The organism is Fulvimonas soli, assembly GCF_003148905.1.
Lineage (GTDB): Bacteria > Pseudomonadota > Gammaproteobacteria > Xanthomonadales > Rhodanobacteraceae > Fulvimonas > Fulvimonas soli.
In genome coordinates this window covers 55678-112404 of sequence record NZ_QGHC01000005.1, presented here as the reverse complement: position 1 = coordinate 112404, position 56727 = coordinate 55678, and the positions used below count along the sequence as shown (strand labels likewise).

The 56727-nt window shown below is 73.6% G+C and carries 45 protein-coding genes, 1 other RNA gene and 1 pseudogene (1 of these 47 only partly in view); 21 read left to right on the top strand and 26 right to left on the bottom strand.

From position 1 onward, the window contains the following. The 14 genes and pseudogenes from C7456_RS07785 to rsmI form a co-directional block, all read right to left on the bottom strand. A protein-coding gene (locus C7456_RS07785; protein ID WP_109723185.1) for a cell division protein FtsQ/DivIB crosses the window boundary here: on the bottom strand, window positions 1–155 show its start. It extends 586 nt beyond the left edge of the window; 155 of the gene's 741 nt are visible here — the first part of the coding sequence; it begins with the start codon at window positions 153–155; its stop codon lies beyond the left edge, outside the window. A gap of 161 nt (window positions 156–316) precedes the next feature. Then, window positions 317–1258: pseudogene (locus C7456_RS07780) on the bottom strand (D-alanine--D-alanine ligase); the annotation flags it as partial. Then, on the bottom strand, window positions 1255–2697 hold the full coding sequence (murC, locus tag C7456_RS07775; protein WP_109723184.1) for a UDP-N-acetylmuramate--L-alanine ligase: 1443 nt from the start codon (window positions 2695–2697) through the stop codon (window positions 1255–1257). The gene murC and the pseudogene C7456_RS07780, both read right to left, overlap by 4 nt. Continuing rightward, entirely contained in the window at window positions 2694–3767 is a 1074-nt protein-coding gene (gene murG / locus C7456_RS07770; protein ID WP_109723183.1) for an undecaprenyldiphospho-muramoylpentapeptide beta-N-acetylglucosaminyltransferase, read from the bottom strand. The genes murC and murG overlap by 4 nt, the downstream gene beginning before the upstream one ends. After that, window positions 3764–4987 (bottom strand): putative lipid II flippase FtsW, encoded by a 1224-nt coding sequence (ftsW, locus tag C7456_RS07765; RefSeq protein WP_109723182.1) that lies wholly within the window; start codon window positions 4985–4987, stop codon window positions 3764–3766. Before ftsW ends, murG begins: the two co-directional genes overlap by 4 nt. A gap of 2 nt (window positions 4988–4989) precedes the next feature. Next, complete coding sequence (mraY, locus tag C7456_RS07760) at window positions 4990–6090, bottom strand: phospho-N-acetylmuramoyl-pentapeptide-transferase (protein ID WP_109723181.1); 1101 nt, start codon at window positions 6088–6090, stop codon at window positions 4990–4992. Beyond that, the gene (locus C7456_RS07755) at window positions 6080–7447 is read right to left on the bottom strand and encodes a UDP-N-acetylmuramoyl-tripeptide--D-alanyl-D-alanine ligase (RefSeq protein ID WP_109723180.1); all 1368 of its coding nucleotides are present in this window, start codon (window positions 7445–7447) and stop codon (window positions 6080–6082) included. Before C7456_RS07755 ends, mraY begins: the two co-directional genes overlap by 11 nt. Beyond that, window positions 7444–8913: a UDP-N-acetylmuramoyl-L-alanyl-D-glutamate--2,6-diaminopimelate ligase gene (locus C7456_RS07750; RefSeq protein WP_109723179.1), complete on the bottom strand. Its 1470-nt coding sequence runs from the start codon at window positions 8911–8913 to the stop codon at window positions 7444–7446. Before C7456_RS07750 ends, C7456_RS07755 begins: the two co-directional genes overlap by 4 nt. Beyond that, window positions 8910–10727 (bottom strand): peptidoglycan D,D-transpeptidase FtsI family protein, encoded by a 1818-nt coding sequence (locus C7456_RS07745; RefSeq protein WP_245889801.1) that lies wholly within the window; start codon window positions 10725–10727, stop codon window positions 8910–8912. The genes C7456_RS07750 and C7456_RS07745 overlap by 4 nt, the downstream gene beginning before the upstream one ends. Beyond that, on the bottom strand, window positions 10724–10996 hold the full coding sequence (gene ftsL, locus C7456_RS07740; protein ID WP_109723177.1) for a cell division protein FtsL: 273 nt from the start codon (window positions 10994–10996) through the stop codon (window positions 10724–10726). Before ftsL ends, C7456_RS07745 begins: the two co-directional genes overlap by 4 nt. Then, entirely contained in the window at window positions 10993–11919 is a 927-nt protein-coding gene (gene rsmH / locus C7456_RS07735) for a 16S rRNA (cytosine(1402)-N(4))-methyltransferase RsmH (protein WP_109723176.1), read from the bottom strand. The genes ftsL and rsmH overlap by 4 nt, the downstream gene beginning before the upstream one ends. Window positions 11920–11960: 41 nt before the next feature. Then, window positions 11961–12407, bottom strand: a complete 447-nt coding sequence (mraZ, locus tag C7456_RS07730) for a division/cell wall cluster transcriptional repressor MraZ (RefSeq protein WP_170120194.1) — start codon at window positions 12405–12407, stop codon at window positions 11961–11963. Between the two features lie 303 nt (window positions 12408–12710). Then, window positions 12711–13072, bottom strand: an RNA gene (gene rnpB / locus C7456_RS07725) — RNase P RNA component class A. Window positions 13073–13178: 106 nt separating this feature from the next. Beyond that, window positions 13179–14006 (bottom strand): 16S rRNA (cytidine(1402)-2'-O)-methyltransferase, encoded by an 828-nt coding sequence (gene rsmI, locus C7456_RS07720; protein WP_109723174.1) that lies wholly within the window; start codon window positions 14004–14006, stop codon window positions 13179–13181. A gap of 83 nt (window positions 14007–14089) precedes the next feature. Here rsmI and C7456_RS07715 point away from each other — a divergent pair, with 83 nt between their 5' ends. The 5 genes from C7456_RS07715 to C7456_RS07695 all read left to right on the top strand — a co-directional run bounded on the left by C7456_RS07715 (window position 14090) and on the right by C7456_RS07695 (window position 20307). Then, a complete protein-coding gene (locus C7456_RS07715; RefSeq protein WP_109723173.1) occupies window positions 14090–16003 on the top strand; it encodes a penicillin-binding protein activator in 1914 nt (637 codons plus the stop codon). Beyond that, window positions 16003–16359, top strand: coding sequence for a YraN family protein (locus C7456_RS07710; protein ID WP_109723172.1), 357 nt, complete (start codon window positions 16003–16005; stop codon window positions 16357–16359). Before C7456_RS07715 ends, C7456_RS07710 begins: the two co-directional genes overlap by 1 nt. A 571-nt stretch (window positions 16360–16930) precedes the next feature. Further along, window positions 16931–18022 carry a 3-deoxy-7-phosphoheptulonate synthase gene (locus tag C7456_RS07705; protein WP_109723171.1) on the top strand — a complete coding sequence of 364 codons (1092 nt, stop codon included), beginning with the start codon at window positions 16931–16933 and terminating at the stop codon, window positions 18020–18022. Between the two features lie 191 nt (window positions 18023–18213). Beyond that, the gene (locus C7456_RS07700; protein WP_109723170.1) at window positions 18214–19587 is read left to right on the top strand and encodes an FAD-binding oxidoreductase; all 1374 of its coding nucleotides are present in this window, start codon (window positions 18214–18216) and stop codon (window positions 19585–19587) included. 126 nt (window positions 19588–19713) lie between these two features. Continuing rightward, window positions 19714–20307 carry a uracil-DNA glycosylase family protein gene (locus tag C7456_RS07695; RefSeq protein WP_211306286.1) on the top strand — a complete coding sequence of 198 codons (594 nt, stop codon included), beginning with the start codon at window positions 19714–19716 and terminating at the stop codon, window positions 20305–20307. Window positions 20308–20433: 126 nt separating this feature from the next. On the opposite strand, the gene C7456_RS07690 is transcribed toward C7456_RS07695, so the two are convergent. Continuing rightward, window positions 20434–21057 (bottom strand): LysE family transporter, encoded by a 624-nt coding sequence (locus tag C7456_RS07690; RefSeq protein WP_109723169.1) that lies wholly within the window; start codon window positions 21055–21057, stop codon window positions 20434–20436. A 293-nt stretch (window positions 21058–21350) separates the two neighbouring features. Between C7456_RS07690 and C7456_RS07685 the strand changes: the two genes are divergently transcribed. From C7456_RS07685 to dusB, 3 genes are all read left to right on the top strand, one after another. Next, a complete protein-coding gene (locus C7456_RS07685; RefSeq protein ID WP_425454628.1) occupies window positions 21351–21986 on the top strand; it encodes an SGNH/GDSL hydrolase family protein in 636 nt (211 codons plus the stop codon). Window positions 21987–22109: 123 nt separating this feature from the next. Further along, on the top strand, window positions 22110–23363 hold the full coding sequence (locus C7456_RS07680) for a nucleoside permease (RefSeq protein WP_109723167.1): 1254 nt from the start codon (window positions 22110–22112) through the stop codon (window positions 23361–23363). A gap of 91 nt (window positions 23364–23454) precedes the next feature. Next, window positions 23455–24441, top strand: a complete 987-nt coding sequence (gene dusB, locus C7456_RS07675) for a tRNA dihydrouridine synthase DusB (protein ID WP_109723166.1) — start codon at window positions 23455–23457, stop codon at window positions 24439–24441. Between the two features lie 219 nt (window positions 24442–24660). Here dusB and C7456_RS07670 read toward each other — a convergent pair whose 3' ends face one another. Beyond that, a complete protein-coding gene (locus C7456_RS07670; RefSeq protein WP_109723165.1) occupies window positions 24661–25365 on the bottom strand; it encodes an SGNH/GDSL hydrolase family protein in 705 nt (234 codons plus the stop codon). A gap of 780 nt (window positions 25366–26145) precedes the next feature. On the opposite strand from C7456_RS07670, the gene metK reads away from it, so the two are divergent. Beyond that, window positions 26146–27345 (top strand): methionine adenosyltransferase, encoded by a 1200-nt coding sequence (gene metK, locus C7456_RS07665; protein WP_109723164.1) that lies wholly within the window; start codon window positions 26146–26148, stop codon window positions 27343–27345. A gap of 108 nt (window positions 27346–27453) precedes the next feature. On the opposite strand, the gene C7456_RS07660 is transcribed toward metK, so the two are convergent. From C7456_RS07660 to C7456_RS07650, 3 genes are all read right to left on the bottom strand, one after another. Continuing rightward, window positions 27454–29592, bottom strand: coding sequence for an amylo-alpha-1,6-glucosidase (locus C7456_RS07660; RefSeq protein ID WP_109723163.1), 2139 nt, complete (start codon window positions 29590–29592; stop codon window positions 27454–27456). Between the two features lie 8 nt (window positions 29593–29600). After that, entirely contained in the window at window positions 29601–30674 is a 1074-nt protein-coding gene (locus C7456_RS07655; RefSeq protein WP_109723162.1) for a glycosyltransferase family 4 protein, read from the bottom strand. 170 nt (window positions 30675–30844) lie between these two features. Beyond that, on the bottom strand, window positions 30845–31354 hold the full coding sequence (locus tag C7456_RS07650) for an Hsp20/alpha crystallin family protein (protein ID WP_109723161.1): 510 nt from the start codon (window positions 31352–31354) through the stop codon (window positions 30845–30847). Window positions 31355–31667: 313 nt separating this feature from the next. Here C7456_RS07650 and C7456_RS07645 point away from each other — a divergent pair, with 313 nt between their 5' ends. Then, the gene (locus C7456_RS07645; RefSeq protein WP_109723160.1) at window positions 31668–33566 is read left to right on the top strand and encodes an ATP-binding cassette domain-containing protein; all 1899 of its coding nucleotides are present in this window, start codon (window positions 31668–31670) and stop codon (window positions 33564–33566) included. 153 nt (window positions 33567–33719) lie between these two features. Here C7456_RS07645 and C7456_RS07640 read toward each other — a convergent pair whose 3' ends face one another. Then, the gene (locus tag C7456_RS07640; RefSeq protein ID WP_109723159.1) at window positions 33720–36398 is read right to left on the bottom strand and encodes a M1 family metallopeptidase; all 2679 of its coding nucleotides are present in this window, start codon (window positions 36396–36398) and stop codon (window positions 33720–33722) included. Window positions 36399–36634: 236 nt separating this feature from the next. Here C7456_RS07640 and oxyR point away from each other — a divergent pair, with 236 nt between their 5' ends. Together oxyR and C7456_RS07630 are read left to right on the top strand one after the other, a co-directional pair. Further along, window positions 36635–37579 (top strand): DNA-binding transcriptional regulator OxyR, encoded by a 945-nt coding sequence (oxyR, locus tag C7456_RS07635; RefSeq protein ID WP_109723158.1) that lies wholly within the window; start codon window positions 36635–36637, stop codon window positions 37577–37579. Between the two features lie 22 nt (window positions 37580–37601). Next, window positions 37602–38198 carry a hypothetical protein gene (locus tag C7456_RS07630; RefSeq protein ID WP_109723157.1) on the top strand — a complete coding sequence of 199 codons (597 nt, stop codon included), beginning with the start codon at window positions 37602–37604 and terminating at the stop codon, window positions 38196–38198. A 207-nt stretch (window positions 38199–38405) separates the two neighbouring features. Here C7456_RS07630 and C7456_RS07625 read toward each other — a convergent pair whose 3' ends face one another. Next, on the bottom strand, window positions 38406–38924 hold the full coding sequence (locus tag C7456_RS07625) for an adenine phosphoribosyltransferase (RefSeq protein WP_109723156.1): 519 nt from the start codon (window positions 38922–38924) through the stop codon (window positions 38406–38408). A gap of 47 nt (window positions 38925–38971) precedes the next feature. Next, complete coding sequence (locus tag C7456_RS07620; RefSeq protein ID WP_109723155.1) at window positions 38972–39244, bottom strand: putative signal transducing protein; 273 nt, start codon at window positions 39242–39244, stop codon at window positions 38972–38974. A 120-nt stretch (window positions 39245–39364) separates the two neighbouring features. On the opposite strand from C7456_RS07620, the gene C7456_RS07615 reads away from it, so the two are divergent. The 7 genes from C7456_RS07615 to phnD all read left to right on the top strand — a co-directional run bounded on the left by C7456_RS07615 (window position 39365) and on the right by phnD (window position 47726). Then, complete coding sequence (locus C7456_RS07615; protein ID WP_109723154.1) at window positions 39365–40429, top strand: diguanylate cyclase; 1065 nt, start codon at window positions 39365–39367, stop codon at window positions 40427–40429. Between the two features lie 67 nt (window positions 40430–40496). Further along, window positions 40497–42281, top strand: a complete 1785-nt coding sequence (locus tag C7456_RS07610; RefSeq protein ID WP_109723153.1) for a glutamine--tRNA ligase/YqeY domain fusion protein — start codon at window positions 40497–40499, stop codon at window positions 42279–42281. A 17-nt stretch (window positions 42282–42298) separates the two neighbouring features. Next, complete coding sequence (locus tag C7456_RS07605; protein ID WP_109723152.1) at window positions 42299–42856, top strand: nucleoside deaminase; 558 nt, start codon at window positions 42299–42301, stop codon at window positions 42854–42856. Beyond that, window positions 42853–43554 (top strand): TVP38/TMEM64 family protein, encoded by a 702-nt coding sequence (locus C7456_RS07600; RefSeq protein WP_109723151.1) that lies wholly within the window; start codon window positions 42853–42855, stop codon window positions 43552–43554. The genes C7456_RS07605 and C7456_RS07600 overlap by 4 nt, the downstream gene beginning before the upstream one ends. A 290-nt stretch (window positions 43555–43844) precedes the next feature. Further along, entirely contained in the window at window positions 43845–45737 is a 1893-nt protein-coding gene (locus tag C7456_RS07595; RefSeq protein WP_109723150.1) for an ATP-binding response regulator, read from the top strand. A 140-nt stretch (window positions 45738–45877) separates the two neighbouring features. After that, window positions 45878–46540: a LuxR C-terminal-related transcriptional regulator gene (locus C7456_RS07590; protein WP_109723149.1), complete on the top strand. Its 663-nt coding sequence runs from the start codon at window positions 45878–45880 to the stop codon at window positions 46538–46540. A 100-nt stretch (window positions 46541–46640) separates the two neighbouring features. Continuing rightward, complete coding sequence (phnD, locus tag C7456_RS07585; RefSeq protein WP_109723148.1) at window positions 46641–47726, top strand: phosphate/phosphite/phosphonate ABC transporter substrate-binding protein; 1086 nt, start codon at window positions 46641–46643, stop codon at window positions 47724–47726. 10 nt (window positions 47727–47736) lie between these two features. On the opposite strand, the gene C7456_RS07580 is transcribed toward phnD, so the two are convergent. The 3 genes from C7456_RS07580 to lptF are packed head-to-tail and all read right to left on the bottom strand — an operon-like array spanning window position 47737 to window position 50651. Continuing rightward, window positions 47737–48417, bottom strand: a complete 681-nt coding sequence (locus C7456_RS07580; protein ID WP_109723147.1) for an HAD family hydrolase — start codon at window positions 48415–48417, stop codon at window positions 47737–47739. Between the two features lie 27 nt (window positions 48418–48444). After that, the gene (gene lptG / locus C7456_RS07575; protein WP_109723146.1) at window positions 48445–49545 is read right to left on the bottom strand and encodes an LPS export ABC transporter permease LptG; all 1101 of its coding nucleotides are present in this window, start codon (window positions 49543–49545) and stop codon (window positions 48445–48447) included. Beyond that, complete coding sequence (gene lptF, locus C7456_RS07570; RefSeq protein ID WP_109723145.1) at window positions 49545–50651, bottom strand: LPS export ABC transporter permease LptF; 1107 nt, start codon at window positions 50649–50651, stop codon at window positions 49545–49547. The genes lptG and lptF overlap by 1 nt, the downstream gene beginning before the upstream one ends. 99 nt (window positions 50652–50750) lie before the next feature. On the opposite strand from lptF, the gene C7456_RS07565 reads away from it, so the two are divergent. After that, window positions 50751–52238: a leucyl aminopeptidase gene (locus C7456_RS07565; RefSeq protein WP_109723144.1), complete on the top strand. Its 1488-nt coding sequence runs from the start codon at window positions 50751–50753 to the stop codon at window positions 52236–52238. 157 nt (window positions 52239–52395) lie between these two features. Next, complete coding sequence (locus C7456_RS07560; protein WP_109723143.1) at window positions 52396–52818, top strand: DNA polymerase III subunit chi; 423 nt, start codon at window positions 52396–52398, stop codon at window positions 52816–52818. Between the two features lie 232 nt (window positions 52819–53050). Here the strand turns inward: C7456_RS07560 and C7456_RS07555 are convergent, their stop codons facing one another. Next, window positions 53051–56647, bottom strand: coding sequence for a hybrid sensor histidine kinase/response regulator (locus tag C7456_RS07555; RefSeq protein WP_109723142.1), 3597 nt, complete (start codon window positions 56645–56647; stop codon window positions 53051–53053). Window positions 56648–56727: the final 80 nt, after the last annotated feature.

Below are 56727 nucleotides of genomic sequence, written 5' to 3'. Positions count from 1 at the left end.
TGCTCGGCGCCGACGTGCTTGAACTCGGCCTGCACGGTGAGCCGGGTCACCGGCCAGCGGTTGGCGGCGAACCAGCCGCGCAGCACGCCGACCACCGGCAGCGCGACCAGCGCGATCGCCAGGCACCAGGCGAGGAGGCGGATGGCGCCCCTCATGGACCGTCTCCTGCGGAGCCGGTCCGGGAACCGGGAACGGGGAACGGGGAACGGGCAGTATCCGGCGGATGGGGGGTTCCGGACCCGGACGAGCCGACCGGAGCGCGGCCTGCGACGTCATGGAAACCGCCCGTTCCCCGTTCGCCGTTCCCCGCTCCCTGCTCCTTGAAACTCGTCTCCAGCACCCGCCAGCACAGCGTGGCGTAGTCGATGCCGGCCGCCGCCGCGGCCTTGGGCACCAGCGAGTGCGAGGTCATGCCCGGCGCGGTGTTCACCTCCAGCAGCCAGTTGCGGCCCTGGCGGTCGCGCATCACGTCCACGCGGCCCCAGCCGGAGCAGCCCAGCGCGTCGAACGCGGCCAGCGCGAGGCGGCGGATCTCCTGCTCGGCCTCGCCCTGCAGGCCCGGGCAGAGGTACTGGGTGTCCTCGGCGACGTACTTGGCGTCGTAGTCGTAGAACGCGCCCTTGGGCACGATGTGGATGGACGGCAGCACCTGGCGGCCGAGGATGCCGACGGTGAGCTCGTCGCCCTCGATCAGCGTCTCCATCAGCAGGTCGCCCGGGTACCTCGCCGCCAGCTCGACCGCGCTGTCCAGCCGCGCCTCCTCGAACACGCGGGTGACGCCCACGCTGGAGCCCTCGCAGGCGGGCTTGACGATCAGCGGGTAGCCGACCTCGCGCGCCGCCGCGTGCACCGCGGCGGCGTCCGCGCCGCGCGGCAGCGCCGCGAACCCGGGCGTGGGCAGGCCCATCGACTGCCACACGCGCTTGGCGCGCACCTTGTCCATCGACAGCGCCGAGCCGAGCACGCCCGAGCCGGTGTAGGGCACGTTGAGCGATTCCAGCGCGCCCTGCAGCACGCCGTCCTCGCCGCCGCCGTGCTGGCCGTGCAGGATGTTGAACACGCGCGCGAAGTGGCCGGCGCGCAGCGCGTCGAGCAGCGCCGGGATGCCGTCGATGGCGTGCGCGTCCACGCCGCGCGAGCGCAGCGCCGCCAGCACGTTGCGGCCGGAGTCCAGCGACACCTCGCGCTCGGCGGAGCTGCCGCCCATCACCACCGCGACGCGGCCGAACTGTGCCGGATCGGTAATCGTCTTGCTCATGCCTTGCCCGTCTTCAGTTGGCCGGCCTGCGCCAGCTCCACCGCCGCCGCGCCGATGTCGCCGGCGCCGAGCAGCAGCAGCAGGTCGCCGTCGCGCAGCAGCGCCGGCAGGGTGTCCTTGAACTCGCGCGGGTGCTCGACCAGCACCGGGTCGACCTTGCCGCGCGCGCGCACCGCGCGCGCCAGCGCGCGGCCGTCGGCGCCGGCGATCGGCGCCTCGCCGGCCGGGTAGACGTCGGTGAGCACCAGCACGTCGGCCTCGGCCAGCACGTTGGCGAAGTCGTCCATCAGGTCGCGCGTGCGGCTGTAGCGGTGCGGCTGGAAGGCCACCACCAGCCGGCGCTCCGGCCAGCCGCCGCGCGCGGCGGCGAACACCGCGGCCAGCTCGCGCGGATGGTGGCCGTAGTCGTCCACCAGCAGCACGCTGCCCTGGTCCAGCGCCAGCTCGCCGCGGCGGTGGAAGCGCCGGCCCACGCCCTGGAAGCTGGCCAGCGCGCGGGCGATCGCCACCGGCTCCACGCCGAGCTGCCAGCCGATGCTGGCGGCGGCCAGCGCGTTGAGCACGTTGTGCCGGCCCGGCAGGTTGAGTTCCACCGGCAGCGCGCTGTCGCGGCCCGGCAGGTGCAGGTCGAAGTGCATGCGGAAGCCGTGCTGCTCGATGCGGCTGGCGCGCACGTCGGCGTCGGCCGCGTCGATGCCGTAGGTCGTCACGCGGCGCGTGGTGTCCCTGGCCAGCTCCGCCACCTCGGGGTCGTCCACGCACAGCACGGCCAGGCCGTAGAACGGCAGGCGGTGCAGGAAGTCGGCGAAGGCCTTCTTCACCTCGGCGAAGTCGCCGTGGTAGTTCTCCAGGTGGTCGGCGTCGATGTTGGTGATCGCGGCGATCACCGGCGACAGCAGCAGGAAGGAGCCGTCCGACTCGTCCGCCTCGGCCACCAGGTACTGGCCGGTGCCCAGCCGCGCGTTGGCGCCGGCGGCGTTGAGCTGGCCGCCGATCACGAAGGTGGGGTCGTAGCCGGCCTCGGCCAGCACGCTGGCGACCAGGCTGGTGGTGGTGGTCTTGCCGTGCGTGCCGGCGATGGCGATGCCGCGGCGGAAGCGCATCAGCTCGCCCAGCATCTCCGCGCGCGGGATCACCGGGATGCGCGCGGCGCGGGCGGCGACCAGCTCCGGGTTGTCCTGGCGGATCGCGCTGGAGGTCACCACCACGTCGGCGTCGCCCACGTGCCCGGCCGCGTGGCCCACGTGCACGGCGATGCCGAGCTTGGCCAGCCGCTGCGCGGTGGGCGAGTTGGCCTTGTCCGAGCCGGACACGGTGTAGCCCAGGTTGTGCAGCACCTCGGCGATGCCGCTCATGCCGACGCCGCCGATGCCGATGAAGTGCACGCGGCGGAAGGTGCTCATGAGGTCCTCGTGCGCGAGCAGGCGGCGCGGCGTCATGCGGCCACCTCCAGGCAGGCGCGCGCGATCGCCTGCGCGGCGTCGGGCTTGGCCAGCGCGCGCGCGGCCTCGGCCATCGCGCGCAGGCGCGCGCGGTCGTGCAGCAGCGCGTCGAGGCGCTGCGCGAGTTGCTGTAGGTCCAAATCGCGTTCCTGGATCAGTTCGGCGGCGCCGGCGGCGACCAGCGCCTCGGCGTTGCGGGTCTGGTGGTCGTCCACCGCGTGCGGGAAGGGCACGAGCACCGCGCCGAGCCCGGCGGCGGTGAGCTCGGCGAGGGTCAGCGCGCCGGCGCGGCACACCGCGAGGTCGGCCCAGGCGTAGGTGCCGGCCATGTCCTCGACGAAGGGCACCACCTGCGCCTCGACGCCGGCCTGTGTATAGGCCGCGCGCGCCTCGTCGAGGCCGCGCTGGCCGCACTGGTGCAGCACCTCCGGGCGGCGCTCCGGCGGCAGCAGCGCCAGCGCCTTCGGCAGCGCGAGGTTGAGCGCGCGCGCGCCCAGGCTGCCGCCCAGCACCAGCAGGCGCGGCCGGCCCGCGCGGCCGGCGAGGCGCTGCGCGGGCGCGGGCAGCGCGGCGATCGCCGCGCGCACCGGGTTGCCCACCCACTCGGCGCCGGGCAGCGCGTCGGCGAAGCCGGCCAGCACGCGGCGCGCGTGGTGGGCCAGCTTGCGGTTGGTGAAGCCGGCCACGCGGTTCTGCTCGTGCACCAGCAGCGGCACGCCGGTGAGGCGCGCGGCCACGCCGCCGGGACCGGCCACGTAGCCGCCCATCGACAGCACGCTGCGCGGCCTGAGCCGGCGCAGCACGCCGAGCGAGGCGGCGAGCGAACGCGCCAGCATCAGCGGCGCCAGCAGCCGCGTCTTCAGGCCCTTGCCGCGCAGGCCGCCGACCGCCACGGTGTGCAGCTCGATGCCGTGCGCCGGCACCACGCGCGTCTCCATGCCGCCGGCCGCGCCCAGCCAGGCCACCGGCACGCCCTGCGCGCGCAGCGTCTCGGCCACGGCCAGGCCGGGAAAGATGTGGCCGCCGGTGCCGCCGGCCATGATCAGCACGGGCCGCTGGCCGCTCATGCCGCCGCTCCTTCGCGCAGGGCCGCGCCCGGCACCGCCAGCGCCGGCACGCGGGTGGCCATCTGGCGCGCGTCGAGCGCGCGGTTGATCTCGAAGGTGGCGCGCAGCAGCACGCCGGCCATCGCGCAGGTGAGCAGCACCGAGGAGCCGCCCGAGCTGATCAGCGGCAGGGTCAGGCCCTTGGTCGGCAGCGCGCCGAGGTTCACCCCGATCGACACCATCGCCTGCAGGCCCAGCATCAGCGAGATGCCGAAGGCCACGTAGCCGGCGAAGCGCTGGCCCAGCTCCACGCCCTTCAGGCCCAGGTACAGCCCGCGCCCCACCGCCAGCGCGAACAGGCCGATCACCAGCGCGATGCCGGCCAGGCCCAGCTCCTCGCCGATCACCGCGAGGATGAAGTCGGTGTGCGCCTCGGGCAGGTAGGACAGCTTGAGCACGCTCGAGCCCAGCCCCACCCCGGTCCACTCGCCGCGGCCGATCGCCATCAGCGACTGGGTGAGCTGGAAGCCGTCGTTGAACGGGTCCTTCCACGGGTCCATGAACGAGGTCAGCCGCTTCATGCGGTAGCTCTCGCTGGTCGCCGCGACCACCAGCGCCGGCATCAGCGGCAGGCCCATCAGGAACAGGTAGAGCGGCCGCGCGCCGCCCAGCCAGACCATGCCGATGGTGACCGCGATCACCAGCGTGGCCGAGCCGAAGTCCGGCTGCAGCAGCAGCAGCACGACGATCGCGCCGGCCACGATGATCGGCCGCAGCAGGCCCCAGAACTTGGTCTCCACGCTCTCGCGGTGGCGCACCAGGAAGCTCGCCACGTACATCACCAGGATCAGCTTCATCGCCTCCACCGGCTGGAAGCTCAGCACGATCAGGTTGAGCCAGCGCCGCGCGCCGTTGATGCGCATGCCCACGTGCGGCACGAACACCGCCAGCAGCAGCAGGCCGCCGAGCAGCAGCAGCGGCAGCGAGTACTTCTCCAGCAGCTTCAGCTCGGTGCGCATCGCCGCGCCGGCCAGCACCAGGCCCAGGCCGAGGTAGAACAGGTGCTTCTTGAGGTAGTAGAGCGCGCCGACGTGCTGGCTGTCGGCCACCGCGATCGAGCTGGAGGCCACCATCACCACGCCGAGGCCGGCCAGGCCGACCAGCGCGACCAGCAGCGGCAGGTCGAAGCTGCCGCGCGGGCCGTGCCGCTTGATCGCCTGGCTGGAACCGAAGCCGAACATCGTCAGCGCACCTTCAACGTCGCCAGGCCGACCAGCACCAGCACCACGCTGATGATCCAGAAGCGCACGATCACCCGCGGCTCGGGCCAGCCCTTCAGCTCGAAGTGGTGGTGGATCGGCGCCATGCGGAAGATGCGCCTGCCGGTGAGCTTGAAGCTGGCCACCTGCAGCATCACCGAGACCGTCTCCATCACGAACACGCCGCCCATCACGATCAGCACGATCTCCTGCCGCACGATCACCGCGACGGTCGCCAGCGCCGCGCCGATCGCCAGCGCGCCGACGTCGCCCATGAACACCTGCGCCGGGTAGGTGTTGAACCACAGGAAGCCCAGCCCCGCGCCGGACAGCGCGCCGCACACGATCGCCAGCTCGCCCGCGCCGGGGATGGGCGGGATGCCCAGGTACTCGGAGAACACCCGGTTGCCGGCCAGGTAGGCGAACACGCCCAGCGCGCCGGAGACCAGCACGGTCGGCATGATCGCCAGGCCGTCCAGGCCGTCGGTGAGGTTCACCGCGTTGGAGAAGCCCACGATCATGAAGTAGGCGATCACCACGAAGAACAGCCCCAGCGGCACCGCCACCTGCTTGAACAGCGGCACGAACAGCGCCGTCTCCGGCACCGGCGCCAGGCCGGTGGCGTGCGGCGCGGTGTGGTAGAGGAACAGCGCGGCCGCCAGGCCGAACACCGACTGCCAGAAGTACTTCCAGCGCGAGGCCAGGCCGCGGCTGTCCCTCAGCACCAGCTTCTTGTAGTCGTCGTAGAAGCCGATCGCGCCGAAGCACACCAGCACCGCCAGCACCGTCCACACGTAGCGGTTGTGCAGGTCGGTCCACAGCAGCGTGCTGATCGCCACCGCGAGCAGGATCATCACGCCGCCCATGGTCGGCGTGCCGGCCTTGGACAGGTGGCTCTGCGGGCCGTCCTTGCGCACCACCTGGCCCGCCTTGAGCGCGGCCAGCTCGTTGATCATGCGCGGCCCGAACAGCAGCGACAGCGCCAGCGCGGTGAGCGCGGCCATGATCGTGCGGAAGGTGATGTACTGGAACAGGTGCAGGGCGGTGAAGTGCCGCGCCATCCAGTCCGCCAGTTCAAGCAGCATCGGATGCGCCCTCCCCTTGCCCGCCGTTCTTCAGCGCGGCCACCACCTGCTCCATGCCGGCCGAGCGCGAGCCCTTGACCAGGCAGGTGACGCCCGCGTGCAGCTGCCGCTTCAGCGACGCCGCCAGCGCCGCCTTGTCGGCGTGGTGCTCGCCGCCCGCGCCGAAGGCTTCCGCCGCCGCCGCGGCCAGCGGGCCGGCGGCGAACAGCCGCTCGATCCCCGCCGCCTTCGCGCGCGCGCCGATGCCCGCGTGCAGCGCGCGCGCCCCGGCGCCCAGCTCGGCCATGTCGCCCAGCACCAGCCAGCGCTCGCCGGACGCCAGCGCCAGCGTGTCGATCGCCGCGCCGACCGAGCCGGGGTTGGCGTTGTAGCTGTCGTCGATCAGCGTCCAGCCGCCGGGCATCGCCTCGGCGCGCAGCCGGCCGGCCACGCCGGGCGCCTGCTCCAGCCCTTCCACGATGGCGGCCAGCGGCACCTCCAGCGCCAGCGCGATGGCCGCCGCGGCCAGCGCGTTGGCGACGTTGTGGCGGCCCGGCAGCGGCAGGTCCACCTCGGCGTCGCCCTGCGGCGTGCTCAGCACGAAGTCCGAGCCGTCCACGCGCAGCGCCACGATGTCGGCGCCGACGTCGGCCTTGTGGTCCAGCCCGAAGCGCAGCGTGCGGCGCGCGCCGGCCAGGCCGGCGAAGAAGCCGGCGAAGGCGTCGTCCGCGTTGATGATCGCCACGCCGTCCGCGGGCAGCGCCTGGTACAGCGCGCCCTTGGTCTCGGCCACGCCTTCCACGCTGCCCATGCGCTCAAGGTGCGCCGGCGCGATGGTGTTGACGAGGCCGATGTCGGGCCGCGCGATGGCGGCGAGGTAGGCGATGTCGCCGGGCTTGCCCGCGCCCATCTCCAGCACCGCGTACTCGGCGTCCTCCGGCATCGCCAGCAGGGTCAGCGGCAGGCCCAGCTCGTTGTTGTAGTTGCCGGCGTTGACGTGGGTGCGGCCGTGGCGCGAGAGGATCGAGGCGGCGAGCGTCTTCACCGTGGTCTTGCCGTTGGAGCCGGTGATGCCGACCACGCGCGCGCTGCGCTGCGCGCGCACCGCGCTGGCCAGGTCGCCCAGCGCCAGCGCGCTGTCGCCCACCAGCACCTGCGGCAGCGGGCCGTCCACCCGGCGCTCGACCAGCGCGGCCACCGCGCCGCGCGCGGCGGCGTCGGCGAGGAAGTCGTGGCCGTCCACGCGCTCGCCCTTGATCGCCACGAACAGGTCGCCCGGGCGCAGCCTGCGCGTGTCGATCGCCACCCCGGCGACGTCCGCGTCGGCGCCGAGCAGGCGGCCGTGGGTCCACAAGGCGATGGCGCTCAGCCGCATCATGCGTTCTTCTCCAGCAGAGCGCGCGCCACCGCGAGGTCGTCGAACGGGCGCTTGCCGCCCGGGCCTTCCTGGTAGGTCTCGTGGCCCTTGCCGGCGACCAGCACCACGTCGCCCGGCCGCGCCTGCGCCAGCGCGTGACCGATCGCCGCGGCACGGTCGCGCAGCACCGTGGCGGGCCGGGCCATGCCGGCCAGGATCTGCGCCACGATGGCGTCGCCGTCCTCGCCGCGCGGGTTGTCGTCGGTGACGATCGCCACGTCGGCCAGCCGCTCGGCGATCGCGCCCATCTGCGGGCGCTTGCCGGCGTCGCGCTCGCCGCCGCAGCCGAACACGCAGATCAGCCGTCCCGCGCAGTGCGCGCGCAGCGCGGACAGCGCCTGCTCCAGCGCGTCGGGCGTGTGTGCGTAGTCGACCACCACCAGCGGCCGCTCCGCGCCGCCGCCCAGGCGGTTCATGCGGCCGGGGATCGGCCCGAGCGCCTCCAGCGTGTCCGCGATCCGCGCGAACGGCATCTCCAGCGCGCCGAGCGCGCCCGCCACGGCGAGCAGGTTGGCCACGTTGAAGCGCCCCAGCAGCGGGCTGCGCAGGGGCCGCTCGCCCCATGGCGTGCGCAGCGTGAAGGCCAGCCCCTCGGTGGAGGTGGCGACGTCGCGCGCGGCGAGCTCGGCGCCGGCGTCGCCCGCGGCGCTGTAGCGCAGCGCGCGCACGCCCGGCGCCAATCCTGCGGCCAGCGTGCGGCCGAAGGCGTCGTCGACGTTCACCACCGCGGCCTGCAGGCCCGGCCAGGCGAACAGCTTCGCCTTGGCCGCGCCGTAGGCCTCCATGCTGCCGTGGTAGTCCAGGTGGTCGCGGGTGAGGTTGGTGAACACCGCCACCTGGAACGCCACCGCGCCCACGCGGCCCTGTTCCAGCGCGTGCGAGGACACCTCCATCGCCACGTGGGTGGCGCCCTGCGCGCGGAAGTCCGCCAGCAGGCGCTGCACGCTGATCGCGTCCGGCGTGGTGCGCTCGCCCTCGCGCAGCTGCCCGTGCAGGCCGGCGCCGAGCGTGCCGATGGTGGCGGCGCGGTGGCCGAGCCGGCTCAGCGCCTGCGCCAGCAGCTGCACGGTGGAGGTCTTGCCGTTGGTGCCGGTGACGCCGACCACGTGCATCGCCTCGGACGGGCGACCGTAGAAGCGCGCGGCGATCTCGCCGACCTGCCGGTGCAGGCCGTCGATCCACAGCAGCGGCGCGCCGGCCTCGTCCGCCGGCTGCGGCGGCGCCTCGGCCAGCACCACCCGCGCGCCGCGGCGCACCGCGCCCGGCGCGAAGGCGATGCCGTGCTCGCGGGTGCCGCGCAGGGCCAGGAAGGCGTCGCCCTCGCGCACCTGGCGCGAGTCGAGCGCGAGCCCCGAAACGGCCAGGTCGCCGAGCCCGGCGGGGTCGGCGATGCCGGCGAGCAGCTGGGAGAGCGGGCGCGCCGTCATGGGTTCGGGTCCTCGATCGGCTCGTCGTCGATCGACACGTCGTCCTTCGGCTTGGCGCCGACCAAGCCGCCCTGGCCCTGCAGCGGGCCGCCCGCGTACCAGCGCCCGATGTTGTCCGGCGGCACGTCGAGCAGGCGCAGCGCGCCCTCCATCACCTTGGCGAACACCGGGCCGGAGACCATGCCGCCGTAGTAGCTGCGCTTCTTCGGGTCGTCGATGATCACCACGCCGACCAGGCGCGGGTCGGTGGCCGGCACCATGCCGGCGAAGGCGGCGGTGTAGTTGTTCTTGGCGTAGCCGCCGGCGGAGGCCTTGTGCGCGGTGCCGGTCTTGCCGGCGACGATGTAGTTGGCCACCTGCGCCGCGGTGGCGGTGCCGCCCGGCGCGGTCACCGTCTCCATCATCTTCACCACCTGCGCGGCGATCTCCGGTGTGACGATGGCTCTGGGCTCGTTGATCGCGTCCTTGACGAAGGTGGGCGAGTGCATCACGCCGCCGTCGGCCAGCGTGGCGTAGGCGTTGGCCAGCTGCAGCGGGGTCACGTTGAGGCCGTAGCCGTAGCCCATGATCGCCTTCTCCAGCGGGCGCCAGTCGCGGCCGACCTTGAGGTAGCCGGAGGCCTCGCCGGGAAAGCCGCTGTTGGTGCTGTTGCCGAAGCCGAACGCGCGGTAGGTGTCGTACATCAGCGCGGTGTCCAGCTGCATCGCGATGTGCGCCGCGCCCACGTTGCTGGACTTGGTGATCACCCCGGTGGGCGTCAGCACGCCCCAGTTGTGCGTGTCGTGGATGTCGTGGCCCTGGAAGAACCAGTGCCCGCCGCCGGTGTCGATCAGCGGGCTGGTCGGGGTGAACCTGCCGCTGGCCAGCGCCGCGGTCATCAGGATCGGCTTGACCGTGGAGCCGGGCTCCAGCACGTCGGTCATCGCGCGGTTGCGCCGCTGCGCGGCCGAGCTGCCGCGCACCGCGTTGGGGTTGTAGGTGGGCAGGTTGACCATCGCCAGCACCTCGCCGCTCTTCGCGTCGAGGATCACCATCGAGCCGGACTCGGCCTCGAACTGCTCCAGCGCGCTCTTCAGCTCGTTGTAGGCGAGGAACTGGATGCGCCGGTCGATGCTGAGCGTGAGGCTCTTGCCCGGCTTGGGCTCGCGCACCAGCTCGACGTCCTCCACCACGTGGCCCATGCGGTCGCGGATCACCCGCTTGGCGCCGGGCTTGCCGGCCAGCCAGTCGTCGAAGGCCAGCTCCAGCCCCTCCTGGCCGTGGTCGTCGATGTTGGTGAAGCCGAGCACGTGCGCGGTCACCTCGCCCGAGGGGTAGTAGCGCTTGTACTCGCGCTGGCCGTTGACCCCGGGGATGCCCAGGTCCAGCACCGCCTGCGCCGCCTCCGGCGGCATCTGCCGGCGCAGGTAGACGAACTCGCGGTCGGAGCGCTGCGCCAGCCGTTCCTTCAGCTCGGCCGCGTCCACGCCCAGCGCGCGCGCCAGCTCGGGGATGCGCTCCTCGTTCTCCAGCACCTCCGGCGGGTTGGCCCAGATCGAGACCACCGGGGTGGATACCGCCAGCGGCTCGCCGTTGCGGTCGAAGATGGTGCCGCGCGACACCGCGATCGGCATCTCGCGCAGGAAGCGCGCCTCGCCCTGCTCCTGGTAGAACTGCTTGCGCACCACCTGCAGGTCGAACGCGCGCGCGAGCAGGCCCAGCGCGGCCAGCACCAGCACGGCCACCACCACCGTCATGCGGCGCCGCGCGCTTGGCGCGGCGACACGGCGGCGGCTCGACTGGGTGAGGGCGACGGGACGGGGGCGCAGGGTCATCGGCGCACCAGCTGGACGTCCTGCGGACGCGGCATGACCATGCCGAGCTTGCTGCGCGCCTCCTCGTCGATGCGGCGCGGCTCGGCCCAGGTGGCCTGCTCCAGCTCCAGCCGGCCGTACTCGATGTTGAGCTCGTCGCGCTGGTTCTGCAGCCCGCTCAGCTGCACGAACAGCACGCGGCTCTCGTGGCGCGCCCACACCACGCCGATCGCGCTGGCCAGCACGGCCAGCAGCAGCACCACCAGGGCCACCGCGCCGGCGGCCTTCATGCGAGCTTCTCCGCCACGCGCAGCACCGCCGAGCGGGCGCGCGGGTTGGCCGCCAGCTCGGCCTCCGCGGGGAAGCACGGCTTGCCCACCGCCTTCAGCCGCGCCGGCGCCGCGGCGACCGGCGGGCCGCGCCGGCTGCCCTGCACGCGGCCCTCGTGGTCGCGGATGAAGCGCTTGACCGCGCGGTCCTCCAGCGAATGAAAGCTGATCACCGACAGGCGGCCGCCCGGCCTGAGCAGCGACAGCGCCGCGTCGAGGCCCCGCCCGAGCGATTCCAGCTCGCCGTTCACGCGGATGCGCAGGGCCTGGAAGCTGCGCGTGGCCGGGTGCTTGCCCGGCTCGCGGCGGCCGACGGCGCGCTCGATCAGCGCGGCCAGCTCGCCGGTGCGGGTGATCGGCCGCTCGGCGCGCTGCGCGACGATGGCGCGGGCGATCTTCCGGCTGAAGCGCTCCTCGCCGTAGGTCCACAGCACGTCGGCGATCTCGCGCTCGCCGGCGCGCGCGAGGAAGTCGGCCGCGCTCTCGCCCTGGGTGGGGTCCATGCGCATGTCCAGCGGCGCGTCGGCCATGAAGCTGAAGCCGCGCGCGGCCTCGTCCAGCTGCGGCGAGGACACGCCGAGGTCGAGCAGGATGCCGTCCAGGCCGCCGGCGGTCTCGTCCCACTCGGCCATGGAGGAGAAATTGGCGTGGCGGATCGCCACGCGCGGGTCGGCGCCGAACTCGGCGCGCGCCGTGGCGACCGCCTGCGGGTCGCGGTCCATCAGCAGCAGGCGGCCGGCGGGGCCCAGGCGCGACAGCACGGCGCGGGCGTGGCCGCCGCGTCCGAAGGTGCCATCGAGATAACGCCCGCCTGCCCGCACGGCGAGTCCCTCCACTGCTTCGCCCAGCATCACCGGGATGTGCCGCAACTCACGCTCGGCCATGCCGCACTCCCGCTCCCGTCCCGCACATCCGCGCCGCGCCCTTACAGGCGCAGCTCGGCCATTTCGTCGGTGATCTCGTCTTCGCCGATGGTCTGGCGGATCTTGGCCAGGTGGGCCTGTTCGCTCCAAAGCTCGAACTTGTTGCCCATGCCCAGCAGCACCGCCTTCTTCTCGATGCCCGTGGTCGCGCGCTGGCTGGCCGGCAGCAGGATGCGCGCGGCGCCGTCCGGCTCGACCACCGCCGCGGCGCCGACCAGTTTCATCTGCATGTCCCGATGGGCCGCCTTGACCTTGGGCAGCGCGTTCACCTGGTCGCGCACCTGCTCCCACTCCGCGTACGGGAACAGCCACAGGCAGCCCGTCTCGAAGGGGTTGTAGGTGATCACCAGCCGGTTCGCGCACGCGCCGGCGACCAGCTCCCGATACGCGGTCGGGATGGCCAGCCGGCCCTTGTCGTCGACGGTGATGGCGGTCTCGCCCTGGAACACGACCCAAGTGACTCCACTAATTCCCACGATTTCACACTGAATGCCACGATAGTCTCGCCGCCTGAGACTGTCAAGCGATTTTCTTTTGTGAATCAAGGAGAAAGGCGAAGCTGGGGCAGAAATTCCAGCATTTTCGAGGAAGCCTCCAGAGGTGCTTGAAAGCTGGAGCTTTTTTGCGCAGACGCCTGTACCCGCCGGTCGCCACCCCGGCGCCGCGCGCGGGCACGGCATGAACGGGCCATTCACCTGGCCGGCGCGCGCCCGCCCCGGCCCTGCCGGGGCCGGGGAAGGAACGGCGGGAAAAGGTGGAGTCGGCCTGTAAGCCGGGTTCTGTACGCCTTGCGGCGCGACAGTCATTCCTCTCGGCCAGGCGTCGCCGCCTGGCTCCAGCGACCTACCCGGGAACAACGCGGGCCGCGTTATCGTTCCCCTATTCGGTCTTGCTCCGGGTGGGGTTTACCGTGCCGTGCGGCGTTGGCCCCGCACGCGGTGCGCTCTTACCGCACCGTTTCACCCTTGCCTGTGCCCTTGCGGGCCATCGGCGGTCTGCTCTCTGTTGCACTGGCCGTCGGCTCGCGCCGCCCAGGCGTTACCTGGCACCCTGCCCTGCGGAGCCCGGACTTTCCTCGACGCAGCATGTGCGACGCGACTGTCCGGCCGACTCCACGTGACATTGTAGAGGGATGAGGGGCGAGTGGCGAGGGCGCGACGGCCGTTCTCGGCAGCGAGCCGGGCGACGCATCGCGGGCTGGCGCCCTCGCCACTCGCCCCTCACCCCTGGTACAGCGCCTTGCGCGGCGCCCCGCTGATCGCCGCCGCCAGCTTGGCCGCCTTCGCCGGCGGCAGCTCCTCGCGCAGGATCGCGAACACGCGCTGCCCCTCGGCCAGCCGCGCGTCGGCCTCCTCGCCGCGGCCGGCGACCAGGATCACGCATTCGCCGCGCTGCTGGTCCGGGTCGGCGGCCACGCGGGCGGCGAGCTCGCCCAGCGGCTCGCCGAGCACCGTCTCGAACAGCTTGGTCAGCTCGCGGGCCAGCACCGCCTCGCGCGGCGCGCCGAACGCGTCGCGCATGTCGGCCAGGCTCTCGGCCACGCGGTGCGAGGACTCGTAGAAGATCAGCGTGCGCGCCTCGCCCGCCAGCTCGCGCAGCCGCGCCTGCCGCGCCGCGGCCTTGGGCGGCAGGAAGCCCTCGAACACGAAGCGGTCGCTGGGCAGGCCGGCCACCGACAGCGCCGCGATCGCGGCGCAGGCGCCCGGCACCGGGATGCAGCGGATGCCCGCCGCGCGCGCCGCGCGCACCAGCCGGAAGCCGGGGTCGCTGACCAGCGGCGTGCCGGCGTCGGAGATCAGCGCCACCGACTCGCCGCCGAGCAGGCGCCGCACGATCGCGTCCACCGCCTCGCGCTCGTTGTGCTCGTGCAGCGCGAGCAGCGGCGTGGCGATGTTGTGGTGGAGCAGCAGCGGGCGGCTGTGGCGGGTGTCCTCGGCGGCGATCACCGCCACGCCGCGCAGCGTCTCGACGGCGCGCGCGGAGAGGTCGTCGCGGTTGCCGATCGGCGTGGCGACCACCCACAGGCAGCCCGGCTGGACTTGTGACATCGGCGACGTTTCCCTGGCCGCGGCGCGGCGATCCGATCGGCTATGATCGCGCACTTGCCACGCCAACGCGCCGAGGACCTTTCATGCGCCCGTACCGCGCCGCAGGCACCGGCCTGCTGATCGCCCTCCTGCTGAGCGGCTGCGTGCCTACCGCCGTGGTGCACACGCCCGCCGAGGTCGCCGCCGAACAGGCGGCCGCCGACCTCGCCCGCCAGGGCCAGCTCGACCAGGCGGCGCAGGCCTACCTCAGCCTCGCGCAGCAGTCGCGCGAGCCGGACCGCTACCTGCTGCTGGCCGCCGAGACCTACCGCCAGGAAGGCGCGCTCGACCGCGCCGCGCCGCTGCTGGCGAGGATCCGCGCCGACCGCCTGCAGGGCGACGAGCCGGCGCGCTACGCGCTGCTGCGCGCGGAGACCGCGCTGCAGCAGGGCGACGCCGCCACCGCGCTGCAGCTCACCACGCAGCCGGGCCTGCAGGTTCCCGACGCCCTGCGCCTGCGCCTGCTGGAGCTGCGCGCCCGCGCGATGGAGGCCAGCCACGACGACTGGGGCGCCGCGCGCACGCGGGTGGAGATGGACGAGCAGCTGAGCGGCCTGGACCAGACGCAGAACCGCAAGCAGATCATCGACCTGCTGGCCGGGCTCGGCGTGCCGGCGCTCAAGCAGCGCGCCGGCGCGATGCAGCCGGACGACCGCATGCTGACCTGGGTGAACGAGGCGCTCAGCCGGCTCGGCGTGGCGGTGGCGCGACCGCAGCCGGAACTCAACCAGCCGGTCGGCACGCTGCTGCCCGGCGCCGAGGCCACCGTGCGCGAGGGCTTCCGCATGCCGGCCAAGGTGGCGCTGCTGCTGCCGCTCGACGGCGCGTTCGGCGACGCCAGCAACGCGATCCGCGAGGGCTTCTTCGCCGCCTACGCCGACGACGCGCACAACCACGCGCCGCGCGCCGAGGTGCGCGTGTACGACAGCCGCGGCGACGCGGCCGGCGCGGTGCAGGCCTACCAGCAGGCGGTGAACGACGGCGCCCAGCTGGTGGTCGGCCCGCTGACCCGCGCCGAGGTGTCCGCAGTGTTCGGCCAGGCGCAGCTGCCGGTGCCGCTGCTCGCGCTCAACCATCCCGACGACCGCAGCCTGCCCGCCAGCGGCGCCAGCGAGTTCGGCCTGCTGCCGGAAACCGAGGGCGCGCAGGCGGCCGACCACCTGGTCGAGCGCGGCCTGCACCGCGCCTACGTGATCGTCTCCGGCGCGGACTTCGCGCAGCGCGCGGCCAGCGCGTTCAAGGCCGAGCTGGAGGCGCGCGGCGGCAGCGTCGCCGGCATGGCCACGCTGCCGGCCGGCGGCGTGAACTACGCCGCCACCATCGCCGGCCTGCACATTCCGCCCGCGGCGCCGGCATCGGACCCCGCCCCGGCGCCGGCCGCGTCGACGCCGACCGGCGCGGCCGCGGCCCCGCCCGGCGAGACCGCCGCCGGGACCGGCGACGCCGGCATCTTCATCAGCATGCGCCCGCAGGACGCGCGCCTGCTGCTGCCGCAGCTGCAGCTCGCCCGCGTCGCGCTGCCGGTGTTCGGCACCTCGCACGTGTACGCCGGCGTCGACGACGCGGGCGCCGACAACGACCTCAACGGCGTGGAGTTCTGCGACGCGCCGTGGCTGTTCGACGCGCAGCCCGGCCTGCCCAGCCACGCGCAGATCGCCGCGGCGCTGCCGAGCGCGCGCGGCACCCTGGCGCGGCTGTTCGCCTTCGGCATGGACGCCTGGAGCCTGGTGCCCTACCTGGACTGGCTGCGCGGCCACCCGGGCAGCTACCTGCCCGGCGCCAGCGGCCAGCTCACCGCCGACCAGTTCGGCCGCGTGCGCCGCGTGCTGGTCTGGGCCAAGTTCGTCGACGGCCTGGCGCGCCCGCTGGGCGGCAGCCTGGAGCTGGACAACGCGCCCGCGGGCACCCCGCCGGCGCCGGCCGGCAACGGCGCGCCGCAGGACGGCGGCAAGTCCTGATGCGCGCCGCCGGCGGCGTCTTCGAGCGGCGCGCCTGCGCGGCGCTCGAACGCGCGGGCCTGGCGCTCCTGGCGCGCAACTACGCCACCCGCCACGGCGAGCTCGACCTGGTGATGCGCGAGGGCGACACCGTGGTGTTCGTCGAGGTGCGCCACCGCGCGCGGGCCGGCCACGGCGACGCCGCCGCCTCGGTCACCCGGGCCAAGCAGGACCGGCTGATCCGCACCGCCGAACTGTGGCTCGCCGCCCACCCGCAGCACGCGCAGCGCGCCTGCCGCTTCGACGTGGTGAGCTTCGACGGCCCCGGCGAGTCGGCGCGGATGGACTGGCTGCGCGGCGCCTTCGAGGTCGCCTGAGCGACGTTAGCGATCCGCCTGTGCCCCGAGCCGTCCGCGGGCGGACCAGGGAAGAGCGAAGGGATGAGCGCCGGTCCACGACGGCGCGGCATGGTGAGCGTGGGGCGATGGTCCGCGCATCGCGGCCGGAGGCCGCTCGCACAAGGCTGGCGAGGCCCCTGTGGGAGTGGCCTCCGGCCGCGACAAATCCACCGTGTGTGTGGTCGAACCCGGCTTTGCCTGGCCGAAGAAGCATGCACGAGGGGAAGAGCGGCGAGCGCTGCCCCACACCCACCCTCGCTTCGTCCGCCGGCCTTCCTGGCGCTCTTCCCCGGAAGACTTTGGGCCGGCCCCGAGAGGCGGCATCCGCCATGCGGCGTTGCAATACCGCGCCGATGGTGTTACCAATGGCCGCGTGATCACCTTCGCCACCCGCCGCTGCTACTTCTGGTTTTACGGCTATCCGATGCCGGCGGCGGAGGCGAGCGCGCGACCCCAGTAACACCAGGTCACACCGAATCCCTCGAAGAGCCGCCAGCCACCCTGGCGGCTTTTTTCATGGCCGCCGGACCACCGACAAGGAACCGCAGCCGTGCCCCAGCCCAACGACGACCTCCGCATCCATGCCCTGCAGGAGCTGATCGCGCCCGCCGCGCTGATCGCCCACCTGCCCGCGCCGCCGCGCGCGGTCGACACCGTGGCCGCCGCGCGGCGCGCCGTGCACCGCATCCTGCAGGGACGCGACGACCGCCTGGTGGTGGTGGTCGGCCCCTGCTCCATCCACGACCCCGCCGCCGCGCTGGACTACGCCCGCCGCCTCGCCGCGCAGCGCGGGCGGCTGGCCGGCGAGCTGGAGATCGTGATGCGCGTGTATTTCGAGAAGCCGCGCACCACGGTGGGCTGGAAGGGCCTGATCAACGACCCCGACCTGGACGGCAGCTTCCGCATCGACAAGGGCCTCCACCTGGCGCGCCGCCTGCTGCTGGACATCAACGCGCTGGGCCTGCCGGCCGGCACCGAGTTCCTCGACATGGTCACCCCGCAGTACATCGCCGACCTGGTGGCGTGGGGCGCGATCGGCGCGCGCACTACCGAGAGCCAGGTGCACCGCGAGCTGGCCAGCGGGCTGTCCTGCCCGGTGGGCTTCAAGAACGGCACCGACGGCAGCGTGCGCGTCGCGGTGGACGCGGTGCTGGCCGCCGCGCAGCCGCACCATTTCATGGCGGTGACCAAGGAGGGCCGCACCGCCATCGCCGCCACCACCGGCAACGCCGACTGCCACGTGATCCTGCGCGGCGGCCCGCAGCCCAACTACGACGCGGCCAGCGTGGCGCAGGCCTGCGCCGTGCTCGAGGGCGCCGGGCTGCCCGCGCGCGTGATGATCGACGCCAGCCACGCCAACAGCCGCAAGAAGCCGGAGAACCAGCCGGCGGTGGTCGAGGCGATCGCCGCGCAGATCGAGGCCGGCGAGCGGCGCATCGTCGGCGCGATGGTGGAGAGCCACCTGGTCGCCGGCCAGCAGTCGCTGCTGCCCGGCGTGCCGCTGGTCTACGGCCAGAGCATCACCGACGGCTGCATCGGCTGGGACACCACGGTCGAGGTGCTGGATCGCCTGGCCGAGGCGGTGCGGCGCCGGCGCGACGCCACCCCGTGCGGCGCCACGGCGGACGCCGCGGCCGCCTGACCGCTTGCTCCCTCTCCCCTCCGGGGAGAGGGCCGGGGCGAGGGGCCGACCTTGCGACGATGCTGGAACGGGGCGCGCTTCCAACAACAAGCGCTTCCGCAAGATTGACCCCTCATCCCGACCTTCTCCCCGGAGGGGAGAAGGAGTCGAACCGGCGCTGGCGGCTGGCGAAAACCGGCATACTTCATCCCATGCCGCTGCACTCACCGCTGCTCGACCGCCTGCGCGAGATCTTCGGCCCCGCCGCCTGCGCCGCCGACGAGGCCAGCCGGCTCGCCTACGCCTACGACAACTCGCGCCTCGACGCGCTGCCCGACGCGGTGGTGTTCCCCACCGGGCACGCGCAGGTGGAGGCGCTGGTGCGCGCCTGCCGCGAGCACCGCGCGCCGCTGGTCGCGCGCGGCCGCGGCAGCAACACCACCGGCGCCACCGTGCCGGTCGCGGGCGGCGTGGTGGCGAGCTTCGAGCGGATGAACCGCATCCTGCGCATCGACCCGGACAACCGCCTCGCGGTGGTCGAGCCGGGCGTGCTCAACGGCGACCTGCAGAAGGCGCTCATCGCCCACGGCTTCTTCTGGCCGCCCGACCCCAGCTCCGCGCCCTGGTGCAGCATCGGCGGCAACCTCGCCTGCAACGCCGCCGGCCCGCGCGCGGTGAAGTACGGCACGCCGCGCGAGAACACCCTGGGCCTGCGCGCGGTGGCCGGCACCGGCGAGGGCTTCCGCTGCGGCACCTGGACCAGCAAGGGCGCCACCGGCTACGACCTCACCCGCCTGCTGATCGGCTCCGAGGGCACGCTGGCGGTCGTCACCGAAGCCACGCTCAAGCTCACGCCCAGGCCCTCGGCGATCCGCACCCTGCGCGCCACCTACCGCGACGTCGACGCCGCGGCGCGGGCGGTGGCGCGGATCATGGCGCAGCCGGCGACGCCGTGCGCGCTGGAGTTCATCGACGGCGTGGCGCTCAGGCTCGCCCACGACTACGCGCCGGACGCCGGCGTGCCGCTGGCCGGCGCGCTGCTGATGATCGAGGTGGACGGCGAGCCGGACGCGCTGCCCGCCGCGGCCGAGGCGGTGGCGCGCGCGGCGCGCGGCGACGGGCTGGAGGAGCTGCGCATCGCGCGGGACGCCGTCGAGACGCAGGCGCTGTGGTCGGCGCGCAAGGCGCTCTCGCCCGCGCAGCGCACCATCGCGCCGGACAAGATCAACGAGGACGTGGTGGTGCCGGTGAGCCGGCTGCCCGAGCTGGTGGCCGGCATCAAGCGGCTGGCGGCGCAGCACGACGTGCTGATCGTCAGCTTCGGCCACGCCGGCAACGGCAACCTGCACGTGAATCTGCTGCCGCGCGACGCCGCCGAGCGCGAGCGCGCGCATGCCTGCCTGGCCGAGGTGTTCGCGCTGGTGGTGGAACTCGACGGCACGCTGTCCGGCGAGCACGGCATCGGCATCGCCAAGCGGCCGTTCATGCCGCTGGCGCTGCAGCCGTCCACGCTGGGGCTGATGCGTGCGGTGAAGCAGGCCTTCGACCCGGACGGCATCCTCAATCCGGGCAAGCTGCTGCCGTGAGCGTTCCGGGCATGGTCCCCATGGATACGGATACGAGCGGCCGCCACGCACGCAACGCGCGCGGCATCGTTCCGGCACGGGCCGGAAGCCGGTGAAGCGGCACGTCGCAACGCAACGGCCCGCCCCATGACGGCAGCCCTGGACGCCCTGCTCGCCGAGGCCCGCGCCTGCCGGCTGTGCGCGGCGCAACTGCCGCTCGGGCCGCGCCCGGTGCTGCAGGCCGCGGCCACGGCGCGGCTGCTGATCGTCAGCCAGGCGCCGGGGCGCAAGGCGCACGAGACCGGCATCCCGTTCAACGACGCCAGCGGCGACCGCCTGCGCGCGTGGCTGGGCGTGGACCGCGCCGCGTTCTACGACGCGCGGCGCATCGCCATCGTGCCGATGGGCTTCTGCTTTCCCGGCACCGGCAAGGGCGGCGACCTGCCGCCGCGCCCGGAGTGCGCGCCGGCCTGGCATCCGCGCCTGCTGCCGCGGCTGGCGCAGGTGCGGCTGACGCTGGCGATCGGCCAGTACGCGCAGGCCGGCCTGCCCGGCGAACGCCGCGGCCGCACGCTCACCGGCACCGTGCTGGCCTGGCGCGAGCACCTGGCGCGGGGCGTGCTGCCGCTGCCGCACCCCAGCCCGCGCAACCGGCTATGGCTGAAGCGCAACCCGTGGTTCGAGGCGGAACTGCTGCCGGAGCTGCGCCGGCGGGTCGCTGCATTGCTGGCCACGCCCTGAAAATGCGCGGCGCACATCGCAGCGTGTGATCCCGTGCCTTCGCCACGAAATCGGCACGCGCCGGAAGCGCCGGCGGCGGCGCGACCGCCGTGGCCGAGCGACGCGGCTACGCCGCCTGCCCCTCGCTCAGGCGCTGCGCCGCGCCAGGATCAGGTGCAGCCCGAACGCGACGAACACCGCGCCGGCCAGGCCGTCGATCCAGCGCGACAGGCGCAGGTAGCCGCGGCGCACCGCCGGCAGGCCGAAGCACAGCGCGACCACCGCGAACCAGACGAAGGTCTCCGCCGTCACCAGCAGCCACAGGCCCCAGCGCGCGGCGACGCCGACGCCGTCGCCCAGCAACGCGGAGAACACGCTGCCGAAGTACACCACCGCCTTGGGATTGGACAGGTTGGTGAGCAGCCCCGCGCGCAGGCAGCGCCAGTCGCCCTGCTGCAGCGCGGGCGCGTGGCCGTGGCCCGCGCCGCCGCGCCAGGCGCCGTGCAGCATGCGCAGGCCCATCCAGGCGAGGTAGAGCCCGCCGGCCAGCGCGATCAGCCGCTCCAGCCAGGCCAGCCGGTGCAGCAGCAGCTGCAGCCCGAGCAGCGCCAGCGCCGCCCACACCGCCACGCCCAGCGCGATGCCGGCGACGCCGAACAGCGCCTGCCGGCGCGAGCGGCTCACCGCGGTCTGCGAGACGAAGAAGAAGTCCGGCCCCGGACTCATCAGCGCGATCAGCTGCACCAGTGCGATGGTGAGGTAGAGGCCCATGGACGGACTCCGCGAACGGGGAATGGAGAACGGGCGACCAGTCTAGGCGCACGGGCCGCGTGGCGCCATCGCATGGCCGCGTGCGCCCCGCTGCGCCGGGACGTACTCTTCGGGAACCCGCGCCCTGCCGATGGAGGCTTTCGATGACGCGCCGCACGCTTGCCGCTTGTCTCGCTCTTGCAGGCGTCGCCTGCGGCGCCCCGGCGGGACCGTCCGCCCGCGCCGCCGACGCGCCGGTCCCGCCGTCGAGCACCGCCACGCCCGCCGCCGCGCCTCCGATGCCGGTCGAGGCCATGCGCGCCCAGCTCGCCGACTGGGCGAACCTCGCGCGCTACCGCGCGGAGAACGCGGCGCTGCCGCCGCCCGCGCCGGGCGAGCGGCGCGTGGTGTTCATGGGCGACTCGATCACCGACGCCTGGGGCCGCCAGGTCGGCGCGTTCTTCCCCGGCAAGCCCTACGTCAACCGCGGCATCAGCGGGCAGACCACGCCGCAGATGCTGGTGCGCTTCATGCCCGACGTGGTGCGGCTGCGCCCGGCCGCGGTGGTGATCCTGGCCGGCACCAACGACATCGCCGGCAACACCGGCCCGGCCACGCCGCGGATGATCGAGGACAACCTCGCCGCGATGGCGGCGATCGCGCGCCAGCACGGCATCAAGGTGGTGCTGGCCTCGATCCTGCCGGCGGCGGCCTACCCGTGGCGACCGGGCATCCGGCCGGCCGCGGAGATCCGCCAGATCAACGGCTGGATCCGCGACTACTGCGCCCGCGAGGGACTGGTCTACCTCGACTACCACGCGGCCCTGGCCGACGCCGGCGGCGGCATGCGCCCGGGGCTGTCCTCCGACGGCGTGCATCCCACCGCGGCCGGCTACGCGCTGATGGCGCCGCTGGCCGAGGCCGCCATCGCCAGGGCGCTGGGCCGCTGACCGGCGCCCGCCGCGGCGCGCCTTGCCCGTGCCCGGCGGCTTCCTCTACCCTGCGCCGGTTTGCGGCTGCGGGCGATTCCCCGGCCTGATCTCCAAGGGGAAACACATGCCGGACCTTCGCCCATGAGCCTCAAGCTCCGCCTCGTCGTGATGAACTTCCTGCAGTTCTACGTGTGGGGTTCGTGGCTCACCACCATCGGCGCGTACTGGTTCCAGACCCGCCACTGGGGCGGCGCGCAGTTCGGCGCGATCTTCTCCACCATGGGGCTGGCCTCGCTGTTCATGCCCGCCATCGCCGGCATCGTCGCCGACAAGTGGATCAACGCCGAGCGCCTGTACGGCGCGCTGCACCTCGCCGGCGCGGCGATGCTGTTCGTCGTGCCCACGATCGACAACCCCGGCACGCTGTTCTGGGTGATGCTGGTGAACATGTGCTGCTACATGCCCACCATCGCGCTGTCGATCACGGTGGCCTACAACGCGCTCAAGACCGAGGGCGTGGACATCGTGGCGGTGTACCCGCCGATCCGCGTGTGGGGCACGGTGGGCTTCATCGTGGCGATGTGGACCACCAGCCTGCTGCACCTGGAGACCAGTCCCGCGCAGTTCCACGTGGCCGGCGTGGCGGCGGCGCTGCTGGGCCTGTACGCCTTCACCCTGCCGCCCTGCCCGCCGCGCGACACGCGCCATTCCTCGCTGGTGGACGTGCTGGGGCTGCGCTCGTTCGCGCTGTTCAAGAGCTACAAGATGGCGGTGTTCTTCCTGTTCGCGATGGCGCTGGGCGCCGCGCTGCAGCTGACCAACGCCTACGGCGACACCTTCCTGCACGACTTCGGCAAGGTGCCCGCGTACCAGGGCCTGCTCACGGTGCGCTACCCGAACATCGTGCTGTCGATCTCGCAGATGTCGGAAACGCTGTTCATCCTCACCATCCCGTTCTTCCTCAAGCGCTTCGGCATCAAGAAGGTGATGCTGATCAGCATGGTCGCCTGGGTGCTGCGCTTCGGCCTGTTCGCCTACGGCAACCCGGCGGAGCTGCTGTGGATGCTGGTGCTGTCCAACATCGTCTACGGCATGGCGTTCGACTTCTTCAACATCTCCGGCTCGCTGTTCGTCGAGGGCCAGGCCGACCCGAAGATCCGTGCCAGCGCGCAGGGTCTGTTCATGCTGATGACCAACGGCGTGGGCGCGGTGCTGGGCAGCTCGATCAGCGGGCTGGTGATCGAGCGCTGCTTCACCGCGCCCGACGGTGCGCTGCAGTGGCATGGCATCTGGCTCAGCTTCGCCGGTTACGCGCTGGTGGTGGCGGTGCTGTTCGCGGTGCTGTTCCGCCACAGGCACGAGCCCGAGGGACTGCGGGGCGCCGTGGCGCACTGAACGACGGAAGGGCGGCTCCGGCCGCCCTTTTCCGTTCCGCCACTTCCGGGCCGACCACGCCGCGCCTGCGGCGGGCGGCTACAATGGCCGGATGCAGATCGGCCCCTACCGCATCGACCCGCCCGTGGTGCTGGCGCCCATGGCCGGCGTCACCGACAAGCCGTTCCGCCTGCTGTGCAAGCGGCTGGGCGCGGGCCTGGCCGTGTCGGAGATGACCACCGCCGACCCGAGGCTGTGGCACACGCGCAAGTCGCTGCGGCGCATGGACCATGCCGGCGAGCCCGAGCCGGTGAGCGTGCAGATCGCCGGCTACGACCCGGCGATGCAGGCGGAAGCCGCGCGCTTCAACGTCGCCAACGGCGCGCAGATCGTCGACATCAACATGGGCTGCCCGGCGAAGAAGGTGTGCAACGTGTGGGCCGGCTCCGCGCTGCTGCAGGACGAGCCGCTGGTGGCGCGCATCTGCCGCGCGGTGGTCGCGGCGGTGGACGTGCCGGTGACGCTGAAGATCCGCACCGGCTGGGACCGCGAGCACAAGAATGCCTTGACCATCGCGCGCATCGCCGAGGACGCCGGCATCGCCGCGCTGGCGGTGCACGGCCGTACCCGCGCCGACAAGTACGAGGGCGAGGCCGAGTACGAGACCATCGCCGCGGTGAAGGCCGCGGTGCGCATCCCGGTGCTGGCCAACGGCGACATCACGACGCCGCGGAAGGCGAAGCAGGTACTCGACGCCACCGGCGCAGACGCGGTGATGGTCGGGCGCGGCGCGCAGGGACGGCCGTGGATCTTCCGCGAGATCGCGCACTACCTCGCCACCGGCGAGACGCTGCCGGAGCCTTCGCCCGCCGAGGTGGCCGCGATCCTGCTGGGCCACCTGGAGCAGCTGTACGCCTTCTACGGCGGGCAGGCCGGCGTGCGCATCGCGCGCAAGCATCTCGGCTGGTACGCCAAGGACCGGCCGGAGAACGCCGCCTTCCGCCACGTGGTCAACCGCGCGGAGACGGCGGCCGAGCAGCTGCGCCTGACCCGCGACTACTTCGACGCGCTGGCCGCGGGCGTGGCGCTGGCGGCGTAGGCCAGATTCTCTCCCTTCTCCCTGCGGGAGAAGGTGGCCCGCAGGGCCGGATGCGGGTACGGCGAAGCCTCGACGCCCCGCGCTGACCGAACCCCTCGCCCGCCTGCCGGCACCCTCTCCCAGTGGGAGAGGGAGGCAAATGCGAAAGGGTCCGGCTTTTTTTTCACTTCTCCCGGAGGAAGAAGACCCAAGTCCCGTGGACCGGGGGCCGATGCGGCATCAGCGCGTGCGGAAGCCGTAGTCGGCCAGCACCGGCTTGAGCGCCTCGATCCACAGCGCGTATCCGGCCGGCTTCATGTGCAGGCCATCCTCGCGGAACAGCTCCGGCCGCGGCTTGCCCTGCGCGTCGAGCATGCGCGGCGCGATGTCCACGAAACGCACGTCGCGCTGCGTCGCCGCCCAGGCGCGGATCAGCCCGTTGGCCTCGCGCATCGCCGGCCACAGCGACCAGCGCGCCACGCTGGGCTTGATCGAGATGTACGCCACCGGCACGCCGGGCAGGTCGCGCCGCACGCGCGCCACGAAGGCCTCGAAATCCCGCGCCACGCGCTGCGGCGAGTGCCCCTCGAAGACGTCGTTGTCGCCCGCGTACATCACGATCAGGCGCGGGTGGTAGGGCGTCACGATGCGGTCGGCGTAGTAGGCGGAATCCTCGATCGCCGAGCCGCCGAAGCCGCGGTTGATCACCGGGACGCCGGGGAAGTCCGCCGCCAGCGAATGCCAGTAGTTGATCGAGGAGCTGCCGATGAACAGCACGCCGTGCTGCGACGGCGGATGGAGGCGGTCCTGCGCCGCGAAGGCGTCCATCGCCGGCTTCCACTGCGCGGGGCCGGCGTCCTGTGCCTGCACCAGGCCCGCGCCCAGCAGCAGGACCAGCAGCAGCCAGACCCGGCGCCACCCGGCGGTGCGTGGGTTCATCGTCATCGTCCATCCTCCATCCGCGACAGCCGCACGACGCGGCCTCAACGCATTATGGAAGCCGCGGGACCATGGGGCGAATGCTCCGCGCGGCGCGCGTGCAACGCGGCCGCACGATGCCTGACCATCGCGCATGCCACGCTCGCGCAGGACGGCGCGATGCAGACGTCATGTCGCTCCCGCCGCACGGCTACGGCGTCGCGCCGTCCTCGACGGGGTGATGCCCGGCCACATCCGCTCGCGCTCGCCAAAAAAGGTCCGGCGATGCCGCCTCACGCGGCCCGCTGCGGACGTCGCGGGAATATGCGCTTGAGAACGATTCCTATCAAGCAAGCGCCGCGGCGTCGCAGTCCCGCGCCGCATGGGGCGCCGATCGCCTGCGCCTGGTGATGGACGTCCAGACGGCCGATCCGCGCGGCAGCGCCTTCGCCCGACTGGTGGAATGCCGGGCCTGGTGCGGCCGCGGCGAGCCCGCACCCGCGGCGGTCTGGACGCCCGCACCCGGACGAGGCGATGCCCGCGCCCAGGCGATGGTGGAGCTGGCGTCTGGTCGAGGACTGGCATCGCGGCGCAGGCCGCTCCCACGAGCTGCGGCAGCCTGGCGGGAGCGGCCTGCGGCCGCGATCCCGCCATTCCGGCGGCGCGCCCGCCCGCCGCGGCGGCTGAACCGCGCCCCGCTGCCACACGCCTGTGCCAGACTTGCCGCATGCAAACCCGGCCGGGCGCGTGTATCATGGCCCGTTTCAACTTCCATCTCTTTATCCGTAAAGAAGGATAAATGCCGCGATGAGCAACTACCTCTTCACCTCCGAGTCGGTGTCCGAAGGCCATCCGGACAAGGTGGCCGACCAGATCTCCGACGCCGTGCTCGACGCGATCCTGGCGCAGGACCCGCGCGCCCGCGTGGCCTGCGAAACCATGGTGAAGACCGGCGTGGCGATCGTCGCCGGCGAGATCACCACCAGCGCGTGGGTCGACCTGGAGGCGCTGGTCCGCAAGGTGATCGTGGACATCGGCTACGACAGCTCCGAGGTGGGCTTCGACGGCGAAACCTGCGGCGTGCTCAACCTGATCGGCAAGCAGTCGCCGGACATCAACCAGGGCGTGGACCGCAGGAAGCCCGAGGAGCAGGGCGCCGGCGACCAGGGCCTGATGTTCGGCTACGCCACCAACGAGACGCGCGACTTCATGCCGGCGGCGATCTACTACTCGCACCGCCTGGTCGAGCAGCAGGCCAAGATCCGCAAGAAGAAGAACTCGCCGCTGCCGTGGCTGCGCCCGGACGCCAAGAGCCAGGTCACCCTGCGCTACGAGAACGGCGTGGCCACCGCCATCGACGCGGTGGTGCTGTCCACCCAGCACGACCCGGACATCCGGCAGAAGGACCTGATCGAGGCGGTGCGCGAGCACATCCTGAAGCCCGTGCTGCCCGCCAAGCTGCTGCACAAGGGCACCAAGTTCCACATCAACCCGACCGGCAAGTTCGTGATCGGCGGCCCGGTGGGCGACTGCGGCCTGACCGGCCGCAAGATCATCGTCGACACCTACGGCGGCTGGGCCCGCCACGGCGGCGGCGCGTTCTCCGGCAAGGATCCGTCCAAGGTGGACCGCTCGGCCGCCTACGCCGCGCGCTACGTGGCCAAGAACGTCGTGGCCGCCGGCCTCGCCGACCGCTGCGAGGTGCAGGTGAGCTACGCCATCGGCGTGGCCGAGCCCACCTCGATCTCGGTGACCACCTTCGGCACCGGCCGGATCCCGGACGACAAGATCGAGAAGCTGATCCGCAGGCACTTCGACCTGCGCCCGTACGGCATCATCAAGATGCTCGACCTGATCCACCCGATGTACCAGCAGACCGCCAGCTACGGCCACTTCGGCCGCAGCCCGCACGAGGTCAAGGGCGCCGACGGCACCCGCTTCACCGCGTTCTCGTGGGAGAAGACCGACAGGGCCGAGGCGCTGCGCGCGGACGCCAAGTTGAGGTAGGCGCGGTTCTGCCGCGCGACACGCGAACGGGCCGCCCTGCGCGGCCCGTTCGCGTTCCAGCGCCGCCCTGCGGGCCGCGGCGACCGCTCCGGCGCGCCCGAGCCGGGCTCACAGCCGCGCCACCACCCGCACGTCCGCGCCTCCGGTGCGCGCGGCCAGCACGCGGCCGCCGACCCGCTCGAAGGCCAGGTCCACGCGCGCGCCGGCCACCTCCAGCTCGCGCACCAGCAGGCGGTCCACGCCCACCGGCAGTTGCGGCCGGTCGATCACCACCTCGCCGCGCCAAGCATCGACGTGCAGGCCCAGGCAGGCCTGCAGCAGCATGAACACGGCGCCGGCCGCCCAGGCCTGCGGCAGGCAGGCCACCGGATAGGCGATGGGCGGCTCGCCCGGCGCGCGCAGGAAGCCGCAATACAGCTCCGGCAGGCGCATGCCGAAGTGCACCGCCGCCTCGAAGGTCTCCGCGAGCAGGCGCACCGCCTCGGCGCGCGCGCCGTAGCGCGCCATGCCGGCCGCGCACAGCGCCACGTCGTGCGGCCACACCGAGCCGTTGTGGTAGGACATCGGGTTGAAGCGCGGCTGGTCGCCGGCCAGGGTGCGCACGCCCCAGCCGCCGTCGAAGGCGCGCGAGCGCAGCTGCTCGATCACCCGCCGCGCGCGCGCCGCCTCGGGCAGGCCGGCGTACAGCAGGTGCCCGGCGTTGGAGGCGCGCACGCGGCACGGCGCGCCGCGGCCGTCGCGCGCCAGCACGTAGTAGCCCAGCGCCTCGTCCCACAGCCGCCGCTCCACCGCCGCGCGCAGCGCCTGCGCGCGCGCGCGCCAGCGCGCGGCGGCCGCCGCCTCGCCGCGCCGCCCGGCCAGCGCGGCCATCGCATGCAGCGCGGCGAAGGCGTAGCCCTGCACCTCGACCAGCGCGATCGGCCCGGGCGCCTCGCCGCCGTCGGCGTGGAACACCGAGTCGGCGCTGTCCTTCCAGCCCTGGTTGACCAGCCCGCCCTGCTGCCCGCGCGCATAGGCGAGGAAGCCGTCCGGGTCGGCGTCGCAGCTGCGCTCGATCCACGCGGTGGCGGCCAGCAGCGCCGGCCACAGCTCATCGACGAAGGCGTCGTCCGCGGTGCGCTCGGCATAGGCGCCCGCCAGCATCACGAACAGCGGCGTGGTGTCGATGCCGCCGTAGTACAGCCCGAACGGCAGCTCGCCCATCGCCGCCATCTCGCCCTTGCGCGTCTCGTGCATGATCTTGCCCGGCGCCGAGTCGCGGAAGGCGGAGGTCTCGTGCGCCTGGTGCCGCGCCAGGAAGGCCAGCACGCCGCGCGCCAGCGCCGGGTCCAGCCACAGCGTCTGCAACGCGGTGACGATGGCGTCGCGCCCGAACGGCGTGGAGAACCACGGGATGCCGGCGTACGGGTACGGCCCGGTCGGCAGTTTGCTCACCAGCAGCGCGATGTCGGCGCGCGAGCGCTCCAGCCAGGCGTTGAACAGCCGGCCGCTGCTGCGCAGGCGCGCGCCGGAGCGGCGCCGGCGGCGCATCGCGCGCAGCGCCTGCGCGGCGGCGTGGCGGAAGCGCGCGCGACCCGGCCGCGCCGGCTCGGCACCCACCTCCAGGTACAGCTCGCGGCGGCCATGCGCGGGCAGCTGCAGCGCGAACACCGCCCGCTCCGGCGCCAGCGTCTGCGGCGCCTCGGAGAAGACCACGGCGCTGTCGCGCAGCAGGCCGTCCAGCCCCTCGTAGCGCAGCAGCATGCCGCCGTCGACCGCCGCCGGCGCATGCATGCGGCCACGTTCGGCGCGGTGCGCGCCGCGCACCTCGAACATGTCGCGGAAGTCGGCGGCAAAGCCGACCTCCAGCCGCAGCTGCGCCGGCGCCTCGCCGTAGTTGACGCAGGCGATGCGCTCGAACAGCCGTGCCTGCCACAGGAAGCGGGTGCGCTCCAGGTGGATCACGTCGCCGCCGGCGCTGGCGCCCAGCGGGGTCAGCGGGCGATGGGTGAGATGCGCGGTGAAGAACACGTTGTCGCGCCCGACCGCGGCGCTGAGCAGCACCGGCGCCTCGCCGTCCAGGCGCAGCACCAAGCGCGACAGCACGCGGGTGCCGTCGCGGTACAGCCCGTCGGCGGCGCCGGCGATGTCGCCGGCCGCGTCGCACACCTGGAAGCTGTCGCCGTCCTTGAGCGCATGGCGCGCGTGGCCGGCGGCCGTGGCCGGCGCCGTCGCGGCGGTGTCCTCGGCGGGAAGTCCGTAGGCCATGGCGGCGCTCAGGCGGTGCGTGCCAGCGTCGGCGCGCCGGCGTCGCCGGGCGCGCCGAGGCGGCGGTACAGCGCCAGGTAGCGCTCGGCCATCGCGGTGGCGGAGAAGCGCCGCTCGAACACCCGGCGGATGGCGGCGCGGTCCAGCTCGTGCAGGCGCGCCACCGCCGCCGCGGCCTCCTCCTCCGAGCACACCACGAAGCCGGTCACGCCGTGCTCGACCACCTCGCGCACCGAGCCGCAGTCCCAGGCGATCACCGGCGTGCCGCAGGCCATCGCCTCGATCATCACCAGGCCGAACGGCTCGGGCCAGTCGATCGGGAACAGCAGCGCGCGGGCATGGCCCAGGAAGTCCTGCTTGCGCGCATCGCCGATCTCGCCGACGAACTGCGCGCCCGCGCCCGCGGCGTCGAGCAGCGGGCGGATCGTCCCGTGGAAGTAGTCGCGGTCGGCGGCGTCCACCTTGGCCGCCAGCTTCAGCGGCACGCCGGCGCGGCGCGCGATGGCGATCGCGCGGTCGGGCCGCTTCTCCGGCGAGATGCGGCCGAGGAAGGCCAGGTAGTCGCCCGCCGGCGCGGCGGGCGGGCGGTACAGCGCGGCCGGCAGGCCGTGCGGCACGGTGCCGACCCAGTGCGCGAAGCGCAGCGGCCTGCGCTGCTGCTCGGAGATCGACACCAGCGGGAACTGCGGCCAGCGCCGGTAGGCCTCGGGCAGGTCCTTGAGGTCCAGCCGCCCGTGCAGCGTGGTCAGCGTGCGCGCGGCGATGTCCTGGAAGAAGGGGAAGTGCAGCAGGTCGACGTGGAAGTGCAGCACGTCGAACTCGCCGGCGCGGCGGCGCACCTCCTGCAGCATGGACAGGTGCGCGGCCAGGTCCGACTTCAGCGGCGCCGGGTCGAGCCGGATCGCCTGGTCGCGCACCGGCGCCAGGCGCGCGCGGGTGCCGGCATCGGCGGCGGCGAACAGGGTCACCTCGTGGCCCAGCTCCACCAGGGCATCGGACAGGTAGGCGACGATGCGTTCGGTGCCGCCGTACAGGCGCGGCGGCACGGCTTCGTACAGGGGCGCGATCTGCGCGATTCGCATGGGATGGTTTCCTCCGCGGCGGTCCGCGGGCGCGCCGGCGCCGCGGACGCATGCGTTGTCGTTCGGGGCAAAGAAGCGCCGGCGGCGCTGTCGTCCGCCGCCGGCGGCGCGGCGCCGTCCCTGGCGCCAGGAGAGCGTCCGCAGGGATCGCCGTGCGGGGGGCGCGGCGATCAGGCAGCCCGGGCGATCGGGATGCGCACCGTCTCGGTCTGCGCCTGCGGCGTCTTGGGCAGCGTCACGCTGAGGACGCCGTTGCGGAACTCGGCCTTGGCCTTGTCCGGCTCGATCTCCACGTCGAGCGGGATGCGGCGCTCGAAGCGGCCGTAGTAGCGCTCGCTCAGCCGCTGGTTGCGGTTCTTGTCCTCGCGCTCGGCGCGGCGCTCGCCGCGCAGGATCACGGCGTGGTCGGCGAACAGCACCTCGACGTCCTTCTCGCTCATGCCGGGCAGCTCGGCGGTCAGCACGAATTCCTTGTCGCCCTCGTCCAGCTGCACCTGCGGCCAGCCGGCGCCGATGCCGGCATCGAGCCGGCCCATCGGCATGTCGAACTGGCGCCAGAGGTCGTCGAACAGGCGGTTCACCTCGCGGTGCAGGGCGAGGAAGGGATCGCGCGTCTCCCTCGGCATCAACGCGCTGGAAGAGCGCTCGCGGTTCCAGGGGATCAACTGGCTGATGCTCATCGGTATCACCTCGCAGAACTCACATGCGCGCAGCCGCCGCGGGGTCGCGGCGCGCGGGCGGGCCGGCACGAGGGCAAGGATGCGGATGCGCCGGAGTCACCGGCAGTCGGGCGCATGGCCCGCGGACGAACCGCATCCGCCGCTCGATACGGAACGCCTCGCGCCGTCGCGGGGAACCGCCCCGCGGCGCTGGCGACGCCCCTAATGGGGAACGCACGCGCCGCGTTCAAGCCGGTCGCACGCGCCGCATTCAGAGCGCGTTCATGCCGCCGCCGCGGGCGGGCCGGCGGCGCCGTCCCGGTACAATGCCCCGATGTCCCTGATCCAGCTCCAGCGCGTCGACTTCAGCGTCGGCGGCCCCCTCCTGCTCGAACGCGTCGACCTGTCGATCGAGGCCGGCGAGCGCGTGTGCATCGTCGGCCGCAACGGCGAGGGCAAGTCCACCCTGCTCGGGCTGATCGCCGGCGAGCTGAAGCCCGACGACGGCGAGCGGCGCGCGCAGGACGGCGTGGTGGTCGCCCGCATGGCGCAGGAGGTGCCGCAGGACACGCGCGGCAGCGTGTTCGACGTGGTCGCCGCGGGGCTGGGCGACCTCGGCCGCCTGCTGGCGCGCTACCACCACCTGCTGCACGAGGGCGACCTGGACGCGCTCGGCGCGGTGCAGGCGCAGATCGAGGCGCGCCACGGCTGGGACATCGACCGCCGCGTGGGCGACGTGCTGGCGCGCCTGGAGCTGCCGGGCGACCTCGACTTCGCCGCGCTCTCCGGCGGCATGAAGCGCCGCGTGCTGCTGGCGCAGGCGCTGGTGCGCCAGCCCGACGTGCTGCTGCTGGACGAGCCGACCAACCACCTGGACATCGAGGCGATCGGCTGGCTGGAGGGCTTCCTCAAGTCCTTCGCCGGCAGCCTGGTGTTCGTCACCCACGACCGCGCCTTCCTGCGCGCGCTGGCCACCCGCATCGTCGAGATCGACCGCGGCCGCCTCACCAGCTGGCCCGGCGACTACGACAACTACCTGCGCCGGCGCGAGGAGCGCCTGCACGCCGAGGCGCAGGCCAACGCGCTGTTCGACAAACGCCTGGCGCAGGAGGAGGCGTGGATCCGCCAGGGCATCAAGGCCCGCCGCACGCGCAACGAGGGCCGCGTGCGCGCGCTCAAGGCGATGCGCCGCGAGCGCGCCGAGCGACGCGAGCTGGCCGGCAACGCGCGGATCACCCTGGCCGCGGCGCAGGCCTCCGGCCGCAAGGTGATCGAGGCCAGCCGCGTGCGCCAGTCCTACGGCGGCCGCGTGCTGGTCGACGACCTCTCCACCACCGTCCTGCGCGGCGACCGCGTGGGCATCGTCGGCCCCAACGGCGCGGGCAAGAGCACGCTGCTGAAGATCCTGCTCGGCGAGCTGAAGCCCGAGCGCGGTGAGGTGACGCTGGGCACGGGCCTGCAGGTGGCCTACTTCGACCAGCACCGCAGCCGGCTCGACGACCGCCTCAGCGCGCTGGACAACGTGGCCGAGGGCCGCGAGTACATCGAGCTCGACGGCCAGCGCAAGCACATCCTGGGCTACCTGCAGGACTTCCTGTTCACGCCCGCGCGCGCCCGCGCGCCGATCACGCGGCTGTCCGGCGGCGAGCGCAACCGCCTGCTGCTGGCCAAGCTGTTCGCGCAGCCGTCCAACCTGCTGGTGATGGACGAGCCCACCAACGACCTCGACGTGGAGACGCTGGAGCTGCTGGAGGAGCTGCTGGCCGGCTACCCCGGCACCCTGCTGCTGGTCTCGCACGACCGCGACTTCCTCGACAGCGTGGTGACCAGCACGCTGGTGCTGGAGGGCGACGGCAGGGTGGGCGAGTACGTGGGCGGCTACAGCGACTGGCTGCGGCAGCGCCCGGCCGGCGACCGCCGCCCCGGCGAGGGGCGGAACCCGCCCGCCGCGGCCGCCGCCGAGGCCCCGGCCGTGCCGCCGCCGGACGCCGGCGCGCGCGCAGGCGACGGCCCGAAGCGCAAGCTGAGCTACAGGGACCAGCGCGAGCTGGAACGGTTGCCCGCGCGCATCGAGCAGCTGGAGGCGGAGATCGCCGCGCGCGGCGAGGCGATGAACGACCCGGCCTTCTTCCAGCAGGGCGGCGCGGCCATCGCCGCGGCGAACGCCGAGCTGGCGAAGCTGCAGGCCGAGCTCGACGCCGCCTACGCGCGCTGGGCGGAACTGGACGGCTGAACGCCGCCGCGGGCGGCCGCTCCGGCGGGGCAACGCTGCGCCGCGCGCGGGCCGAAGCGGAGCGCGCGGCGGCACGGGATCGGCCGGACGCCGGAGGCAAAGAAATGCCGGACGGCCTGCACCGCCCGGCATCGCCGGCGACCCGGCGAAGGATCAGCGCAGGATCGCCGCCGGGTCCTGCCTGGCCTTCAGCGCCGCGCACAGCAGCGTGGACTCGGTGGTCTGCGCCAGGCCGCGCTCGGCGCCGGCGACGTCCTTCGCGCGGGTCTTGAAGAACGCCTGCAGACGTTCCGCCTCGGCCTGCGAGCAGCCACCGCCGCCCATCATCGCCGGCAGGCGGCCGCCGGCGAAGCTGCCGGTACGGGCGAGGATCCTGTCGTAGTTGGCCACCGACCAGTTCCACACCGCGTCGCGCTGCGCCTGGGTGTCGCGGCCGCCGCGCAGCAGCGCGGCCATCTCGCCCACCTTCACCTGCTTGTCGAGCGCGAAGTTGCGCACCTGCTCGGCCAGCGCCGGGTCGTCGGCCTCGGACAGGCCGGCGAGGATGGCGTTGCGCAGCGCCGGGTCGCTGGTCTTGGGCAGCTCGGCGATCAGCGCGTCCACCGCGCCCTTGCCGCGCTCCTGCACGGCCACGCCCAGCGCGGCGCCGAGCAGGTCCGGATCGGCGGCGGCGAAGTCGAGGCGGCCGTCCTTCGCCTTCAGCGCCGCGTCGCCCTGCTTGAGCAGTTCGGCGCGCACTTCCGGCAGCTTGTAGTCCAGGCCGAGCAGCTCGGCCAGCGTGCTGCGCATCAGCGAGTCGCCGTCGGCCTCGCCGGCCTTGCGGCGGTAGCCGAGGGCCCGCAGCTCGGGCAGGTAGGCGTCCTTCATCCAGGCGACGATGCGCGCGCGCTGGGCGTCGGTCTGCGCTTCCTGGTGGTAGATCCAGCCGATCGTGCCGATCGGCGCGGTGGCCACCTCGCGCACCTTGGAGGCGGTGAGCGGCTTGAGCGCGGCCAGCACGTCGCCCGCGTCGAGGTCGCCGTGGCGGAAGGCGGCGCCCACCGCGTCGGCGTAGGCCAGCTGCTCGGCGTCGTCGAGCTTGCCGATCCGCCTGCCGAGCGCCGCCAGGTCCGCCTTGGCCATGCCGAAGCGGTAGTAGCCGCTGCCGTTGGCGTTGGGCAGCACCCAGCTCGACGCGGTGGCGCCTTCCAGCACCATCGTGCCCCGCGGCCTGTCCAGCAGCTCGCAGCTCACCTTGCTGCCCGACGCCACCCCGTAGCGCACGCACACCGGCACGCCCCACACGTGGTTGGCGTCGCCCTTGCTCCCCACCGGCAGGTAGCGGCTCTGGCTCAGCTCCAGCACCGTCTTGCCGCCCTGCTGCGCCAGCTTCGTCTGCACGTAGGGCACGCCCGGCTGGTCGAGGAAGCTGCGGAACGCCTGCTTGAAGTCCGCTCCCTTGTCCGCCGCCAGAGCGATCGCGTCGATCAGGTCGTCCGCCGTCGCGTTGCCGAACTTGTGCTGCTGGATGTACGCGCGCATGCCCTTCTGGAACGTGGCCTCGCCCACGTAGCCCTCGAACATGCCCAGCACCGCCGCGCCCTTCTGGTAGGTGATCCCGTCGAAGGCGGTCTCGATGTCGCCGTTGCCGGTGATCGGCTGGCGGATCTTGCGCGTGGTGACCAGGCTGTCGCCGTTCATCGCGCCCTCGGCGCCGCGCACGCGGTCGAGGTCGGCGCGGTATTCCGGGTGCACCTTCTGCGTGACCTTCTGCTGCATCCAGGTGGCGAAGGCCTCGTTGAGCCACAGGTCGTCCCACCAGGCCAGCGTCACGGTGTCGCCGGTCCACTGGTGGGCCAGCTCGTGCGCGGTGACGTTGAAGGAGCCGCGCACGTACTGCGCCGGCGAATCCGGGTCGAGCAGCAGTAGCCAGTCGCGGAAGGTGACGAAGCCGGGGTTCTCCATCGCGCCGGCGGAGAAGTCCGGCGCGGCGACCAGGTCGAGCTTGCCGAACGGGTAGCCGAAGCCGTAGTAGTCCTCCAGCGTCTTGATGATGCTGGGCGTCTCGCTCAGCACGTGCTGCATGCGGTGGCCCTCGCCGCGCGCGGCGATGCCGCGCAGCTCGATCGGCTCCTTGCGGTACGCGCCGGCCGGGATGGTCGGGCCGGGCTGCACGTCCCACGGGCCGACGCCGAAGGCGACCAGGTAGGTCGGCAGCGGCGGCGTCCGCGCGAAGGTGAGCGTCTTCCAGCCGTCGCCGGCGGGGGTTTCCCTGACCTGCGGGGTGTTGGCCGCGCCGACCTCGTCCTTCGGGATGGTCAGGCTGATGTCGTAGGGCGTCTTGAAGCCGGGCTCGTCGAAGCCGGGGAAGGCGTAGCGCGCGCTGATCGGCTCCATCTGCGTCATCGCGTAGGGCTGGCCCTTGTGGCTGACCTTGTACAGGCCCTGCAGCTGCAGGTTGAGCGGCGCGCTGTAGTCGATCGCCAGGGTGATCTCCTGCGGCTCGAGCGTGCTGCCGAAGTCGATGCGCGCCACGCCCTCCTTGGGCGCCGCGTCCACGTACTTGCCGGCGTGCCGCTTGCCGGCGGCGTCGGTGACGACCACCTTGGCGACCTTCAGGTCGTGCCCGTGCAGCCACACGTGGTCGGAAGCCTGGGTGAGCTTCACCTTGATCGTGGTGGTGCCGGAGAAGTCCTGCTGCCGCGGGTCCACCTTGAAGGCGAGCTGGTAGTGCTCGGGGATCGCCCAGCGCGGCAGCTTGCCGTGCGGCACCTCGTCGGCGTGGGCGGCGAGCGCGGCGCCGCAGCAGGCGGCCAGCGCGGTGAGCAGCAGGGGACGGGCTAGGCCTCGCATCGGGGAACTCCCTGGGACAACGGAAACGGGCCTGCAAGCTAGGCTCCGGCATGACTTGCGGCACAGTGCCAGAAGGCATGGCGGGGCCCGTCGCCGCCCGGCGGCGCGGCGCGGGAGCGGGCCGCCCGCGCGGTCGATGCGGTGCACGACGGCGGAGGCGCGGATGCCGGGGATTGTTCCGGCCGATGGCAGCCACCACAATCATAGACGGCAACTATGGAAGCCGAAGACGCCCCATGAACCTGCGCGACCTGCACTACCTCGTCTCGCTGGCCGAGCACCGCCACTTCGGCCGCGCCGCCGAGGCGAGCTTCGTCAGCCAGCCCACCCTGTCCACCCAGATCAAGAAGCTGGAGGACGAGCTGGGCGTGGCACTGGTCGAGCGCACGCCGCGCAAGGTGCTGCTCACCGAGACCGGCCGCGAGATCGCCCGCCGCGCCAAGGGCGTGCTGGCCGAGATCGAGGAGATCAAGGCGATCGCGCAGCGCACGCGCGACCCGGAGGCGGGCAAGCTCAGGCTGGGCATCTTCCCCACGCTCGGGCCCTACCTGCTGCCGCACCTGGTGCCGCTGGTGCGCCGGCGCTTCCCGCGGCTGGAGCTGCTGCTCACCGAGGAGAAGACCGAGCAGGTGGTGAAGATGCTGCGCGAGGGCGCGCTGGACGCGGGCATCCTGGCGCTGCCGCTGCACGAGGACAGCCTGCACGCCGAGTTCCTGTTCGAGGAGCCGTTCGTGCTGGCGGTGCCCGAGCGCCACCCGCTGGCGCAGCACAAGGGCCGCCTGAAGCTGAGCGACCTGGAGGACGAGAACCTGCTGCTGCTGGAGGACGGCCACTGCCTGCGCGACCAGGCGCTGGAGGTGTGCCAGCTGGCCGGCGCCGGCGAGAAGGCCGGCTTCCGCGCCACCAGCCTGGAGACGCTGCGGCAGATGGTGGCCGCCGACGTGGGCATCACCCTGCTGCCGACGCTGGCGATCAAGCCGCCGGTGCCGCGCACCGGCAACGTGCAGCTGCTGGAATTCGCCGGCCACCCGCCGAGCCGGCGGATCGCGCTGGTGTGGCGCAAGAGCTCCTCGATGGGCCCGTTCCTGCAGCGCTTCGCCGAGATGATCCGCGGCATGCCCGCCGAGCTGCTGCGCCCGGCCACCCAGCCGGCCCCGCCGAAGGCGCGGGCCCGCGCATGACGCCAGCCGCGGAACGCCGCTGATGCGCCGGCTCGCGCTCGTCGCGCTGGCGCTGCTGGTGCTGTGGGGCGCCGCCTCGGCGTGGAAGCACCGCGCGGTGACGCCGCCGCCCGGCGTGCTGGCGCCGGACGACCCCGAGCAGGTGGACCTGGACGACGGCGCCGTCCTGCGGCGCGGCGACGTCACGCTGCGCACGCGCGCGCACTTCGCGCTCACCGCGCGCGTGCTCGCGCGCGAGGACTACCACGACGCCGGCGCCTTCCTCGCCCCGCTCGACCTGGCGCTGGGCTGGGGCCGCATGTCCGACAGCGCGGTGCTGGCGCGCATCGAGGTCAGCCAGTCCGGCCGCTTCTACTGGTGGCACGCGGACGACTTCCCGATCCCGCGCCGCGAGATCGAGACGCACAGCGCCAACATGCACCTGATCCCGGCCGACGGGCAGGTGCGCGACGCGCTGGAGCGCGTGCGCCGCGGCCAGCTGGTGCACCTGGAGGGCTTCCTGGTCGACGCCAGCCGCGCCGACGGCTGGCAGTGGCACAGCTCGCTCAGCCGCGAGGACACCGGCAACGGCGCCTGCGAGCTGGTGTACGTGGAACGCGCGGAGACCGCGACGCCCTGAGGACCCGTTCACGCGCGCCCGGTCCGCGACGGCTCGGCATGGCGGGGAGCGAGGTCGAGGCATCGCGGCCGCAGGCCGCTTCCACAAAGGCTTGCGAGGCTCCCTGGGGGAGCGGCCTCCGGCCGCGGTCGACCTGACGCGAGACCGCCAAGGCCCCGATGCCAGGCCCGCCCAGGCCGCCCCCGGCGCCGGGTGGGCGAGCGCCGCTCAGTAGCGCACCAGCGCGTGCAGCGGCGGGCCATCGCCCCAGCGCGCACGGCCGCCCAGCGCGCCCAGCTCGATCACCACCGCGGCGCCGGCCAGCTCGCCGCCCAGCCGCGCCACCAGCTCGCGCGCGGCGGCGAGGGTGCCGCCGGTGGCCAGCACGTCGTCCGCGACCAGCGTGCGCTCGCCGGGGCGCAGCGCGTCGTCGCGCGCCTGCAGGCGGTCGGTGCCGTACTCCAGCCGGTAGTCCACCTCCACCAGCGGCGGCGGCAGCTTGCCCGGCTTGCGCAGCGGCACGAAGCCGGCGTCGAGCTTCTGCGCCAGCGCGGCGCCGAAGATGAAGCCGCGCGACTCGATCCCGCACACCGCCCGCACGCCCTGCCCCAGCCACGGCTCGGCCAGCAGGTCGATGCAGCGGGCGAACGCGCCGGCGTCGGCCAGCAGCGGGGTGATGTCGCGGAACAGCACGCCGGGCCGGGGGAAGTCGGGCACGGCGCGGATCAGGCGGGCCAGGTCGTTCATGCGGTTCCAGAGGTGGCGGCCGGCGCCGCGCGCCGGCGGGAGGAGATTCAGGACGCCGGCTGCCCGGCCAGGCCGCAGGCCGGCTCCGCAGCCGCCTCGCGCGCCTGGGCCAGCCGCGCGGCGATCTCGCGCACCACCGCCTGCGCCGCCGGCACGGCCGCCGCCGGCACCTGCACCGCCACGAAGTCGCGCGCGGGCAGCTGGCCGACCCCGCCGGTGAGGTATTCGCCGGCGACGAAGGCGGGGATCTCGGCGCGCTCGAGCGCATCCTTCACCAGGTGCGCGTCGATCAGGGTCTCGGCCAGGTAGACGGTACGCATGGCCCGCACGCTAGCCCCGCGCCGGCCGCGAGGCAAGCGCGGCGGCGAACGGCTGGCGCGGCCGCCGCCGCGGCCTTATCGTCCGCCCTGCCGAGCTGCGACGACGACTCATGGGGGAGCATGGCCGTCCGCGAACACGACAAATGCCTGGGCTTCGTGCGCCTGGTCCACCGCCTGCGCACGCTGGGCCTGGCGCTGGCCGCGCTGCCGGTGGCCAGCGTGCTGTGGCAGCAGCGCGCGCCGGGCTGGCTGTGGGCGCTGCTCGCGCTGAACGGCTACGCCTGGCCGCACCTGGCCTGGCTGATCTCCACGCGCAGTAGGCAGCCGAACCGCACCGAGCAGCGCAACCTGCTGCTCGACGCGGCGTCCGCCGGCGCATGGGTGGCGCTGATGCGCTTCAACCTGCTGCCCAGCGCGCTGCTGCTGTCCATGCTGGCGATGGACCGGGTCGGCGCCGGCGGCTGGCGCCTGTTCGGCCTGTCGCTGCTGCTGGAGGCCGTCGCCTGCGTGGCGGTGGGCGGGCTGCTCGGCTTCCCGGTGCAATGGCACAGCGACACGCTCAACGTGTTCGCCTGCCTGCCGATGCTGATGCTCTACCCGGTCTGGGTGAGCACGGTGAACCACGCGCTGAGCCAGCGCGTGCGCGAACAGAACCGCCTGCTCGACCGCCTCAACCGCACCGACAGCCTCACCGGCCTGCCCAACCGCACGCACTGGCTGGAAGCCGCCGCGCTGGAGCTGCGCCGCTACCAGCGCAACCAGCGCCCGGCCGCGCTGATCCTGCTGGACGTGGACAACTTCAAGCAGGTCAACGACAGCCGCGGCCACGCCGCCGGCGACGCCGTGCTGTGCGAGCTGGCGCGCCTGCTGGAGGACAACCTGCGCGAGGTCGACACGCCCGGCCGCCTCGGCGGCGACGAGTTCGGCGTGGTGCTGCCGGAAACCGGGCTGGCGCAGGCGCTGGCGGTGGCCGAGCGGATCCGCTGCCGTGCCGGCCGCCCCGCGGACGATCCCGGCGGCGCGCAGGCCTGGACGCTGAGCCTGGGCGTGGCCGGGCTCGACGCGGGCACCGCCGACCTGGGCGCCTGGATGCACCAGGCCGACGAGGCGCTGTACCGCGCCAAGCTGCAGGGCCGCAACCGCGTGGGCCTGCCGCGCCGCCCGCACGCCGCGGGCGGCGGCTGAACGCCGCGCCGCGCGCCGGCGGCGACAGGGTAAACTTGGGCGTTTCCGCCACGCCCGAGCTTCGCCGATGTCGACCGAACCCGCCGCCCGCCCCACCGTCACCGCCGCCGCGCCGGCCGAGGAGCAGCGGCCCGAGGCGCGGGACTTCATCCGCCAGATCGTCCGCGAGGACCTGGCCAGCGGCAAGCACCGCGCGATCCGCACCCGCTTCCCGCCCGAGCCCAACGGCTACCTGCACATCGGCCACGCCAAGGCGATCTGCCTGGATTTCGGCATCGCGCGCGAGTTCGGCGGCTGGTGCAACCTGCGCCTGGACGACACCAACCCCGGCAAGGAGGACCCCGAGTTCGTCGAGGGCATCAAGGAGGACGTGCGCTGGCTGGGCTACGGATGGCACGACCTGCGCCACGCCTCGGACTACTTCGAGGTGCTCTACCGCGCCGCGCTCAAGCTGATCGAGGACGGCAAGGCCTACGTGGACGACCTCTCGCCCGATCAGATGCGCGAGTACCGCGGCACGCTCACCGAGCCGGGCCGCGACTCGCCGTACCGCGGGCGCTCCGTGGCGGAGAACCTCGACCTGTTCAGGCGCATGCGCGCCGGCGAGTTCCCCGACGGCAGCAAGACGCTGCGCGCGAAGATCGACATGGCCGCGGGCAACATGAACCTGCGCGACCCGGCGCTGTACCGCATCCGCAAGGTGCCGCACCAGAACACCGGCGACGCCTGGCCGATCTACCCGATGTACGACTTCGCGCACGCGCTGTCGGACGCGATCGAGGGCATCACCCACTCGCTGTGCACGCTGGAGTTCGAGGACCACCGCCCGCTGTACGACTGGTGCGTGGACAACGTGGACCTGGCCGGCCACCCCGAGCTGTGGCGTCCCGTGGCCGAGGCGGCCGGGCTGGACGTGCAGCCGAGCAAGCCGCGCCAGATCGAGTTCTCGCGGCTGAACCTCAGCTACTGCATCACCAGCAAGCGCAAGCTCGCCGAGCTGGTGCAGCGCGGCCTGGTGGACGGCTGGGACGACCCGCGCATGAACACCCTGCGCGGCCTGCGCCGGCGCGGCTTCACGCCGGGCGGCATCCGCCTGCTGATCGAGCGGCTGGGCGTGTCCAAGCAGAACAGCGTGATCGACTACACGCTGCTGGAGAACTGCATCCGCGAGGACCTGGACGACCATGCGCCGCGGCGCATGGCGGTGCTCGACCCGCTCAGGCTGGTCATCGCCAACCTGCCCGAGGACCACGAGGAATCGCTCGCCTTCGCCAACCACCCGAAGGACGAGGCGCAGGGCGCGCGCCAGGTGCCGTTCGCGCGCGAGCTGTGGATCGAGCGCGAGGACTTCGCCGAGGTGCCGCCCAAGGGCTTCAAGCGCCTGGTGCCGGGCGGCGAGGTGCGCCTGCGCGGGGTGGGCATCGTCAAGTGCGAGGACGTGGTGAAGGACGCCGGCGGCCGCGTGGTCGAGCTGCGCGGCACGCTCGATCCCGCCTCGCGCCACGGCATGCCCGGCGCCGACCGCAAGGTGAAGGGCACCATCCACTGGGTCAGCGCGCGGCATGCCGTGGCCGCCGAGGTGCGCCTGTACGACCGCCTGTTCAACGTGCCCGCGCCGGACGACGAGAGCGACGGCAGGAGCTGGATCGAGCACATCAACCCCGAGGCCAAGCGCGTGGTGCGCGGCTGGGTGGAGCCGGCCGCCGCGCAGGCCGCGCCGGAGACGCACTTCCAGTTCGAGCGGCTGGGCTACTTCGTCAGCGACCGCCTCGACCACCGGCCGGACGCGCCGGTGTTCAACCGCGCGGTCACCCTGCGCGACACCTGGGCGAAGCAGGCCGGCGCGCAGTAAGGCCACGGAGGGCACCCATGCTGCGACTGCAGATCCACCTCACCCTGCCGCCGTGGATCGGCGAGGTGGCGGACGAGCGCCGCCGCTACCTGACCGACGAGGAGCGCGTCGGGCTGGCCATCGCGCTCGCCCGCGAGAACGTGGCGCGCGGCCACGGCGGCCCGTTCGGCGCGGCGGTGTTCAACCAGGACGGCCGGCTGGTCTCGGCCGGGGTGAACCGCGTGGTGCCGCAGGCCTGCTCGGTGGCGCACGCGGAGATGATGGCCTACATGGCCGCGCAGCAGCGCCTGGCCGCCCACCGCCTCAACGAGGCCGGCGGCCGCTACGCGCTGGCCACCAGCGCGCAGCCGTGCTGCCAGTGCTACGGCGCCACCGTGTGGGCGGGCATCGACGAGCTCTTGATCGGCGCGCGCGCCGAGGACGTCGGGGAGCTGACCGACTTCGACGAGGGCCCGCTGCCCGCCGACTGGACCGGCGAACTGGAGCGCCGCGGCATCGCCGTGCGGCGCGACATCCTGCGCGCGCAGGCGCGCGCGGTGCTGGCCGCCTACGGCGAAAGCGGGCCGAGCTATTGAACCGGCTGCGCGCCGCGCTGCCGCTGCTGCTGCTGGTCGCCGCCGGCATCGTGCTGTTCGCCTCCGGCGTGCTGGACCGGCTGCACCCGGCCGAGCTGGTCGCGCACCAGCAGGAGCTCAAGGCGCAGCTGGCCGACAACCCCTGGCTGGGCCGCGCCGCCTACGTCGGCCTGCTCACCCTGGCGGTGTCCACCGGCCTGCCCGGCACCGTGCTGGTCATCTTCGCCGGCGGCTTCGCCTTCGGCGTGGCGGAGGGCACGGCGCTGTCCTCGGTCGCGCTGACGCTGGGCTCGCTGATCCTCTACCTGGCCAGCCGCTACGCCTTCGGCGCCGGCAGCCGCCATCCGCCGCGGCTGGTGGAGCGGCTGCACCACGGCTTCGAGCGCCATCCGGTCAGCTACACGCTGTTCCTGCGCTTCATCCCGGTGGCGCCGTTCGGGCTGGTGACGATCTGCCTGGCCTGGCTGCGCTGCCCGCTGTGGCTGTTCCTCGGCGCCACCTGGCTGGGCGGCACGGTGTCGCTGGTGTTCGAGACCTCGATCGGCGCCGGCCTGGGCGACGCGCTGCGCCAGAGCGACCGCATCGGCTTCGGCCTGCTGCTGCACCGCCAGGTGCTGCTGCCGCTGGGCGCGATCGCCGTGCTGGTGCTGCTGCCGCTGCTGGCGCAGCGGCTGCTGCGGCGCCGGCGGCCCGGCTGAGGGCCTGGGGCGGCTTCGCGCCGGGCCGGTCGCGGCCGGAGGCCGCGATGCCCCGACCATCGCCCTACCCCATGCCGCGCCATCACGCACCATCATCCACTCCTTCTCCCCCGGCCCGCGCGCAGGCGGCTCCCGGCGGGGAGCACGGGGTACCCGCGAACAGGCACCGGGAGCCCGGGCCCGCCCTACGCCGGAGGTCCGGCCCGCCCCTCGCCAATGGCCTAGCTGCCGCCGCGGCGCGATCGCGCTAGGCTCGTCGCGCCGGCGCCGGGCGCCGCGGGAGGGCAGGCATGGCACAGGCCGATTCCTGGCTGGTGAGGCTGTGGCGGCGCACCACGCTGACGCAGCGGCTGGCGTTCATCGCGCTGGTGCCGACCCTGGTCACCGCGGTGCTGCTGGTCACCATGCTGACCCGCCACCAGCTGGCCGCGCTGCACGGCATGGCGCGCAACGCCGCCGACGCCATCGCCACCCAGGCCGCCACGATCTCGGCCGAGCCGCTGCGCAACATGCAGCGCCGCGAGCTGGTGCGCATCGCGCAGTCGGTGGTGCAGCTGCCGCACGTCTCGCACGTGCAGATCCGCGCCGCCGACGGCGAGATCCTGGCCGAGAGCCAGGCCGGCGCCGCGTCCCGCCACGAGAGCCTGACCGTGCTGCGCGACATCGCGCCGCGCGACGACCCGCATCACCCGATCGGCTCGGTGCTGGTCGACGTGAGCCTGGCCGAGGCGATCGCGGCGCAGCGCTCGAGCCTGCGCAACGCGCTGATCGCGCTCGTGCTCAGCCTGTTCGTCGCGCTGGTGGTCGGCTGGCAGGCGGCGCGCTGGATCAGCGCGCCGCTGCGCCGGCTCGCCGCCGCGGTGCATCGGCTGGGCAGCGGCGAGCGCGCGGTGGCGGTGGCGGTCACCGACGACACCGAGATCGGCGAGCTGCAGCGCGGCTTCAACGCCGCCTCCGCCGCGCTGCACGACATGCACAGCGGGATGGAGCGGCAGATCGAGCAGGCCACGCAGGAGCTGGCGCGCAAGAACGCGGCGCTGGAGGCGGCCAGCGTGGCCAAGGCGCGCTTCCTCGCCGCCGCCTCGCACGACCTGCGCCAGCCGCTGTACGCGCTCACCCTGTTCTCCTCCGCGCTGGCGGTGGACGAGCACGACCCGGTGCGGCTGGACCGCATCGCGCACATCCAGGAATGCGTGGACGCGCTCGACCACCTGTTCGGCGAGCTGCTCGACCTGTCGCGGCTGGAGACCGGCGCGATGCAGCTGGAGATCGGCGAGTTCCCGCTCGACCAGGTGTTCGACGAGGTCAGCCGCAACTTCCGCATGCTGGCCGAGCAGCACGGCCTGCGCCTGGTGGTGCGGCCCACCGCGCTGTGGGTGCGCAGCGACCGCACGATGCTGGCGCGCATCCTCAACAACCTGGTCAGCAACGCGCTGCGCTACACCCGCGAGGGCGGCGTGCTGGTGGTGGCGCGGCGCCGGCTCGACGGCAACGTGCGGGTGGACGTGTGGGACACCGGCAGCGGCATCGCGCCCGAGCACCAGGCGCGCGTGTTCGACGAGTTCTACCGCGTGGAGAACCCCGCCGGCGACCGCGACGACGGCCCGCGCCGCGGGCTGGGCCTGGGCCTGGCCACCGTGCAGCGCCTGGCCGAGCTGCTGGGCACGCGCGTGCGGCTGCAGTCGCGCCACGGCCGCGGCAGCGTGTTCAGCTTCGAGCTGCCGGTGGTGGCCGCGCGCGCCGGCTACGACAGCCTGGCCGCGCCGGAGCCGCCGGCGGACGTCTCCGGCCTGCGCGTGCTGGTGATCGACGACGAGCCGGCGATCCTCTCCGGCATCCGCTACCTGCTGCGCAGCTGGGGTTGCGAGGTGGCCACCGCCGAGGACGGCGCGCAGGCGGTGGAGGCCGCCGAGGACTGGCCCGAGCCGCCGGACCTGGTCATCTCCGACCTGCGCCTGCGCGACGGCGAGAGCGGCCTGGACGTGCTCGCCGCGCTGGACCGCTACTACCGCCGCGACGGCGGCCCCGCCTTCCCGCGCCTGCTGATCACCGGCGAGACGCGCAGCGACAGCCTGCGCGAGATCCGCGCCGCGCGCATCCCGGTGCTGTACAAGCCGGTCTCGCCGCAGCAGCTGCGCGAGGCGATGATGGCCGCCTGGACGGCCGCGCGCAGCGCGGCGTAGCGCGGCGCGCTACGCCGGACAGCCTAGGCCATCCGTGCAGTGCCGGCGCGGTTGCCGGCGGCGCAGGCTGTAGCTATGTTGCCAGGCACGCAGGTCGCGGCCGGACGCCGCGGCGCGCCGCCGCCGGGACGGAAAGACCCATGCGCATACTGATCGCGGATGACCATCGGCTGATCGTCGAGGGCGTGAAGCTCAAGCTGGCCGAGCTCGGCGCGGACACCGAGTTCTCCGTGGCGGCCGACGTGGAGGAGCTGCGCCGCCGGCTGCGCGAGGAGCCGCCGCCGGCGCTGGCGCTGGTCGACCTGGCGATGCCCGGCGCGCAGGGCCACGAGCACGTGCACGAGGCGATCCGGCAGCTGCCGGGCGTGCCGGTGCTGGTGCTGTCCGGCTCGGAGGACCCGGCGCTGATGCAGGAACTGCTGGCCGCCGGCGCGCAGGGCTTCATCCCCAAGGCCTATTCCTCCGACGTGATGCTCTCGGCGGTGCGGCTGGCGCTGGCCGGCGGCGTGTACGTGCCGCCGATGATGCTGGAGCCGGCGCGCCCGGCGCCCGCGCCGCTCGACGGCGCGCCGGCCCGCGCCACGCCGGCCTCGCTGGAGGAGCGCCTGCGCAAGCTGCTCACCGAGCGGCAGATCGACGTGCTGCGGCTGCTCTCGCAGGGCAAGCCGAACAAGGTGATCGCGCGCGACCTGGGCATCAGCGAGGGCACCGTGAAGATCCACCTGGCGGCGATCTTCCGCGCGCTCAACGTGCGCAACCGCGTCGAGGCGGTGGTCGCCTCGCGCCGTCTCAACGACTTCTGACACCGCCTGTCACGCCACGCGCGCGCAGGAAGCGTATGCTCCCCCGCGGGGCCGGCCCGGTCAACGCGACCGTCCGGGGCCGGCAGGGGAAAAGGCCCGCATGGAACGGATCGCCCGAACGCCACCGCCCCGACGCCGCGCGCCCGCGAGGTGGCGCCTGTTCGGCCTGCTGCTCGCGCTCGGCCTGGCCGGCGCCGGCATCGCCCCCGGCCGCGCCGGCGAGCCCGCGCCGGCCGGCAAGCCGCTCACCTTCGGCATCCTACCGATCGGCGGCCCGTCCGAATCGCTGGAAGCCTGGCGCCCGATGCTGGACGACATGCAGCTGGCCCTGCAGCGGCCGGTGCGCAGCATCTCGGTGAGCACCTACGAGGGCCTGGCGCAGGCGCTGGCCGAGGACCGCGTGGACATGGCCTTCGTCTCCGGCCGCATGGCGCTGGACGCGGTGCTGCACGACCGCATGCAGGTGATCGCCCAGCTCACCCGCGGCGACGGCTCGCGCGGCTACTGCGCGGTGCTGCTGGTGGAGAAGGACTCGCCGATCCGCGGCGTCGACGACCTGCTGCGCCGGCCCAACCACTGGCGCTACGGGCGCGGCGAGTCGCTCTCCGTCTCCGGCTACCTGGTGCCGGAGACGCAGCTGTTCGCCCCGCGCGGGCTGGACTCGGACACCTTCTTCGCCAGCGTCGCGGTGAACAATCACCAGAACAACGCGCTGGCGGTGGCCAACGGCGAGGTGGACGTGGCCAGCAACAACACCGCCGATCTCGAGCGCTTCCGCGACCACTTCCCCGAGCAGTACGCGCGGCTGCGCGTGCTGTGGAAGTCCGCGCTGATCCCGCACGCGGTGATCGTGGTGCGCAGCGCCCTCGCGCCCGAGCTGCGCGCGCGCGTCGTCGACTTCATCACCCACTACGCCAAGCGCGGGCGCGGCGCCGCGGCCGAGCTGGCCAAGCTGCACCTGATCCACGACATCAGCGGCTTCGCCCCGGCCGGCAACGACACCCTGGTGCCGTTCGCCGACATCGAGTACAGCCTGGAGCGGCGCCGCGCGCTGGGCGCGCAATGGGTCAGCGCGACGGCGCTGCAGGCGCGCCTGCAGCGCATCGAGGAGGACCACCGCGAGCTGGTGCGCCAGCTACAGGACCACCGGCCGCTGCCGCCGTCGCAGCGCAGCGACAGCCCGTAGGCGCGGCCGCCTAGCCGGGCCGCGCCGGCGCCGCGCGCAGCAGCGCCGGCAGCCCCGCCATCGCGTCGAACACCGCGTGCGCGCCGGCCTCGCGCAGGCGCGCACGCGGCGTGTGCGCGGCGAAGCCGAACACGGTCATGCCCGCGGCGACGCCGGCCGCCACGCCGGTGGGCGAGTCCTCCACCACCGCGCACGCGGCCGGCGGGACGCCCAGGGTGCGCGCCGCGTGCAGGTACAGGTCCGGCGCCGGCTTCGGCCGCGGCACGTCCTCCACGCCGAACAGCCGGCCCTCGAAGCGGTGCAGCAGGCCGGCCCGGCCCAGCGTGACGCGCATCTTGGCGTGCCCGCCGTTGGAGGCCACCGCGCAGGGCACGTCCAGCGCGTCCAGCGCCTCGGCGATGCCCGGCATCGCGCGCACCTCGGCGGCCAGCGCCGCGCGGGCGCGCTCGTCGTAGTCCGCGGCGAAGCCGGCCGGCAGCGGCCGGCCCAGCATCGCGCCGGCCAGCGCCAGGCACTCGGCGTTGGCCTTGCCGGTGAACAGCTCCGCCGTCTCCTGCGGCGTCAGCGCCAAGCCGTGCTCGCCCAGCATCCGCGCGAACACGCGGTTGATGATCGTCTCGCTGTCCACCAGCACGCCGTCGCAATCGAAGATCACCAGCGCGAAGGGCGCCGGCACGCCCGCGTCAGCCATGGCCCGCGCGCCCCATCGTCGCGCCGCTCAGGCGAACCGGCGGAAGTACAGCCACGCGGCCAGCGCCAGCAGCACCGAGGGCAGCAGGTTGGCCAGCATCGGCGGGATGCCGTAGACGGTGCCGAAGCTCACCATCGCCTTCTGCAGGAAGTACCAGCCGATCGCCAGCAGCATGCCCAGGAAGATGCGCTTGCCCAGGCCGCCCGAGCGCAGCGCGCCGAACGCGAACGGCATCGCGCACAGCACCAGCACCAGCACGTTGACCGGGTACAGCGCGCGCGCCCAGAACGCCAGCGCGTACACGCCGGGGCTCTCGCCGTTGGCCTCCAGGTAGGCCATGTTGCGGCGCAGGTCGCGCATCGGCAGGTACTCGGGATGGATCACCGACTGCTCCAGGATGCGCGGGTCCAGCCCCGAGTCCCAGCGCTCGCTGGCCCGGGTGGTGCTGTGCACGCCCTGCTCGTCCAGCGTGGTGCTGCGCACCTCGCCGAGCACCCAGCTGCGGCCGTCGTGCTCGGCGGTGCGCGCCCAGTCGAAGCGCGCGAGCTGGCCGTCCGGCGTGAGCGTGAACACGCGCACGTCGGCCAGCTGCACGCTGGCGTGGGTGGCGGTCTGCCGCGCCAGCGCGGCCTTGGCGTTGATGATGCGCTCGCCGTCGCGCGCCCACAGGCCGGTGTTGCCGGCCATGCCGATGTTGTTGGCCTTGAGCTTGAGCTGCATCGCCTGCGCGCGCTGGTCGCCCCACGGCGCGGCGGTCTCGCCCAGGACCACCACGCCGGCGATCAGCACCGCCACCACGCCCACCGCCGAGCCGGCGATGCGCAGCTTGGACAGCCCGCAGGCGCGCAGCGCGGTCAGCTCGCCGCTGCCGGCCAGGCCGCCCAGCCCCATCAGGCCGCCGATCAGCGCGGCGTTGCCGAACATCTCGTACAGGCGGCGCGGCACCGTCACCAGCACGTAGACCATGGCCCCGGTGACGGTGTAGCCGTTCTTGCCGACCTGGGTGAGCTGTCGCACGAACTGCATCACCGCGTCCAGCCCGGTGAGCACCAGCCACACCATCAGCACCGCGCCGAGCACGCTGGCGCCGACCAGCCAGTCGACCCGCTTGATGCGCAAGGCGTCCATCAGGCGCCCGCCTTGCGCGGCCGGCGCGCGGCGTACTGGCTGCGGAACATCCACGCCGCGATGGCGAACACCAGCAGGCTCACGCCCCACATCGGCGTGGCGTGGTGCCAGTGGCCCTTCATCAGCTGGCCGCGGCACACCGCCAGCAGCAGGTAGTAGAGGTAGAAGCTCAGCACCGCCAGCAGCAGGCGGCCGAAGCGCGGCTCGCGCGGGCTCTGCCGCGCCATCGGCAGCGCCAGCATCACCAGCACCAGCATCATCGCCGGCGCGATGGCGCGCCAGGCCAGCTCGGCGCGCGCGTCGGCGCTGTCGGCGCGCAGCAGCGCGGCCATGTCGAGGTTGTGCGCCGGGTCCTCGTCGCTGTCGTCGTTCTGGATGCTGGAGAGCGAGGTGTCGTTGCGCTCGTAGCGCATCTTGCGCCAGTTGTCGCCGCCCAGCGGGATCTCGTACTGCCAGCCGTCGTACAGCGCGATGAAGCGGTTGTCGCCGTTGCTCTCCTGGTACAGCTGGCCGCGCCTGGCGGTGACCAGCTTGAGGTTGCGCGTGCCGTCCTTGGCGCTGCGCTCGGCGGCGACGAAGGTTTTGCCGAGCACGCTGCCGTCGCGGCTGAGCGAGTCGACGAAGATGATGCCGCCCTTGCCGGGCAGCTCGGTGAAGCGGCCGGCGTCGAGGCCGGCGGCGATCACCGAGCGGTTGGCCGCCGCCACCAGCGCGTCGGAGGTGCGCGCCGCCCACGGCCCCAGCCACAGCGAGAGCAGGCCCACCAGCAGCGCCAGCGCGAGGGCGAGCAGCGCGATCGGCTTGAGCAGCCCGCGCGGCCCCATCCCGGAGGAGGCCAGCACGTGCATCTCGCTCTCGCGCCACATCCGCCCCAGCCCCAGCAGCAGGCCGATGAAGCCGGCCAGCAGCAGCAGCGTGGACAGGCCGTCGAGCATGTTCAGGCCCAGCACCTGGAACATCACGCTGGCCGGGAAGCTGCCGTTGGCCACCTGCTTGAGCACGGTGGCGAACGAGGTGCCGGCGAAGATCGCCACCAGCACCACCACCGTGGCGACCACGGTCTGCGCCAGCTCCCGCAGGAAATAACGGTCGAGGATGCTCAGCATGCGATAGAATTCGTCGTTCCGTTGCCGTGCGTCCGCGCCGGCCGCAAACGGTTAGTCTAGCCGGTTCTCCCCTTCCGATTGCCTTGCAGGATCCTTCCGATGACGCTCCAGTTCAGCCTCGGCGCCGCCGCCCCCGAAACCGTCGAAACCCCGTGCGTGGTGGTCGGCGTGTACGAGAACGGCCTGCTCACCAGCGCCGCCGCGCGGGTGGACGGCGCCGCCGGCGGGGCGATCAAGCGCCAGGTGGAAAGCGGCGACATCACCGGCAAGGCCGGCTCGTCCGCCGTGCTGTTCGCCCCGCCGGGCGTCGCCGCCCGGCGCGTGCTGGTGGTGGGCCTGGGCGCGCAGAAGTCGTTCGACGCGGCGCGCTTCCAGAAGGTGAACCTGGAGGCCGCCCGCGCGCTGGGCCGGCTGCCGGTCGACGCCGCCGTCTCCTACCTCGCCGAGGTGGACGTGCCCGGCCGCGACGCCGCCTGGCGCGTGCGCACCGCGGCGCTGGCCGCCGACCACGCGGCCTACCGCTACACCGCCACCTTCAAGCCGCGCGAGAAGGGGGCCCAGCCGGAGCTGGCCGCGCTCGCCTTCGCCGCCGGCGAGGAGGCGCAGGCCGGCCTCGACCAGGCCCGCGCCATCGCCGAGGGCGTGCGCTTCGCGCGCGAGCTGGCCAACCTGCCGCCCAACATCTGCAACCCCGCCTACATCGCCGCGCAGGCGCAGGCCTTCGCCGACGCCCACGACCGGGTCGCCTGCCGCGTGCTCGACCACGAGGAGATGGAGCGGCTCGGCTTCGGCTCGCTGCTGGCGGTGGGCCGCGGCTCGGCCAACAAGCCCAGGCTGGTCGCGCTGGAGTACCGCGGCGGCGCCGAGGACGAGAAGCCCTACGCCCTAGTCGGCAAGGGCATCACCTTCGACACCGGCGGCATCAGCCTCAAGCCCGGCCCGGGCATGGAGGAGATGAAGTTCGACATGGGCGGCGCGGCCGGCGTGCTGGGCGCCTTCGTCGCCGCGGTGGAGATGGGCCTGCCGCTCAACCTGGTGTGCGTGGTGCCGGCGGTGGAGAACATGCCCGACGGCGACAGCTACCGCCCGAGCGACGTGCTGACCAGCCTGTCGGGCCTGACCATCGAGGTGCTCAACACCGACGCCGAGGGCCGCCTGATCCTGTGCGACGCGCTGACCTGGACCGCGCAGACCTACCAGCCGCAGGCGCTGGTCGACGCCGCCACGCTCACCGGCGCCTGCGTGATCGCGCTGGGCAAGCACGCCTCCGGCCTGATGAGCAAGCACGACGACCTGGCCGCGGAGCTGCTCGCCGCCGGCGAGGCCACGCTGGACCGCGCCTGGCGCCTGCCGCTGTGGGACGACTACCAGGCGCAGCTGGAATCGGGCTTCGCGGACGTGGCCAACATCGGCGGCAAGAACGCCGGCGCGATCACCGCCGGCTGCTTCCTCGCGCGCTTCACCGAGGGCCAGCGCTGGGCGCACCTGGACATCGCCGGCACCGCCTGGGACGAGGGCCGCAAGGGCCTGGCCACGGGGCGGCCGGTGCCGTTGCTGGCGCAGTGGCTGATCGATCGCGCCGGCTGATGCCGGTGCGGGGGAACGGGGAACGTGCGGGTCCGCGTCGCATGGATGTTCCCGGTATGGTTTGATGTGCCCGGGCTCGATGTGCCCGAGAGGGTCGGCATCGCCCGCGATCCCGAACCGCCGCTCCCCTGACGTTCCCCGTTCCCGCCCCCTCCCCATGCCCCGCGCCGACTTCTACCTGATCGACAAGCCGCGCTTCCGCGAGCAGCCGCTGCTGCTGGTGTGCGAGCTGGCGAGGAAGGCCTACGCCGCGCAGCAGCCCACGCTGGTCCTGGCGCGCGACTTCGCCCAGGCCGAGGCGATCGACGAGCTGCTGTGGGCGTTCGACGAGGACGCCTTCATCCCGCACCAGATCGCCGGCGACGAGGACGACGCGGCCACCGCGGTGCTGATCGTGCCGCCGGGCATCGACACGCCCGACCGCCCGCTGCTGATCAACCTGCGCGAGGACTGCCCGACCGGCCGCTGCGAGCGCGTGCTCGAGGTGGTGGCCGCCGACCCGGCCGAACGCGAGGGCTCGCGCCGCCGCTGGCGCGACTACCAGCAGCGCGGCTTCCAGGTCGCCAAGTTCGACATGTGACCGCCTCTGCTCCCTCTCCCCTCCGGGGAGAGGGTCGGGGTGAGGGGCCGGTCTTGCGGCAGCGCTGGCGACCGCCGCACTTCTCTCCAGATTTTGGAGTGCAATCCGGAAGCCCGATCCAAATCTGGAGCCCGCTCCGAAGCGGCGCTTTCGTCAGCGCCGCCCCCTCGCCCTGCCCTCTCCCCGGAGGGGAGAGGGAAAAGCACCGTCCGGCCAGCTCACACTAGCCAGCTCACGCCGGCCCGGCGGCCGCCTCCGGCCGCGGCGCGGCCGCCTCCGGCCGCGGCGCGGCCGCGGGCGCGGGCCACTGCCGCCGTACCTCCTCCAGCGCCTCGGCCAGCTGCTCGCCGGTCAGCGGCTTGCGCAGGAAGCCGTCCATGCCCGCGGCGCGCGTGCGCGCCTCCTCGTCGCCGCCGCTGCGCGCGGTGATCGCCACGATCGGCAGGTGCTCGCCGGCGCGCTCGCGCTGGCGGATCAGCCGCGCCAGCTGGAAGCCGTCCACGCCGGGCAGGTCCAGGTCCAGCAGCATCGCGTCGTAGCGCGATTGCGCCAGCTCGGCCAGCGCGGCCAGGCCGTTGGGCACGTAGGTCACCTCGTGGCGCTGGCGCTGCAGCAGGCCGCGGATCACCGCGGCGACGATGGTGTCGTCCTCCACCAGCAGCACCTTCAGCGGCCGCCGGGTCGCGGCGGGCAGCGGCGCCGCGCCGGCCGCGGGCTCGGGCTCGCGCAGCGGCAGCCGCACGTGGAAGGTGGTGCCGTGGCCCAGCTGCGACTCGAACTCGATGCGCCCGCCCATCAGCTCCACCAGCTCGCGGCAGATCGCCAGGCCCAGCCCGCTGCCCGAGCGGCGCTGCGGCCCGTCGATCTGCTCGAAGCGGCGGAACAGCCGCGCGCGGCTGGCCTCGGGAATGCCCGGCCCGCTGTCCTGCACGCTGAAGCGGACCCCGCCGGCCTCCGGCGCCGCGCGCAGCACCACGCCGCCGTAGTCGGTGAACTTCAGCGCGTTGTTGGCCAGGTTGAGCAGGACCTGCCTGATGCGCATGGCGTCGCCGATCAGCCGCGGCGGCAATGCGTCGTCGATGTCGACGGAGAAGCTGAGCCCCTTCACCTGCGCCTGGCCGGTTTCCAGCTGCGCCACCTCCAGCACCAGCTGGCGCGGGTCGAACGGCGCCGGCTCCAGCTCCAGCCGGCCGGACTCGATGCGCGCCAGGTCCAGCGAGTCGTTGAGCAGCTTGAGCAGCATCGCGCCGGAGCGCTGCATGGCCTGGGTGTACTCGCGCTGCGCGCTGGTCAGCGGCGTGGTGAGCAGCAACTCGGCCATGCCCATCACGCCGGTCATCGGCGTGCGCAGCTCGTGGCTGAGCGTGGCGAGGAACTGCGTCTTCGCCGCGCTGGCCTCCTCGGCCAGCTGGCGCTGCTGCTCGGCGAGCTGGATGCGGTGGCGCTGCCACAGCCGGCGGCGCCACGCGCGCAGCAGCAGCCAGACCGCCAGCGCCGCGGCGACGGCGTAGGCGAGCCAGGCCCACCAGCGCTCCCACGGCGGCGCCTGCACCTCGATCCCGACCGGCGGCACGCTCGCCCACACGCCGTTGGCGCCGGCGGCCATCACCTTGAGCGTGTAGCTGCCGGCGCCCAGCGCGGCGAACTCGCGCTCGCCGCGGCTGCCGGTGTCCACCCAGCCGCTGTCGAAGCCCTCCAGGCGGAAGCGGTAGCGGTTGGCGACCGGGTTGGCGTAGGAGAACACCCGCGCCGCCACGCGCAGGCCGCGGTCGGTCCAGCGCACCTGCAGCGGGTTGCCGTCCAGCGGCAGGTTCTGCAGCGTGCCGTTGCGGCGCACGCTGGCCTGGGCCAGCGCCAGCTGCGGCACCGTGCGCTGCTCGTCCACCGCGTCGGGGTTGAAGGCCACCACGCCGCCCAGGGTCGGCGCGTACAGGTTGCCGCCGGGCATCAGCGCGAAGCCGCGCGAGAACTCGCCGTTGCTCAGGCCGTCCTGCAAACCGAAGGAGCGGAAGCGGCCGTCGGCCGGGTCGTAGCGCCACAGGCCGTCGCGTCCGAACACCCAGACGCGCCCGTGCGCGTCCACGCGCAGGTCCATCACGTTCACCGACGGCCAGCCGTGCGCGCTGTCGACCTTGCGGTCCAGCGCCATGCCCCCGCCCTGGTAGCGGTAGTGCTCCAGGCCGTCGGCGGTGGCCGCCCACAGCCCGTCCGGGGTGAAGTCGAAGGCTTCCACCGAGCGCCCGCGCGGCGCGCCGGGCACCGGCTCGAAGCTGCCCCGCGCGACGTCCAGGCGCAGCAGGCCGTCCTCGCTGGCGTACCAGAACATGCCGTTCGGCCCCTGCGTCATCTGCGCGCCCCACGGCGCCTGGTCGCCGGCGCGCGGCATCGGCACCGGGGTGACCGCGAGCGAGTCCGGGTCGACGCGGAACAGGCCCTCGCCGAAGGTGCGCACGTACAGGCGCCCGTCGGGGCCGGGCTCCACCTCCAGCGGATGCTGCAGCCACCTGCCCTGCGGGTCGACGCGGTCGACCCGCCTGCCGCTGGCGCGGTACAGCGCGCCGCGCACGGCCACCCACAGGTGGCGCTGCGCGTCCTCGGTCATGCCGAGCACGTCGCCGCCCAGGCCGTCCAGCACGTGGTCGACCGCGCCGGTGGCCGGGTCGAGGCGGTCGATGCGGCCGTCGCGCTCGCCCACCCACACGTGGCGGCCGTCGCGGCCGCGCGCCATGGTGGTGGCCACCGTGTCGCGCAGGCTGTCGCTGCTGTCGGGCACGTGGGTGAAGCGGCTGAAGCTGTTCCAGCCCGGCGCGAGGTAGCCGATGCCGCCGTCGAGCAGGGTCACCCACAGGCCGCCCTCGCGGTCGGCGTACAGCTGCCACACCCAGCTGCCGGGCAGGTTGCCGTACAGCACCGGGCGGTCCATCACCGGCGTCACCGGCGCGCCCGGCCGCACCTGCAGGAACAGGCCGCTCTTGGTGCCCACCCACAGCCGGCCGGCGTGGTCGCGCACGCTGCTCATCACGTTGCGCGCGGGGATCACGCCCGCGCCGAAGCGGCGCGCCACGCCGTCGCCGCCGACCAGGAAGAAGCCCGCGCTGGTCGACAGCCGCACCTCCTCGCCGTCGCCGGCGATGCTCCAGGCGTCGAGCAGCACGCCGGGCTCGGCGCAGGGGATCGCGTGGAAGCTGCCGTCGGCGTCGCGGCGGAACACGCCGCGCTCGCTGCCGATCCACAGCCGGTCGTGCGGGTCCACGTAGAGCGCGCCCACCGTGCCGACGTCGGTGGGCACCGGGCCGAGCAGCGGGTTGACGATGTGCTCGAAGCTGCCGTCCGCGCCCATCCGGTCCAGGCCGCGCACGGTGCCGACCCACAGGCTGCCGTCGCCGTCCTGCGCCACCGCCCAGACCTTGCCGCTGGACAGGCTGTGCGAATCGCCCGGGTCGTGGTCCCAGTGGCGGAAGGTGCCGGCGGCCGGATCGAAGCGGTTGAGGCCGGCGTCGAGGCCGCCGGTCCACAGGCTGCCGTCGCGCCGGTCCAGCAGCACGAAGGAGAGGTTGTTGTTGTACAGCGAGCCGGGATCGCCGGCGGCGTGCCGGTAGGCCCTGAACTCCACGCCGTCGAAGCTCACCAGGCCGCCCTTGGTGGCGAACCACATCGCGCCCTGGCGGTCCTGCACCGCGGCGTACACGGCGGTGCTGGGCAGGCCCTCGGCGAGGCCGTAGCGGCGGAACTGCGGCGTCGGCAGCACGGCGGGCGCCGCCGCGGCGGCCGGCGGCGAAGCCGGCGCCCCCAGCAGCAAGGCCACGTGCAACAGCACTGCCGATACCATGCGGTCCCCTTCCCGTGCGCGGCGCCGGGCGCCGCGGGGCCGCGCCCGGCCTCGGGGAGGCGGAAAAGCGGCGCGGCAAG

Excerpts from the sequence above, each read along its gene's own strand:
- murC (WP_109723184.1), bottom strand. The coding sequence starts at position 2,697 with ATGACGCCGCGCCGCCTGCTCGCGCACGAGGACCTCATGAGCACCTTC.
- murG (WP_109723183.1), bottom strand. The coding sequence starts at position 3,767 with ATGAGCGGCCAGCGGCCCGTGCTGATCATGGCCGGCGGCACCGGCGGC.
- ftsW (WP_109723182.1), bottom strand. The coding sequence starts at position 4,987 with ATGTTCGGCTTCGGTTCCAGCCAGGCGATCAAGCGGCACGGCCCGCGC.
- mraY (WP_109723181.1), bottom strand. The coding sequence starts at position 6,090 with ATGCTGCTTGAACTGGCGGACTGGATGGCGCGGCACTTCACCGCCCTG.
- C7456_RS07755 (WP_109723180.1), bottom strand. The coding sequence starts at position 7,447 with ATGATGCGGCTGAGCGCCATCGCCTTGTGGACCCACGGCCGCCTGCTC.
- C7456_RS07750 (WP_109723179.1), bottom strand. The coding sequence starts at position 8,913 with ATGACGGCGCGCCCGCTCTCCCAGCTGCTCGCCGGCATCGCCGACCCC.
- C7456_RS07745 (WP_245889801.1), bottom strand. The coding sequence starts at position 10,727 with ATGACCCTGCGCCCCCGTCCCGTCGCCCTCACCCAGTCGAGCCGCCGC.
- ftsL (WP_109723177.1), bottom strand. The coding sequence starts at position 10,996 with ATGAAGGCCGCCGGCGCGGTGGCCCTGGTGGTGCTGCTGCTGGCCGTG.
- rsmH (WP_109723176.1), bottom strand. The coding sequence starts at position 11,919 with ATGGCCGAGCGTGAGTTGCGGCACATCCCGGTGATGCTGGGCGAAGCA.
- rsmI (WP_109723174.1), bottom strand. The coding sequence starts at position 14,006 with ATGTCACAAGTCCAGCCGGGCTGCCTGTGGGTGGTCGCCACGCCGATC.
- C7456_RS07715 (WP_109723173.1), top strand. The coding sequence starts at position 14,090 with ATGCGCCCGTACCGCGCCGCAGGCACCGGCCTGCTGATCGCCCTCCTG.
- C7456_RS07710 (WP_109723172.1), top strand. The coding sequence starts at position 16,003 with ATGCGCGCCGCCGGCGGCGTCTTCGAGCGGCGCGCCTGCGCGGCGCTC.
- C7456_RS07700 (WP_109723170.1), top strand. The coding sequence starts at position 18,214 with ATGCCGCTGCACTCACCGCTGCTCGACCGCCTGCGCGAGATCTTCGGC.
- C7456_RS07695 (WP_211306286.1), top strand. The coding sequence starts at position 19,714 with ATGACGGCAGCCCTGGACGCCCTGCTCGCCGAGGCCCGCGCCTGCCGG.
- C7456_RS07690 (WP_109723169.1), bottom strand. The coding sequence starts at position 21,057 with ATGGGCCTCTACCTCACCATCGCACTGGTGCAGCTGATCGCGCTGATG.
- C7456_RS07685 (WP_425454628.1), top strand. The coding sequence starts at position 21,351 with ATGCGCGCCCAGCTCGCCGACTGGGCGAACCTCGCGCGCTACCGCGCG.
- C7456_RS07680 (WP_109723167.1), top strand. The coding sequence starts at position 22,110 with ATGAGCCTCAAGCTCCGCCTCGTCGTGATGAACTTCCTGCAGTTCTAC.
- dusB (WP_109723166.1), top strand. The coding sequence starts at position 23,455 with ATGCAGATCGGCCCCTACCGCATCGACCCGCCCGTGGTGCTGGCGCCC.
- C7456_RS07670 (WP_109723165.1), bottom strand. The coding sequence starts at position 25,365 with ATGACGATGAACCCACGCACCGCCGGGTGGCGCCGGGTCTGGCTGCTG.
- metK (WP_109723164.1), top strand. The coding sequence starts at position 26,146 with ATGAGCAACTACCTCTTCACCTCCGAGTCGGTGTCCGAAGGCCATCCG.
- C7456_RS07660 (WP_109723163.1), bottom strand. The coding sequence starts at position 29,592 with ATGGCCTACGGACTTCCCGCCGAGGACACCGCCGCGACGGCGCCGGCC.
- C7456_RS07655 (WP_109723162.1), bottom strand. The coding sequence starts at position 30,674 with ATGCGAATCGCGCAGATCGCGCCCCTGTACGAAGCCGTGCCGCCGCGC.
- C7456_RS07650 (WP_109723161.1), bottom strand. The coding sequence starts at position 31,354 with ATGAGCATCAGCCAGTTGATCCCCTGGAACCGCGAGCGCTCTTCCAGC.
- C7456_RS07645 (WP_109723160.1), top strand. The coding sequence starts at position 31,668 with ATGTCCCTGATCCAGCTCCAGCGCGTCGACTTCAGCGTCGGCGGCCCC.
- C7456_RS07640 (WP_109723159.1), bottom strand. The coding sequence starts at position 36,398 with ATGCGAGGCCTAGCCCGTCCCCTGCTGCTCACCGCGCTGGCCGCCTGC.
- oxyR (WP_109723158.1), top strand. The coding sequence starts at position 36,635 with ATGAACCTGCGCGACCTGCACTACCTCGTCTCGCTGGCCGAGCACCGC.
- C7456_RS07630 (WP_109723157.1), top strand. The coding sequence starts at position 37,602 with ATGCGCCGGCTCGCGCTCGTCGCGCTGGCGCTGCTGGTGCTGTGGGGC.
- C7456_RS07625 (WP_109723156.1), bottom strand. The coding sequence starts at position 38,924 with ATGAACGACCTGGCCCGCCTGATCCGCGCCGTGCCCGACTTCCCCCGG.
- C7456_RS07620 (WP_109723155.1), bottom strand. The coding sequence starts at position 39,244 with ATGCGTACCGTCTACCTGGCCGAGACCCTGATCGACGCGCACCTGGTG.
- C7456_RS07615 (WP_109723154.1), top strand. The coding sequence starts at position 39,365 with ATGGCCGTCCGCGAACACGACAAATGCCTGGGCTTCGTGCGCCTGGTC.
- C7456_RS07610 (WP_109723153.1), top strand. The coding sequence starts at position 40,497 with ATGTCGACCGAACCCGCCGCCCGCCCCACCGTCACCGCCGCCGCGCCG.
- C7456_RS07605 (WP_109723152.1), top strand. The coding sequence starts at position 42,299 with ATGCTGCGACTGCAGATCCACCTCACCCTGCCGCCGTGGATCGGCGAG.
- C7456_RS07595 (WP_109723150.1), top strand. The coding sequence starts at position 43,845 with ATGGCACAGGCCGATTCCTGGCTGGTGAGGCTGTGGCGGCGCACCACG.
- C7456_RS07590 (WP_109723149.1), top strand. The coding sequence starts at position 45,878 with ATGCGCATACTGATCGCGGATGACCATCGGCTGATCGTCGAGGGCGTG.
- phnD (WP_109723148.1), top strand. The coding sequence starts at position 46,641 with ATGGAACGGATCGCCCGAACGCCACCGCCCCGACGCCGCGCGCCCGCG.
- C7456_RS07580 (WP_109723147.1), bottom strand. The coding sequence starts at position 48,417 with ATGGCTGACGCGGGCGTGCCGGCGCCCTTCGCGCTGGTGATCTTCGAT.
- lptG (WP_109723146.1), bottom strand. The coding sequence starts at position 49,545 with ATGGACGCCTTGCGCATCAAGCGGGTCGACTGGCTGGTCGGCGCCAGC.
- lptF (WP_109723145.1), bottom strand. The coding sequence starts at position 50,651 with ATGCTGAGCATCCTCGACCGTTATTTCCTGCGGGAGCTGGCGCAGACC.
- C7456_RS07565 (WP_109723144.1), top strand. The coding sequence starts at position 50,751 with ATGACGCTCCAGTTCAGCCTCGGCGCCGCCGCCCCCGAAACCGTCGAA.
- C7456_RS07560 (WP_109723143.1), top strand. The coding sequence starts at position 52,396 with ATGCCCCGCGCCGACTTCTACCTGATCGACAAGCCGCGCTTCCGCGAG.
- C7456_RS07555 (WP_109723142.1), bottom strand. The coding sequence starts at position 56,647 with ATGGTATCGGCAGTGCTGTTGCACGTGGCCTTGCTGCTGGGGGCGCCG.